Source organism: Mesotoga sp. Brook.08.105.5.1 (assembly GCF_002752635.1).
Lineage (GTDB): Bacteria > Thermotogota > Thermotogae > Petrotogales > Kosmotogaceae > Mesotoga.
In genome coordinates this window covers 1-48,273 of the sequence record NZ_AYTW01000010.1, presented here as the reverse complement: position 1 = coordinate 48,273, position 48,273 = coordinate 1, and the positions used below count along the sequence as shown (strand labels likewise).

Here is a 48,273-nt window from a genome sequence, read left to right as displayed (position 1 = left end):
ACCTGTATGCCGGTCACCATCTGGTCAGTAAGCAGGTTTCCTCCAGACTTATCCCGGGATAGTAGCACCCCCCGGTTTAGATGACACTAAAGGTTGTTACGACACGTTCACGGTGGTTCACTTGTATTCGTCTCCTCTGGTACTCACCTGAGGGGATCGCCGTCCCGCCTTTTCCCGTAACGTTCACTACCATGGCTCTTTACCACAGCAGCTTACGGTGGTTTGAAGCCTCCACCTGCATGGCGGCTTCGAGGGACCCTCCCTCATCTTCAATTAAGCATGGCTTGAAGTTTCCTTCTTCGCCTTCTTGGCACACAGCAACCTGCTGCCACGTTAAAGCAGTACTACGCCGCGTGGGAGCTATCCCCAAAGATCGGTGTGGTAGTTCTCCCTCTTGAGCCTGAATTTAATCTGGAAGTCAACGATTTCTTGCCACTTGAGAGCACTGGTTGTTGAAACGAAGCTTACCATTTCGCTTCCGATTCCGAAGACGGGCTCTATGCTTTTTTCTATACTGGAGTTTTTTATCACGTTATAGTCAAGCCTGTAGTCGCCAATTATGGCATGGTCTTCGTACATCTTTGCCTTCACACTCTTTCCGTTAAAGACTACTTCATCTTCAATCGGGAAGGAAAGACCCATGTTTCCCGGCATTATCTTGTCGTGCAGCTGAATGACTTCATTCACAGTTGGTTTCGTCCAGCTCTTTCCACAAGAGGAACAGGAGAACCCCGATCTGAAGCTCTTAATTGATGCGATTGCTCCACAACTAGGGCAGCGCCAGATTAACTTCTCTATGTGCTTGTAGTTTCTGTATGGCAGTTTGAAGGTGGGATCTTCTTTGCCCAAGAAGTTCATGACCTTCTCTTCAAGTTGAGGATCATCTGCTTCAATGGGGTTTCCAAATTCAACAGTCGAAGTACCAATAGAGAATGTTTTCGACCATCTTGGCCAAAGCCGCTGAACTCCGAAGAACTTCACAGGGATTATGGGTATTTTCAACATCCTGAAGAGTTTCCATATCTCCTTTTTTGTATGAAGAGGCCTCCCATCCCACGATCTTGCCGCCTCCGGTGCAATTCCGAGAGGGACTCCCTGTCTTATGGTGGAAAGCATCTGTCGAATTGCAGACGTATCGACGGCGTATCGCCTTACCGGAATTACTGCCAGCCAACCCAGCAAGCCCAATCTGTCGACATAGATTGCAGTGGCGACGAATCTAATGTAACGCCACGTGGAGTAGAAAATCAAGGGGCCGTCAAAATGCGTTTGGTGCGCCAATGCGATTACAAATGGCCTTCTATCTCGCAAGACTTTTGTGTTCTTCACTTTAGAAGGCAAGATGAAAAGAATTACCAGCTTCACAACGAAGGAAGCCACAATGAACTGCCAGGGGATAGATGTTGATTTGTCAAAGGGAATTTGCTTTCCAGCTTTGGGAATCATGAATGGAAGTTTTTCTTTGTACTCGCTGTAGCCAGTTACTCTCTTAGATGTAAGGTATTCTTGAAGCAACGAGTAAATAACGGCCAATGCACCGATTACGGAGACATATAGCACTCTCCAGTAATCGCCACAGAGGAATCCCATGCCGAAAAGGAAGAGAATGAAACCTGCGTTAAACGGATGGCGAACAAATCTATAAGGACCACTCTGAACTGTAGTTTCCGGTCCAAAAGAAGTGGTTGGAAGTCTTCCAGACCAGTAAAAGACGACCAGCGCAGAGTACACGGACAAAAGAAGTGATCCTGCGATAATTACTGATGCGATAACGGTAATCGCTACTGGTGAAGAAAAAGGCGCTCCGCCGAAAAGAAGAATGGGGATTACGATCCACATTATCACGAGTTCTATAGCTGACATAATGAGCTTCATCTCAACCCCTCCACTCTGAACACTGCCCCTCCATCTTTACAGTTCTCTGCATTGATTGAGAGCCTTAGAACTTTGCATATCTTGCTGGCAATCGAAAGACCTAGCCCGTGACCTTCCCCACCTCTTGAAGTGTCGCTTCTGTAGAACCTGTCAAACACCTTGTCTAATTCGTCTTCATTTATCCCTTTTCCATAGTCTCTAACATTAAGTGCACCATCTGAGAATGTGATCTCTATTGGGTGATCGCCGCCGAACTTCACTGCATTCTCCACGAGCACTTTAAGAACAATCTTAAGGAGGACTTTGTCCGTTTCGACTTCAATGTTCGGAACATCAACCTTGAGTTCGACCGATTGGAATGAAGGAGTTCCCAGTATGAGTTCATGTATAAGCTCCCGTAGATTGAAACTCGTTACCTGGATTTCCATGCTGGGTCGCGAGAGGAATAGCAAGGACTCGGTGATAGTCATCATTTTGGCGGCAGTATCGTAAATACTGTCAGCAGCTTCTTTTACAACTTCGGGATCTTGAGATCCCCAGCGCTGAATCAGTCTCGAGAAGCCGAGGATAGCGGTGAGAGGAGAACGAATTTCATGTGCGATGTCTGAGGAAAACTGTTCCTGCCTGCTGTATCCGTCCTGAATTCTGTCTAAGGCTCTGTTGAGATCCTCTTTCATTTCGGCGAGTTCGGAGGTTTTTGGATCACTCTCGAGCCTCCTTGAAAGGTCGTCCAGAGTTATCTCTTTCAGCAGGCGCGAGGTTTCCTTAAGCGGTTTGGAAACTCTACTTCCAAGAAGGAATCCGCCAATTACCGAAAGTACTATTCCAACGAACAGCGATAGAAGAAGAGTAGTCGACAGACTCTCGAGGAAGAAATCCAGGTCATCCATTCTCGCGCCTAGGATAACCTTCTCATCGCCGTTCCAAAAACCGTAAAGAAGATAAGAGCTTCCCTCCAATCTTGTACGGACGTATCCATCTACATCCGGCACAGAAGCTAGCTCTGTAGGATTCTGGACCACAGTGTTGTCGACTCTTACATAGAATTCAGTAGTTCCTCTGCCGATTGACATTCTGCCCATCCCAAATCTGTAACCCTTACCCATAGGAGAATCCATGAAGATCCTCCGCATCTCTGCAGAGTAATTGCGTATGAAAACATTTTCCGAAACTCCGTACACGAACAGGGCGGAGACACATAGTATGAAGACAACAAGTACTACCGAGTAGATGGCTACCTGCGTCGCAGTCGAAAGCTTCTGCTTATCTGACAACGTAGCCAGATCCCCTTACCGTCTTGATTATTCCGCCGCTCTTTCCCAATTTCTTGCGAAGGTAATTGATATAAACTTCAACAACGTTTGGATTACCCCAGTCCTCGCTTCCCCAGACCTTTTCAAGCAATCTATCTTTCGACATGACAATTCCGGCATTTGACAGCAAGACAGCCAGAAGATCGAACTCAGTTTTGCTCAACTGAAGTTCTTCCCCTCCTAGGGTGGCTTCTCGCGACTGAAGGTCAAGGGTAATCTCATGGTAGCTTATTCTTTCCCCTTTTCCCTTTCTCCGGAGAATAGCTTCGATTCTAGCTAGAAGCTCCTCAATAGCAAACGGTTTAGGCAAGTAGTCGTCTGCGCCGCTCTTCAGGCCGCGTACACGGTCCTTCACTTCGCCTCTTGCAGTAAGCATTATTACGGGTAGGTCGGTCGAAACATACTCCCTGATCTCTTCGAGTACCGAGAAGCCGTCGATTCCCGGAAGCATGACGTCGAGAATCAGAAGATCAGGAAGTTCCTTCTCAAGATACTTCAGTGCTTCCTTCCCATCACCCAAGACTTCTATTTCATACCCCTCGTGGCTTAACTCCATGCGGAGCAGTTTCGCAATATGTACATCATCTTCTACAGCTAAAATCCTTCCCTTCACTTCTTCACTCCTCTATCTCTCAACATGTACGACGAAGTCCCTCCGAATATCATACCTGCCGTCATAAGCAGCAACCCTATTACCTCCATTTTACCCGGAATCTCTCTCAGTATTATCATCGCGAAGAACAAAGCAAATGCCGGTTCGCCAACATAGATAAGTGATGCGCCGACTGATCCGAGAAATCTCTGGAATCTCAGCTGTACTGCCACGGCGAAGATAGTAGCGAATACCGCCGAGAAGAGAGCGACAGTGACTATAGATCCGCTTACCCGTACCCCGCCATCGACAAAAGGAATGAGAACCAGATTAACGATAATGACCACCACAATCTGAGGGACCAGCAGCTCCATCTCTCCTGAGTCTTCTCTTTCTGTGAAATACGAGATGAATACTACATGCAGAGCAAAGGAGATTGCACAAAGGGTTGTGAGCAAGTCGCCAAAGTTGAAACCGGCTTCCGGCGTCGTCAAAAAGTAGAGTCCAACGAGAGACACAGCGAGCGCAAGAATCTGATACCTGTTGGGAATACGCTTTTCCACAAACGGGCCGATTATCGCTACAAGCCCAACGTAGAGAGCGGTAATAAAGGCGCTTTTCGATGCTGTGGTGTGAACAAGTCCCCAGGTTTGAAACACATAACCGCCCGAAAGAAAGAGCCCGAGAATCAGTCCCTGAGTGAAGCTTCTTCTCGAAAGCCTTATTCCCAGCTTCTTCCTTATGGGGATGAGTAGCAAGAGAGCAAATGAAAAGCGAAGAGCATTATAGAAAACCGGGGAAAGCCCTTCCAGTATGTTCTTCTGAACTGGAAAGGTCAGTCCCCAGAATGCAACAACGAGTAGTAAGTTGACGTATGCCTTTGACTTCTGCTTCATCAAAGAAAGAATTATCCCTTTCGGGACACTCTTAGTCGCCTGCGCTAAGTACTATTGCGATTACAATTCCCGCGATCAGCACTCCGATTATCGAGAAGAGTATGATGTTGTCCGTTTTCTTCTCTTGCTCTGTCTTCTCAGTTAATCTGAAATCGACCGAAGTCGTCATGTCTCTGTTGATGTAGACATTCTGTTTGGAATCGTGGTAACCCCACTTGGAGACTGTTACCGTATGGCTTCCAACCTTCTCAAAATCTCTGTAAGGTGTGTCACCGGCATACTGTCCATCCACATAAACCTGACCATCGGGGATCGATGTAACTTCCAGATAACCGTAAATGTAATTTGGCAAGAGCGAGAACTGAAAGTTGCTTGAACCAGGTTGCACGTTTATTGTTGCCGGTCCGTATACGAGGTTCCTGTCTGTGTAGATGTATACCGAGTGCATACCGGCCTCCAAAGTTGTCGTGACCGGTGATTTTCCCATGAATATTCCATCGACATAGACATTTGCATCCTTTCTGTCTGCACTGATTGTAGTCCTAACCGTGAAAGGCACATAGCTGTTATAGAAGTAAGTATAACCTATCCCCCAGCTTGTGTTGAAGACAGGGTTAATCGCAATCGACAAATTGTTCACGTTCTGACCCAAATATGGGAATGGATATCTATCGAACAGAGAAAACACATTCCCTAAGAAATTCAGGGGAGAAGTCGATGCAACGACTACTATCGTCTCTCTTCCTCTGTTTGATTCGACCTGCAGATTGTATTTTGTGGTCGCCTTATCCGTCGGTAGAGTGTAGGTCCTTCCACCCTGGACGTAGTTGTCCTGATCGTAGACATTTGGAAAGAGAACCTGGACCTGCCCCGACTGATCGATATCCAGAACAGCCACATAGGCGCTTCTGTCAACGGAGAAAGACAATCCGAGCGACTCGCCACCGTAGTAAGTTGATCCGGTACCCTTGTTCAAGCTTACGTTTACATTGATGCTAGCTCCTGACCTGTTCAGGAACATAAGTCCCTGAGGGTCATAAGCGACTGACGTGGCAATAAGAGAAACACTGAGAGCAATAATCGCAATAAGCAGTACTTTCTTCACGCTAATCCCTCCTTATCCCTTTAGGCTTTCTATTGCATCGGTGATAACGCCTGTTGATTTCGAAAGTCCCTGAATTTCCTCTTCTGAAAGTCCAACATGCAGTATTCTTTCTACTCCACTTCTCCCTAGAATACTGGGAACGCTGAAAGGCACATCCTGCATACCTTCAAATTCCCTGTGTACAGATGAGACTGTAAGGACTGAGTGTTGATCGTTCGGAATAGTGGAAAGCACCTTTGATACAGCAAGCCCTATTCCGTAGTATGTTGAACCCTTCTTTTCAATAACACGATAAGCAGCGCTTCGTGTCTCTTCAAACAGTTTTTCAAACAAAACGTCTTCGCAGTTCCCGCAGAACTCCTTTATCGGAATACCTGCGATGTCGACATTCGTCCAGTTAACGATCTCACTATCACCGTGTTCACCAATAACATATGCGTGAACGTTTCTTGGGTCAAGTCCACAGTGGTCGGCTATGCTCTGTCTTAGTCTTGCCGTGTCCAAGGTAGTACCGGAACCGATGACTTTGCTCCTGTGAAAGCCAGATGTCCTCCAGGCAACTCATGCGAGTATGTCTACCGGATTCGAGACGACCAAAATAATCGGCTCTTTGCTGAATGAAAGTACTCATCGACTGCTCTCTCAACCATTTTTGCGTTGTTCTTTAAAAGCTGGAGACGACTCTCCCCTTCTTTCTGTGGCCTTCCGGCGGTAATAACAACAACATCGGAATCTGCCGACACATTGTAACTTCCACCGGATATCTTCACCGGTCTCACATACACATTTCCATGACTCAGGTCCATAGCCTGACCCACTGCAAGTTCTGTATTTACATCAACAAGCGCTATCTCTCTTGCAATTCCCTTTATCATTGTTGCATACGCAATTGACGAACCTACCATTCCGGCTCCGATTATCGAGACTTTCATCTATCACCTCCCGACAGGAGTTCATCAAACCAATGTCGGAATCGTGATTCAAGGTTCCGCTTCTCCACCTTCTCGACTATCTCTCCCTTGAGAAAAATGACTCCGCCGGATGCAGTGCCGGCGATCCCAATGTCCGCATCTTTTCCTTCCCCAATTCCGTTTACAACGCATCCCATAACGGCTACAGAAATGTCATCCTCGATATTCCCTACCCAACTCTTCACTTTCCTTGCAAGAGACTCAACATCTATTTCGGCTCTTGCGCACGTCGGACAGGAAATCACGTCAACTCCCTTTCTTAGCCCAAGTGAACGAAGAATGCTCAAGCCTACTTCGATCTCCTGAACGGGGTCTCCCGACATCGATACTCTTATGGTGTCTCCAATGCCTTTCAGCAAGAGTGTGCCAATACCAATAGAAGACTTTACGGTTGAATCAAGCCCGAAACCTGCCTCTGTAACTCCAAGGTGAAACGGATAATCGGTCTTCTCGAACAGGTATTCATTTGCACTCACAGTCTCTGATACCGATGAAGACTTAAGAGAAATCACAATGTCCTCGAACCCTGCACTCTCAAGTATTCTTACTTGCGCAAGAGCGCTCTCTGCAAGAGCGGTGGGTTTGTCGTACGAACCAAAACTTCGGTCGAGAGAGCCAGAGTTTGCGCCAACTCTTATTGGAACACCGAATTCTTTAGCAACCTTCACTGTCTCCCGGACCTTCCATTCCTGACCGATATTTCCCGGATTTATCCTTACCTTTGCTGCACCGTTCTTTATGGACTCAACTGCGAGTCTGTAATCAAAATGAATATCTGCAATTACAGGGATTTTGCTTGATGAGCAAATCTCTTTGATGGCCTGTGCTGACTCAAAATCCGGAACGGAGACTCTTACAAGATCACACCCGGCATCTGTAAGCCTATCGATCTGCTCGAGAGTTGCAGGAATGTCGATTGTCTTGGTATTTGTCATTGACTGAACCGAAACCGGATTTCCGCCACCGACCAAGACATTCCCAACTCTTACGGTTCTACTCATAACCATCTGCCGATATCGATGAACGTAATATAGATCATGAACCCCATGAGTATCATGAAGCCAATCACATTGATTAACCCCTCAATCTTCGGATCCAGTCTCTTTCTGGTAATTATCTCAAGCAAGGCAAGCAACATCCTCCCACCATCCAGCGCGGGGAAGGGAATCATGTTTATCACTCCGAGGTTGAGCGAGATGAAGCCCGCGAGGAAAAGAACTATCCTCGTCCCAAGGCTCACTGCCTGGTCAACTATTGTTACCAGTCCAATAGGACCGGTGAATTCGTTGATGTTCGCTCCTCCAGTGAAGAGGCTGCCAACAACCTTCACCATGGTTATTAGGAGATCGTTTGCCCACTGAACCCCGAGAACTGCGGCCTCAACCGGGCTATCTGGATACCAGTAATCGCTTCCCTGAGAAAAGGCACCGACCTCACTCACGAGAGCAATCATTTCGTTCTTGGTCATCGTTAAGTCAACTACCTGTCCATCCCGTTCCAGGGTAACGACAAATTCTTCAGGGAAGCCGTATCTAGCGAAGGTAGTCTCTCTTCCTGTGAATTGAATTAGAAGTTCGTTTGGTTTCAAGGAGAGGAGCTGACTCATGGTTGTAAGATCATAACTTGTCTCGGTTGTCATCCCGTTTACCGAGACAAGAACATCTCCCTTCCTGAACTGGCCGAAATCAGTTGCAACTATCGGTTTGAAGTTTGCATAGTAGATCCCCATTGCGTAGCGTTCCTCTGCAGGGGAATAAGTCAGGAGCGTGCCGGAAAGATTCGAACCGTCGGCAAAACCAAGTCTGATAGTGCTCTCAGGAGATAGTATGCCGCCGTATCCAACGTAATCGCCGTTGAACGATGCTCCGTTTATTGAAGAGAGAGCATCGCCAAATTCACCTGAGACATTGCCGATCACAATGAAGGCCTCTTGAGGAAGCATTTCTGGGATTAGAGTTATTTCGACTTCTCTGCCTTCCCTAATAACTACTAGATCTATTTTCTCGCCCCTCACAACGGCTTCGCTAAGTCTTGTATTGTCTAGTAGAGTCTTACCATTTACTGAGGCGATCCTATCTCCGGGAAGCATTCCGGACAGTGCTGCAGGAGAACCAAGCTCGACCTTGTCGATCTTGACTTCCTGAAAGCCCCAAACTACTGCTACCAGAGAGAGTATGAGAAAACCCAGAAGCAAAGAAAAGGCCGGACCGGCGAAATAGATAATGAATCTCTGCCAGGCCGGCTTGTTCTGTATCTGCTCGTTATCCGGAACGGAGGAGTCTATAGCATCTAGGTCTTCTCCGGCAGGTCTCACGTAACCGCCAATTGGAAATGCGTTTATCCTGAATGTAGTCTTCTTTCCTTTTTTTGACCAGAGCTTTGGACCCATTCCTATGGCGAATTCTAGAACTCTCACTCCAAAAACCCTCGAGAACAGGTAGTGACCGAGTTCATGAACAACCACTATCCCCGTTAGAATGAGAAGAAAGTACACTATTGCTAATAACATCTATTCACCTCTTCTTGAGCCAATCTTCTTGCCAGAACGTCAATCTCGATAATTTGACTGTAATCGACCGGATTTAGATCATCTGTTCGGGCAACCGTCCTTTCAATTATATTGTAAATGCTCCCAAAAGGCATCCTACCCTTCATAAAAGCATCGACTGCTATCTCATCTGCAGCATTATAAGCGATTTGCTTGCTGACAGTTCCACAAATCTCTCTCGCAAGTGTCAGAGCGGGAAATCTCTCTTGCTGCAGTTCTTCCAGGGCAATTGGTATGCCGGCTATCCTCTCTTCTCCGAAAAGATGGTGGTGCACTGGATAAGTCAGAGAATATGCAATCGGAATTCGCATGTCCGGGCGCCCCACATGAAGTTTCATAACGCCATCATTGTACACAACACCGGCATGAACAAAACTGTTTCTACAAATATAAGTATCAATTTCACTCGATTCGAACCCAAAGAGATATTTCGCTTCAATTACTTCGAGTCCCTTGTTAACCATTGAAGCGCTATCAACGGTTATCCTGTTTCCCATAGACCAAACAGGGTGTTTCATGACATCTTCAGGGCTTGCTTGGTGAATCCTTTCTTTCGGCCAATCCCTCAGGGCGCCGCCAGATGCGGTTATCAAGATTCTCTCAGGGCGAACAGTACCGTCAAGAAGCTGAAAGAGGCCGCTGTGCTCTGAGTCGACCGGGATAAGCTCTACCCCTCTGTCGGCACATCTGTCCGGAAGAAGATTACCTCCACAAACGATAGACTCTTTGTTCGCAAGACATAGTCTGCTGCAGACTTCAGCCGCCTTAAGGCTGAATCTCAGTCCGGCCGCTCCGCTGACCGCAAGCATCACATAATCCGGGCGGGACTTTTCGAGCATCGTTTCTATCCCCTCTTCGCCTTGGAAAAAGGTTGTTTCCGGAAAGGAATCGACTAGATCCTCTTTTTTTTCAAGAGTGGCGGCGAACTTGGGATGAAATTCTGAAAGCTGTTTAGAAAAAGAGACGAAATTGTGGCCACAGGAAATGGCCACAATTTCGATTTCTTCAATCTTATCTACTATTTCGAGTGTCTGTGAACCTATAGATCCAGTAGAACCAAGAACAGCCAACCTTTTCTTCATGACTCAAACTTCTTTTTTATCTCGGCCGGTTCTCCAGAAGTATCTTCAATTATCTTTTGAATCTCTGATTGGGAAAGCGCCATAATCTTCTCGACTTTTTCGGGCACGTTCTGTCTTTTGCCCGGGACGCATTTGTCTGCGTTCTCTTCCTTGTTCGCGACCTTTATGGCAAAGGCAGCACAACCGGGTGATCCGCAGATTCCGCAGTTTATGTTTGGAAGAATCGCAAAGACCACAGCAGCTCTAGAATTCTCTTTCAGTTTTCCCTTGTAACTATCGATTTCTTCCTGAGTCGGTCTTTTTGGTTTTGGCGGCGCTGCTTTTACTTCTTTCCCGGAGACAGCGATCAGTTTTTCCAGTGTCTTTTCCGCATCTTCCTCTGCCTCTTCAAAGAGAGCAGTGAGCTTGTCGACATCCGTGTCCATGATTAGCTTCAGTTTTTCAGGTACGCCGGATCGCTTGCCGGGAATACATCCATCCAGCGGGGCTTTGCCTTCGGCGATAGCTTTTGCAAAGGCCGAACAACCGGGGAAACCACAAGCGCCACAGTTGACGCCTGGCAAAGAGGCTTCGATGAGTGTGATTCTGGGATCTTTCTTGACCGCAAACTTCGCAGAGGCGAAAGCTAGAAAGACACCTGCTCCTATGCCAAGTATGGCCATAAACAGAACTGAATAGACTACTGTCATACACACCGCCTCACAGTTTCACGAGGCCCTGGAAACCCATGAAGGCCATCGAGAGCAAACCGGCTGTGATCAATGCAATGGCAGTGCCCTTGAAGGGCTCCGGAATTTCGGAGAGCTCCATTCTCTCTCTTATAGTTGAGAAAAGAATTAGCGCGAGGGCGAAACCAAGTCCGGCGCCGGCGGCATTAACTATTGTCTCGAGCAGCGTATAGTTCTGCTGAACATTCAGAAGCGCCAGACCGAGAATTGCGCAATTAGTAGTTATTAGGGGAAGAAATATCCCCAGCGCATCATAAAGTGACGGACTGGCCTTCTTCAGGAAGATTTCTACAAACTGCACCAGTGTTGCAATAATCAGGATGAATACTATTGTTCTAAGAAAAGGAATACCCAGCGCGTCAAGCGCGATGTTCAAGAGCCATGTGATTATTGAAGCCATGATCATTACAAATGTAACGGCTATGCTCATTCCAACAGCTGTATCTGTCTTCTTCGAAACACCGAGGAACGGACATATTCCTAGAAATCTAGATAGAACGAAGTTGTTTATTAGAATTGCTGAAAGAAATATGAAAACCAATCTGGTAGCCATCAGTCAACCCTCCTCATTTTGCTGCCTTCTTAGGTTTGCTACGCCTTATTCCAAGGTAGTTGAAGAATGCGGCAAGCATTCCCAGAGCAATGAATGCACCTGGAGGGAGTATCATGGCAAACATCTTCACATCCGAAAGGTGGTAGTTGAAGATTGAGCCATTACCGAGAAACTCTCTTACTGAGCCCAGCAAGACCAGAGAGGCGGTAAAACCAAGTCCCATTCCGAGCCCATCCAGGAAGGATCTGAAGACACCGTTCTTTGAAGCAAAGGCCTCTGCTCTACCGAGAATGATACAGTTCACCACAATCAGAGGGATGAACAATCCCAGAGTCTTCCAGAGATCATAGATGAAACCATGCATCAGCATATCGATCATAGTTACAAAGGAAGCAATTATCACAATGTACGAAGGGATTCTGATCTTGTCCGGAATGAACTTCCTTACGAGAGAGATCGTAATGTTCGACATTGCTAGAACGGCAGTCGTTGCTAGCCCCATGCCAAGACCATTCTCAGCGCTAGTCGTAGTGGCTAGAGTCGGACACATTCCCAGAACCTGAATGAAAATCGGATTCTGCTTGAAGATTCCGTTTGTGAGGACTTTGAACTTAGATTCAGCCATTATCGAACACCTGCCTTTTCCAAGAACTCGGATATAGCATTTAGTGAGAATGCGACGGCTCTTGGAGTTATCGTCGCTCCAGTCATCACGTCACTTACTGTGACTATTCCGTCTTCTTGCTTTCTAATCTCTATCTGATCTCCTGAGGGAGTCACTCCTGCGTCTTTGTCAACCCTTACGCCCTTGTCAAGGCCCTTACTAGCTATAGGGAAGAACCTCTGCTGGACGACATCGTTAGCAATATTGGCTCCAAGTCCTGGGGTCTCTTGCGAGTACTCGAGAACTTTTATTGCGTTAAGGCTAACTCCGTTTGGTCCACTGACGAAGGCAGCCATCGTCTTTACATCTCCGCCATAACCGACCGCGATTCCTATTGCTACGTATATTTCGCTGCCGTCTTCCTTGACAAACTTGTATGCAGGACTTTCAACCTTTCCCTGTGAACTTGTTGCCGTATAGATTATGCCTTCCGATGAGTCGAATCCGGCGGGAAACCATTCAAACTCCGCCAGTTCGCTGGCAGTCTCAGGGATGTTTTCTGCTGCTATAAGCAACTCTCCAGTCTCCGCATCTGTAAGGACTTCTCGGATAGCCTTTAGTTTTGCGCCTAATTCCGCATTGGCGATGGGCTCCTTAACGACAGTATAAACTACCGAAAGAACCAGTGCGGCGATAATAGTAATTACCATCAGAGTAATGCCCGTCTTCAAGTATTCACGCATTGCTCTTCACCTTCTTTGGCTTTCCAAATATCTTGGGCTTGGTCCCCATATCTATTAGAGGCACGAAGGCATTCATCACCAGAATTGCGAATGAGACACCTTCCGGATAACCTCCGAATAACCTGATGATCATAGTCACAGCTCCACAACCTATTCCGAAGATAATGTGCCCTTTGATAGACATCGGGCTAGTCACCATATCTGTTGCCATAAACAGAGCTCCAAGCATGAGACCGCCGCCAAAGATGTGATAAAGAGGCGAACCAAAGCCCGGATTCACCGCATAGAATATCGAGGCCATTATCGCAACCGTTCCGACGTAGGCAATGGGGATAAACGGTGCCACTCTCTTTCTTAACAACAACCAGCCAAAGCCCAATAGAAGCAGCAGCGCGCTAACCTCCCCTATAGAGCCGGGGATAGTGCCAAGGAACATCTCCTGCAATGAGAAAACTCTTGGTGCTCCCTGCTTAAGAATAGCCATCGGAGTGGCGGTGGTCTGCATATCGAACGGATTGAACCATGTTGTCATCTGAACGGGGAACGAGATAAGAAGAAAGACCCTTCCGACCAGTGCGGGATTGAAGAAGTTCTTTCCGAGACCCCCAAATACTGCCTTCGCGATTACTATTGCAACAAAGACACCTATCAGCGCCTGCCACCACTCGACAGATACTGAAAGGTTCAGTGCAAGCAACAATCCCGTGACGGAACCGCTAAGATCGGGTCTGAAGCTCTTTTTCTGTCTTACGAATCTCACCACGAAGAATTCAAGAGCTTCTGCGCCTAACGTACACACAAGGATAAGAGCGAGGGCCTTCAATCCGAACGAAACGACTGCCCAAACTGCGGCCGGAGAAAGCGCTATCAAAACGTCCAGCATTATCTTACGAACGCTGTCTTCTGATCTTAGATGAGGTGCTGCCATCATTGAGAGCTTCACTTCTTCGCACCTCCCTTCAAACTTCTGTAGACCTTCTTATGCAGTTTGAAGTTCTTGACTAGATCGATCTTTGCAGGACAGGCGTAGGAACAGCTACCGCACTCAATGCAATCTAGCAGGCCGTTCTCCACCTGAATGTCGTACAATCTGTTTGTGCCGTAGAGATTGAGGAGAAAGGGTTGGAGGTTCATCGGACAAACAGAAGTGCATTTCCCGCATCTTATGCATGGAAACTCTTCTGTTGGTTTGCTCCTGAGAAGCAGGGTTATCCCGGAAGTGCCTTTGACCGTAGGTACATCAGTCTTAGGAACCGTCATTCCCATCATAGGACCACCGAAGACGGCTCTTTCCACTGATTCCTGCGCGCCTCCAGCATATCTGATCAACTCATCCGCCATTATCCCGATTCTCGAGACCACGTTTACGGGTTTCTTGATTCCTTCACCCGTAATCGTCACGCCTCTTTCGACAAGAGGGCGGCCAAGTTCGACTGCCTCATAGACAGAGAATGCAGTTCCAATATTATCGACTACAACCCCTACATCTAGGGGAAGCCCGCCTGAAGGAACCTTTCTTTTCGTCAGCGCGAATATTAACTGCTTTTCGGCTCCCTGTGGGTATTTTGTTCTTAGAGTCTTCACCTGTATCGAAGTTGACCGGACCGCCTCTTTCATCTTCTCTATCGCCTTTGGCTTATTGTCTTCAATTCCAACGATAGCTTCTTCAACGTTTAGTGCACGCATCAAAGCGAGGATTCCCCTGACTACTCCCTCAGAACGCTCGAGCATGAACCTGTAATCAATGGTAAGGTAAGGTTCACACTCTGCGCCGTTTATGACAAGGAGATCGATTTTCTTATCCTTCGGAGGGGACAGTTTGACGCTGGTCGGAAACATTGCGCCGCCGAGCCCAACAATACCTGCAGACTTAACCCTTTGCACGATCTCTTCGGGTAAAAACTGATCGAATGGTTTTGCTGGCTGAAGCAGGTCCCACTCATCTTCTCCGGTCCTATCTATGACAATCGCATCGTCAGGTTTTGCAAGAGTGGGATGATAATACTTGGCAATCTCTTTAACCTCGCCTGTTAGAGGAGAATGGAGATTTGCAGAAATGAAGCCGCCAGCTTCGGCAATTAGCTGGCCGGTTCTGACTCTGTCTCCAATACTTACAACAGGCTTTGCTGGGACTCCGGCGTGATTAGCAAGAAAAACATAAACCCTTTCAGGAGGCGGTAGAACACTTAGCTGACAATCTTGGGAAAGTTCTTTTTTCTCTGGCGGGTGCACCCCTCCTCTGAAGGTAGGCAACCTCATTTAGTTATCACCTCTCAACCTTAATCAATAGATGTTTGCCTTTCTGGGATCCCGAATATCATGAAAGTGACTGCGACTCAAAATGGAAAAAGCGATTGATATTATCAAACAATAGGAGCGGATCGCTCCGCTCCTATTATAGTACAATGTTTGCGTCTTAACTTAATCTAAAACTACTTTCTGGTTATCCTTCCGCTATCGGCGTAAGCGGTTATCGGGCTTATCTCTCCAACGAACTCAACCACTACATCTGCCAGCACGAATCCGGTGTCGTAACCGGAGAGTCCTGCAAGGACCGTATACCCGTCACCGCCAGAGGCAAGGTAGTTATTTGTAGCAACTTTGTACACCTTATTGTCATCAATGGGTTCTCCGTTCACAAGAATATCCTTGGCCTCGCCATTCTCTATTACATAAGTTACTCCGCTTACCTGAGCCATCGCTCCCTGCCCTGGTTCTCTGGTTGCCGTGTACTCCAGAAGATCTCTGAGGGCTGTCCCCGGTACATCAACAACGTAAAGTGTATTTCCGAACGGGAGTACTGTAAGAATGTCGCGATATGTGATCGGACCAGCCTGAATTGAAGCTCTGATACCACCGGAATTGGTTATTGCAAGGTCCGCTCCGGACTTCCACACCATCGCGTCACAGATCAAGTAACCGAGGTTTGTGTCTTGGGCTCTAACTACTCCCCTGTCACCCTCAAGCTTGATCGTTGTTTCACCGACAACTATGCCAAGAGCTTCTCCTCCGGCCTTCTTGAAGTAATCAAGAACAGTTGCCACTGCGAAGTCAGGTTTTATCTCTTCTGCCAGGACAGGAAGATTCCTGAAAGAAACGAAGATTACCGTTCCGTCGACGATTTCTAGATCGAGCTTGCCCACATTCTTTGCCCATTCTCCAGCAGAAACGATAATTGTTTCGTTGATTATTTCAGGTCTTTCATAGAAAGTGTGGCTGTGCCCGTCAACAATAACATCGATTCCGTCAACCGCCTTGGCAAGCTCCCAGGAATTCGGGCCCGCAAGAACCGGATTGCTTCCCATGTGTGTAAGAGCGATAATTATATCCGCCTGGGCCTCCAGAACCGGTATGATTTCCTTGGCGATTTCTATGACATCCATCCATTCGTAGTCCTTGGCGTACAAGTATTCAAGGATTTCAGTCTCCTGAGCAGTGAATCCTACTATTGCAACCTTTATTCCGCCAACTTCCTTGATAATGTATTCCTGGAAGGCCGGTTCTCCGTCCTTGTAGATATTGGCGCTGAGGAACGGGAAGCTAGCAATGTCCATCTGCTTAGCAAGTACCGATGCGTCGTTGTCAAATTCGTGATTTCCGATAGCCATCGCATCGAGTTTCATAAGGTTCAGTGAAACTATGTCTGGAGCTGCATCCTGCAGGTCCGACTCTGGAACACCGGTGTTCATGTCACCTGCGTGCAAGAAAAGAGTGTTGGGATTCTCCGCTCTAGCCTGGTTGACCAGAGTGGCTACGGCCGCAAGCCCGCCGAACTCGCCCTCTGGCCATATGTGTCCATGAGTGTCGTTGATATGGACAATCGTAAGTCTCTGAGCCATGACAAATACGGCCATGACCAACAGTAGGGTAATCAAAAGAACTTTTTTCATACTTCTACCTCCTTATAGAATATCGGTGATTTCTCCAATTAACTCGAAATCGAAGTGCCTATCTCCTTCACTTATATGGTAATTGATTATTTCTATTTCTGCGCAGTTTGAAGAGACAGTTCTTGAGCTTTTTGTAACCAGGAAACCGTTGAGTTCCGTTTCGGCCGGCTCTGCAAGATACAACGATTTCACAGTGAGAGCCAGTCTGAAATACCAAGAACCGAGGCGCCTCGCATTCATTATTGTCTCTAAGGGAACAAGCGATGTAACAATTGTCGTACAGATTATCAGTATAGCTATCAACAACGAAAAATAAGCTACTCCTTTGCCTTTACTCTCTGGGCGAGATGGTCTTGCCGCCTGCCACATCTCCCTCGAAGTCCTCCTCTTTAACGTGATTAAGAACTGCGCTGTTTCTACCTATCTTAAGATTCTCGGGAATGATTACGTCCGATCCGACAACGACAATACCCGAATCATATATGTGTGGTTGAGATTCGTGTGGCACTTCGTCTCCATAACCAACAACCACCCCATCTCTAACTGTCGTTCTCTCTCCAATTATCCCCTTGTCTATGACCACATTGCTTCCAATTTTGGAGTTTGTCATAATCACAGAATTCTTAACAACCGAACCTTCTCCGATCTGCACGCCTTGGAAGATAACTGAATTCTCTACTCGACCGTAAATCTCTGCCCCTTCGTTAATCAGGGAATTTCTGACATGAGAACTGGTTCCGACGTAAGCAGGGAGATACTCTTCCGTTTGGGTGTAAAACCTCCAGGAAGGATCGTGGAGGTTCAGTGGCGGAATAGGCCGTGTTAGCTCTATGTTTGCTTCCCAGAGAGATTCGATCGTACCGACGTCTCTCCAGTATCCTTCGAAGACGAAAGCGAAAAGCCTTCCAGCGTTATCATGTACGATCTTCGGCAAGATGTTCTTCCCGAAATCATTGTCACTCTCGGGATCCTTTTCATCTTCGATTAACCTTTCTCTAAGGAACTTCCAGTCAAAGACGTAAATCCCAAGAGAGGCAAGATCCGACTTCGGTTGTTCAGGCTTCTCCTGAAAGTCGACTATTTTGTTTTCAAAATCCGTTATCATCATGCCGAATCTATTAGCTTCAGACAGCGGAACACGCATACATGCTACTGTTCCCGTGGCACCTTTCGAGAGATGATAATCAATCATTTCATTGTAATCCATAGAGTAGATGTGGTCGCCAGAAAGGATTACAACAATTTCTGGGTCGTAATCATCGACAAAATCAATATTCTGGAATACGGCATTTGCCGTTCCCTTATACCAGTTTGAATCTCCCTGAGCGATGAACGGCGGGAGAATGACTACCCCCCCATCCTTTCTGTCAAGATCCCAGGGACGACCTATTCCGATATGCCTGGAGAGAATGTGAGGCCTGTATTGAGTAAGCACACCAACTGCGTAGATTCCAGAATTCACGCAGTTACTAAGTGCAAAGTCGATTATCCTGTACTTGCCTCCAAAAGGCACCGCCGGTTTTGCAACCTCATCGGTTAGTAATCCCAGTCTTGTACCCTGTCCGCCAGCTAGAATCAATGCTACTACTTTTTTGGCCATACAATCACCCGCCCTATATTACGCCGTGTTTTTCGATCACTGTGGGCTCTTCGCTCTCACCAACGAAACTTCTCCCAAGCCTAACTGTGCAGTACTTGTCCATAATTACGTTTTCTATGTAAGCGCCTTCTTCGACGAGGCAGCCCTCAAGGAGAACTGAGTTCTTAACGGTTGCCCCTGCCATAACTCTAGTATCTCTGAACAAGACTGAATCTTCGATTCTTCCTCCAATTACGCATCCATCTGCAATGACTGAGTTGTTCATAGATGCCGTTCCGGTGATCTTCGGAGGTGGGAGATCCTTTAGTTTCGTAAATACTCTACCGTTCTCGTAAAACAACTCTCGTCTGATCTGAGGATCCAGGATATCGAGATTTGTCTTGAAATAGCATTTCTTGCTCTGCTTGATATCCCGCCAATACCCGTTGTATCTGTACTCTCTAACATTTAGCGAAGAGAGATTAGGAGAGATAATACCCTTAACAAGCTCGTTATAGCCGTTGGGAACCGCTGAGTAGAGAAGTTCCCGCAGGAGGAACTTGTTTACGAAGTAAACTCCAAGAGCAACGCAGTCTCCCTCATCAGGGTTCTCAGAGGCATTTTCCTTCTCTATCCACTTTATTACTCTTCCGTTCTTGCATATGACTCTATCCATACCTTTCATACCACATTCACCATTCTTGTTTCCTGTTAGGAGGGTTATGTCGGCCACCGTATCGAGATGATACCTGAATATCTTGGTAAGGTCAGTCTTGAAAATATGATCTCCAGAACCAATCAGTACCGAGTCTTCGTTCCCTCTCCGAAGTATGTCTATGTTCTGGAACAGAGCATCTGCAGTTCCCTTGTATCCCATGGAAGGATTATACGGTGAGTAGTAAGGCTGCAGAATGAAAAGACCGCCCTGTTTCCTGTCAAGATCCCATTCTTTACCGGAACCTATGTGGTCCATTAGGCTTCTAGGGCTGTATTGAGTAATAATGCCAACCTTCGATACCCCGGCATTGATCATATTACTGAGCGTGAAATCGATGGACCTGTACTTTCCGAAAACCGGTAGTGCGGCACTTGTACGAACTTGCGTAAGGGAACTCAAGTACTCACCTCGTCCACCTGCCAGGATTATTCCGAGAACTTTCATATGATCACCGCATTCCAGATCTGGATGCGATCTTCCTCCCTTCATCTCGAATTTGTTAGTCAGTACTCCATTAATGGTAAATTGGTCATGAGAGAGACCCCGGGTAAAGACAACTCGCCTACGCCGTCCAGATAACTCTGCATAAAATGGACAGCCTTGTCGAAGGCATCGCTGTAAAGTTCTTCAAAGGTCTTTTTACTCTCCCATCCAGCTATACTGTGAAACCAAGGTTTCATTTCCAGATTCAGCGGATCTGTATGAGTGTCTTTGAAAAAAGCCTCTTCCGGAGAGCCTTCCTTGATGCTGAATCTCTTGAGAATGATGCCCAGTCTGGAACGACCGTATATCCCCGCGAAATACTCGTTCATAGAGTTTATTGCCTTCTGGATAGAACAACCTTTCACTCCGTAGTACTCCTCAGCAATCGCTCTGTAAAGATCTTCTAGAGCTTCAGGTAGAGACTTGGAAAACTCGGCAGTCGGATCAAGGTCAAGAATAACCGCCTCTACTCTGTTCTTCAGTATTACTTTGTCTATCATTGTCTCAAGCTGCTGATACTTATATCCATTTCCCGCACGGGCGACAATATAATGATTAACGGTTGCATCGAGAAAGTAATGGCATATCGCCCCGAGAGAGTAGAAGCGAGAGATCTCTTCGGCTCTTCTGCAGACCTCTTCGGCAAAATCATCACATCTCAGCGTATGAGAAAATCTCCAGAGAGAAAACTCCGGATCTTCTCTTGAGCAATACTGTCCAGGATCAGTAAAGAGGCACCCAAGATTGAACTCCTCTCTTTTGTCGGCTTCAAGATCGAGTCCTATTTCTTCCAGAACATCTTTTCCATACATGATATGAGTCCAGAAGCCGGGCAAAAAACTCACTCCTTCTCTACGAAGCCCCACAGACACTTCAAATAAAGGCTTTCAGGAACCTCCAAAAGCCACGGATGATCAGGTGACTGCAGAGTGATCGCCAAATGCGAAAACCTCAAGCCTCTTCTTTCTGTTGATCTTCTTACAGACTCTACTAGATGCTCAATCCCAATATTGTAGGCGCAAGTGCAGAGGCCGAGGATTCCCCCATCCTTCATTAACGGTAGCGTGCTCTCTACTAGCTTTCTGAAAAGTGAAATTCCATGCGGAAGCTCTTTCTTATGCTTAACAAAGGATGGCGGATCCAATACTACTATATCAAAATAGTCATTCTTTTCAAATTCATTAAGGAAGGCAAGAACATCGCTCTGGACTAACTGCAGCCGGTTATCCACCTTGTTCACTACGGAGTTCAGTCTTGCCCTTTCTAGATCTTCTTCCGACTTGTCAACACAAATCGCCTCTGCTCCGGAGAATGCCATGTTGAGTCCAAAGCCGCCCGTAAAAGAGAAGAGATCTAGCCCCTTTTGAAGCGACAGCTCCTTAGTAATCTTTCTGCAGAATGCTCTGGAGTCTCTTTGGTCAAAGAAGAATCCGGTCTTCTGGCTGTTCTTGACATCTACAAGAAATCTTAGGCCGTTTTCCTCAATTTCGATTGAGTCCGGTACTTTCCCGCAAAGCAGGCCGGTGTTTCTCTCAATTCTGTCGTCCACCCCCATCTCAAAGTCGCTGCGTTCGTAGATTCCTATCGGGCTCAGAAGATCTGAAAGAAGGGTGACGATCATTTGCTTTCTTTCCTGCATGATCAGATTTCTGAACTGCACTGCTAAAAAATCGCCGTATCTGTCAACTACAAGTCCAGGAAGTCTATCCCCCTCGCCATGGATAAGCCTGTAGTAAGGTGTATCGAAAAGCCTGTCTCTTTTCTGCAAGGATTTATTCAGAAGCTTTCTGAAGAAAGCCTCTCCCAGTTCTTCATCATGATTAGTTAGAACCATTATCGACCTCGTTGAACCAGGGTTGAAGAAGCCTTTCCCCAGGAACTCGTAAGTAGAAGAGAAGACATTGACTTCGCTTACTCTATCTGCAGAGCCTTCAAGAGAGAGGATTTCATCTTTGAAGATCCACGGGTAAGAATTCAACACCTTTCCTTCCTTTCCTTTTTTTATTTGCGCAATTAGCATCAGAGCTGCCCTTCAATCAACAGAGAATAGTCAAGAATCTCAGTTTTGTCAAAGAAGATATTCGTTTCGCGAATTGCACTTTCAATACTGTCTGAAGCGTGGATGAGGTTCTTTCTGACGGAGACGCCGAACCTTCCACGAATACTTCCCGGGTCTGCCTGGACCGGATCGGTTTTTCCAATGAGGATTCTCAATCTCTGAACGGCATCCTCACCTTCAAGAACTATTGCCACAACTGGGCCAGATTGTATGAAACCGAGCAAAGGTTCGTAGAAGTCTTTCCCGGCATGCTCCCTGTATAGTTCTCTAGCTTTAGACTCTGAAATCATGAGCATTTTGAGAGCTAATATCTTAAGACCTTTTTCCTCGATTCTTCTGATTATCTCTCCTACGAGGCCTCGCTGAATAGCGTTTGGCTTCAGATAAGCAAATGTTCTCTCCATAATACTTCCCTCCAATCAAATTCGTCATTCATTGCTATAATTAAAACATGGAGTGGTTCAACGGAGTAGTTAGCGACAGACTTGCCCGATTCTTGGCTCGAAATTCGGGAATAAGCGTGACTTTGGTAGGCAGAGACAGCGAATACTTGAAGACTTCGGCTTTGTCATTGGTCGAGTCCGATCCAAAATGGAACAGAAAGAGATATATTGAAGATTTTCTTCTTATAGAGCCTGAGAAAGGGAACATCGGAATTGACAGAGTGCGGGATATTGAAGAGATGATGCTCCACAAGCCTTCGGGAGGCAAGAGAAAGTATTTATTGGTCCATCAATGTGAAAAGATGACAGATGAGAGTGCAAATGCCTTCCTAAAAATACTCGAAGAGCCTCCCTGTTTTGCAACGCTGATAATGACCACTACTTCATGGCAGTCTCTTCTTCCCACAGTAAGGAGCAGAACGGTCTCTGTCGTTGTTGATGTTCCTGAAGAACTGATAGGTAAATTGAGAGATAAGTATGGGAATAGCGTATCGAGAATCTACGCATGTGCGCGACAGAACTTCTCTGTTCTTCGGTTCTTTCTTGATCAGGAAGTCGAGTCCATAGACTGGGGTTCGATGGAGGTTCCTTCAGACCTCAACGGACTGGTTTCTGTACTGTCTGAGAGTGAAGTTAACGAGCCGATAGATATTGTTAGACGAAGAAGAGCATTTGCTGCTCTCTGCAGAAGCATCGTAGAATCTGACAAATTCTTCACAACCTTCAGAGAAATCTCGCCTCTATTCATTGGGCAGGGCTCATTTGAAAGATCGCGTGAGCTCGTTGAAGTAGCCAGAAGCATACTGAGAGATGTAGTAATTCTATCGGCAGATACTTCCAGTAACTCCGTTGTAAACCTCGATCTGATAGAATGGCTAGTGAGTTTCGTGCCGGGAAAGGAGATCCTGGCAGATTTTGCTTGGTGTGACAGGTTCCTTAGACAGAGGACTTCATCTCAGAACTCGAATCTCGTTTCATTCAGAGCTCTGTACTCGGTTTCGAGGAGCCTCGTAAGAAGAGAAAACGGAGGTAATTCAGATGCCTGAAATATATGGAACTGTATATGGAGTCGAGTTTCACTCTGTTGGCAAGCTTTATCAGTACACATCTAGTGAACAGCTCCTAAAGCAGGGAGATCGTGTGCTTGCAATGAGTGAGTTCGGACTGGATGTGGGTAAGGTCATGTATGGACCAGTTGAGATTCGCATAGATGACTCAAAGGAAGAGCTGAAACCGATCGTTAGGGTAATGACTGATGAAGACTGGGAGACTCATGCAAAGAACAAGGAAGAGGCCGAAGCTGCTATGAATACCTGCCAGGAGCTGATAAAAAAGCACTCGCTTCCTATGAGATTGCTCGAGGCGAGATATATGTTTGATCGCTCAAGAATAGTCTTCTATTTTGGTGCCGACAGCAGGGTCGATTTCAGAGAGTTGGTGAAGGATCTTGCCAGGGCATTCAGAACGAGGATAGAGCTCAGGCAAGTTGGAATAAGAGATGAAGTTAAAATGACCGGCAGCCTCGGGTTGTGCGGCATGACAGCTTGCTGCGTCCGCTTCTTGAGACAGTTTGAGAGTATAACGCTCAAGCATGCGAAGAAGCAGCAATTGTTGATAAACCCTGCAAAGATATCCGGTAGGTGCGGAAGACTGCTTTGCTGTCTATCCTATGAACAGGAGCTCTATGAAAATGAGTTATTGGATATCCCTGATGAAGGGTCTCTTGTCGACTATGAAGGAAAGACTTGCAAGGTTCTAACGGTGAACATCTTCATGAAAGTGATCACCCTGGTTGCAGATGACGGCCAGATGCTCAAGGTTCAGTTTGATGACTTTAGAATGAGCCAGAGATCTATTATTCAGGACACAAATCCCGATGAGTTAATAAAGAATAGAGACGAGGATATTTCGATTGACGGTTGAAGTGTGAATGGAGGTTGGATATGGCGCGTTTGCTGACGAAAGATGAGATTAAGAGACTAGAAAACCTTGGAAGAGTGTGCAGGGGAGACATCATAAAGATGACCACAGTTGCGAATTCCGGTCATCCGGGCGGTTCAATGTCATCGATAGACATATTCCTATCCGTTTATGATTTTGCAGAGAAAGATCCGAAGAACCCCTACGATCCCGAACGCGATAGGGTTGTTGTAAGCCACGGTCATACATCTCCCGGGGTATATGCGACACTTGGGAGATTGGGTTTTATAGACATTGACGAGGCAATTGCCGGATTCAGGCATCCCGGATCGATATTCGAGGGTCACATCACAAGAGGGATTCCTGGCGTAGAATGGACTACAGGAAATCTTGGACAGGGGTTGTCCGTAGGTGTTGGCATGGCCCTTGCTTCGAAAATCAGAGGGAAAAACAACAGGGTGATAGTAGCCATGAGTGATGCCGAACAGGCAAAAGGTCAGGTGGCGGAGGCAAGAAGAACGGCCAAGAAATACGAGCTCAATAACCTTGTTGTTGTTGTCGACTACAATGATGCTCAGATCTCCGGAAAAGCGAGCGACATAATGTACGTGGACATTAAGGCAAACTATCTCGCTGATGGATGGAAGGTTATAGAGGTCGACGGCCACGACTATGCCGAGCTCAATGAAGCTCTCGTGGAAGCGTTCGATTCAAGAACCCCCGCAGTCATAATTGGCAGAACAGTTATGGGAAAAGGTGTTTCCTTCATGGAGGGTGATGTTTCGTATCACGGCAAACCTCTGGATATGGAGAAGGCCGCCTCTGCGCTTGCCGAGCTTGGCCTTGAAAGTGATATCGAAAGATATGTCGAAATGAGGAAGGAGCTTCCCACTTATCATGAACATGTGCGCCCCATAGACGAAGTGGTAAGACCGGTCACGGGAGATTCGATTGTTTATCCTGTTGACAAGAAGACCGACAACAGATCGGCCTTTGGAAGGGCTCTCGCAGATATTGGAAAGCTGAACAAGGGAAAAGTTCCGATGATGGTTGTTGATTGTGATTTGAAACCCTCAACGAAGGTAAACGAGTTCGAGAAGGTCTGGCCGGAGAACTTCGTTCAGATTGGAGTTCAGGAACATAATGCGGCAACGGTTGCCGGTGCTGCGTCCGTATGTGGTGTGCTTACTTTCTTTGCAGACTTTGGAGTCTTTGGAATCGATGAAACCTACAATCAGCAACGGCTGAACGACATAAACAAAGCAAACGTCAAAGTTGGGGTGACCCATGTGGGAATAGACGTGGGAGAAGATGGAAAGACTCACCACTGTATTGATTACATTGGGGCCTTGAGGAATCTATTTGGCTTCAAGCTGATCGTACCGGCAGATCCAAATCAGACGGACAAAGCTGTAAGGTATGTGAGCGCGACTGAAGGAAACTTCGTCATTGCCATGGGCAGATCTACTATGAATCCAATTTCCGATGAAAATGGAAGAGCTTTCTTCGGCGATGGATACAAGTTTGAATATGGCAAGGTCGATGTTGTCAGGAAAGGAAAGGGTGTAACCATAGTTACGACCGGTCAGGTAACCCATAAGGCCGTTGAGGCTGCAGATAAGCTCAGGTCAGAGGGAATAGAAGTCACGGTTCTTAACGTCAGCTGCCCTCTAGAAGCGGATTTCGATAGCGTCAAAGAACACTTGTCCAAAGTCGTTATAACCGCAGAAGATCACAATGTGGAGAGTGGATTAGGCACGATTCTATCGGACTATTTGATCGACTCGAAGATAATGCCTGAGAGATTTGAGAAGCTTGGTGTAGAGAGATATATGTTCTCCGGTGATAATGAGCTGCTATTCGATCTCTGCGGTCTTTCGAGCGGCAAAATGGTTGAGAAGATCAGGAGAATTGCCCGGTAATGCTAAGCGTCGAGGAAGAAAAGCAAGTAAATGAGTTTTGCAGAATAAACGGAATTGAAGCAAACAGAGAGCTCGCTTTCAGGGCTCTCTGCCATTCCTCGTTCACCAACGAGCTCGCGCAGAACGGAGAGAGGATTCTGGAGTCAAACGAAAGGATGGAGTTTCTCGGAGATGCGGTTCTTGAACTGTCACTTGCGAAAACGCTGTTTGATGAATACTCATTGTCCGAAGGCGACATGTCGAAAATCAGGGCGATGGTTGGAAGCGAAAAAGTCCTTTCCGATGTCGCAAGATTCATGAGGATAGGAGACTTCGTCTTTCTGGGAAAAGGAGAGAGGCAAATGGGTGGGTCTGATCGAGATTCTATTCTCGCAGATACGTTTGAGGCCGTTCTTGCTGCAGTCTTCTTGACAAGTGGATTTGAAGCCTCGGTCAGTTTTGTTCAGTCAAAGCTTTGCGACTATATTGATCAGGCGGTCAACGGCGAGTTGATTCTTGATTACAAGACCTCACTTCAGGAGTTAACCCAAGCTCGTTTCAGTTCTAGACCATCATATGAAACGATTCTGGACGAAGGACCACCTCAGGACAAATGGTTCAAAGTCGGTGTTTTCTTGGATGGAAAGATTGTCGGTGAAGGAGAGGGTAGGACGAAGAAAGCGGCAGAACAGCTTGCCGCGAAGCACGCTCTTGAAGCTCTTCGTAAAGGGCTCGATAAGGCAGGTGCTGAGAAGTGAAGTACAGACATTTAGTCTCTTTTGTTTCAGAAGAAGAAAGCGACTTGATTGAGGGAATCAGCTGGAATGAAGGATTCTCTAATCTCTTCTTCGAGAAGACCGTCGACTCTGGAATTGCTCTGCATGTACTTCTTGAAGAAGGGGAGGAACTACCTTACTTCCTAAGTAAGATGGAGTTCTCCGATCTAGGGTTCACCGAACAAAAGGATTGGTTCGAGAAATGGAAAGAGACTCTGGTACCGTTCGAGCTCTGCAAAAGCGTTGAAGTCCTTCCTCTTGAGGAAGAGAAAAAAGTAGTCGATCCGAATAAGATCGGAATTATACCGGGAATGGCGTTTGGCACTGGCCTTCATGAGTCAACGAAGCTGGCTGCCTCTCTTCTTGTTGAAGCCGTTGTCAGAGGCTCTAGAGTTCTTGACGTGGGTTGCGGCACAGGTATCCTCTCGGCAATTGCTGCGAAGAAGGGCGCATCACAGATCGTGGCGCTCGACATAGACGAGCACTCGGTAGAGAAGACCAATGAGACAGCAAGGATAAATGATGTGTATATAGATGCAAGACAATCGGAATTTCTCTCCTCTGTAAAACCCGAAGAGCGTTTTGACATAATTGTCTCGAATATGATTGTGGAGCTTTTGAGAGAATTTGTTCTTGACCTAGAGAGATTTCTAGATGAACACGGTACCGTAATCCTCTCGGGAATTTACAAAGACAAGTTCAGTGAGATCGGAAACCTTATTGAAGGAACCTTTCTTATAGAGAGCAGCAGGGAAGACGGAGATTGGAAAGCGATAAAATTGAGAAGAAAATAGTCTCTCTTCAACTAGGAAGAGAACTGAAGAACGACTTCAGAGTAGCCAGAGTCTGCAAATGGGGATTTCCGCAAGTTATTGAGTCCTCCCTCATTTCTTATGGAAAGCCCTTCCCGACACTTTTCTGGCTGAGCTGCCCCTTTTTGAAGGAGAAAGTCTCCCGTCTTGAGAGCGGGGGAATGATAACTGAATTCGAGAAGAGAATCGAACGTGACGGCGTTTTTGCAGACGAGTATCTCAAAGCTCATGAAGAAACCACGTTGATCAAAAAGAGAATCCTCGGTCGGTGCACTCTATCTGAATCGCAGAAGTTGCTGCTGCTTGGTAGAGGTATTGGAGGGATAAGAAATCTGAAAATGGTTAAGTGTCTTCACCTGCAGTTGGCTAACTTTCTTGGCGGTGTGAACAACCCCATTGGACGAGAAGTATGGAGTCTCTTAGAAAGAACCCGTTGTTCATCTGAGAGAGTCATTTGCAGAGAGTTGTTGAACCGAAATGAATGAACAAATACTGAACAAGGCTTCGCAGCTTCCGGAAGAACCCGGAGTTTATATCTTCAAGGACGAAAAGAATGCAATAATCTACGTAGGAAAGGCAAAGAAGCTGAAGAGGAGAGTCCTCTCATACTTCAGAGAGTCGACGTGGTCTCAGAACGAAAAGGCCAGACGCATCGCCGAAGAGTCGGAGGATCTGGACTTCATAATGGTCACATCCGAAAGAGAGGCTCTGCTTCTCGAGGCCAACCTAATCTTCAGTAAAAAGCCGAAGTACAATGTATTCCTGAAGGATTCGCGTACTTATCCATACATATACATATCCGCTGAGGAGTATCCTTATATTGCGATCACGCGAACAAAGGAGCTCGAAGGCACTTATTTTGGTCCATACACGAGCGCCGGACTTGTCAGAAAGCTACTCGAATTCCTACAGAAAGTCTTCAAGATTCGCACATGCACATATGATCTCGGCAGGATAAAGAGACCCTGCTTTCTATATCATCTGAAAATGTGTTCGGCACCTTGCGTTGAAAAGGTCTCTCCTGAAGAGTATCAAGAGCAGCTTTCTGCGCTAACCGAATTCCTTGAAGGGGACACGATAAAAGTTAGAGAAGCTCTCCTCAAGAGGATGACTGTATTGTCGGAGGCTCTTCAGTTCGAAAGGGCGGCAGAAATAAGGGACATTCTGTCGTCGATGGATGACCTTTACGCCTTTCAGGGGGTTGAAGCCCCGCTAGATTTGAAGGCAGACATATTGGCCGTTTCGGCCGGGCTCGCTGCCCTGCTGCAGGTAAGGGGAGGAATGCTCTTGGGAAAGCTGGTTTTCGACTTCCCGGATGGTACTCCTATGGATTTCATTACCCAGTTTTACTACGCCAAGAAGAACAGAATTCCAAAGTCTTTAATCGTAACCGGTCTGAAGAAAAAAGATGTGAGGCAATTCAGAAGAGATTTTGATTACATTGGAGATCCCCGTGATGAGCAGGAAGAGAGACTTCTGAGTATCGCCTTCAAGAATATCGACGAAGAGCTGAAGATAAGACTGAATGCGGCTCATTCGCTGCGACAGGCTCAGCAGATACTTGGACTGAAGAGATTTCCCTCGAGAATCGAGGGAATCGATATCTCTCATACACAAGGTCTCTACACAGTCGCTTCAGTAGTAGTTTTCGATAACGGTAAGCCGAACAAGTCGGAGTACAGAAGGTACAGAATAAGCGAGCTTGAAGAACCAAATGATTTCGAAGCAATGGCAACCGTAGTCAAACGGCGATACACAAAGTACCCTCTCCCCGATCTTCTGCTTATAGACGGAGGAGAACCTCAGTTGAGAGCAGTTGAGAAGGCATTTGCAGAGATAGGGATCGAAGAATACGAGATAGTTGGACTCGCAAAGGAGTTCAACGAGCTTGTGTTTCTTGATAATCGCGACAGAGTAAGACTCAAAGAAGAACATCCGGTGTTGAGAATGATCATCTCTATAGACAATGAGGCGCATCGATTCGCAGTTAACTATCACAGAGTTCTGAGGGAGAGGAGATTTCTAACTTCGAAGATAGATGATATTCCAGGAATAGGACCCAAAAGAAAGAAGGCACTCTTGAAGGCCTTTGGAAGCATCAAAGGAATCTCAAAGGCCTCTGAAGATGACCTCCGCTCTGTCTTGAAAAACAGTAAGGCGGTTGAAGCCGTAACGAGATGGGCTAGTGAAAAAAGTGGAGACTAAGCTCCACTTTCATCTCTTATCGGCAGGACAATTATTACTGAACTTTCTCTTTTAGCTCTTTGCCAGGTCTGAATTTCGGAACCTTCCCGCCAGGAATCTCGATAGCTTCCTTCGTTCTCGGGTTGACACCCATCCTGGGCTTTCGCATGGTAACTTCAAACGTTCCGAAACCTATTAGCTTAACTTCCTGGTTCTTTGAGAGTTCTTCCCCTACCACGCCGATAAAGCTATCAACTACGTCTCCGACAAGTTTCTTGGTTGCTCCAGTTCTTTGTGCAAGAACAGCGATAAGTTCTTTCTTATTCACAGGTACACCCCCTAGCTAGAATTCAGATCACAACCAAATTCTAACATTTTCTAATTGACTTCTGCAACATAGAATCATCTGAAACCGTTTGACGAAAAGGATTTCAACAAGTCAATGCTCTACAATGCCTTATGGGCGCAGGTTGTCGAAGTTGAGCACGTCCTTATGCGCCTCGATTGTGCTAGTGTAAGAAGAGAGGTCTAGAACGCCATTCCCGCTCAGAGTGAACACAATAACCTTCTCTTCTCTGTTTTTCCTTGCCTCAATTGCTCTTCGAACAGCACCTGCAATTGCATGGGTTGACTCCGGTGCGGGAACAATACCCTCCGTTGTAGCGAAGAGAAGACCTGCTTTGAAAGTCTCTTCTTGAGGGAAAGCTTCCGGAGTGACAATGCCTTCTTTCACTAATCGCGACACGAGAGGAGCCGCACCGTGATATCTGAGACCACCGGCATGAATTGCGGGTGGAACAAACTCTCTCCCAAGCGTATACATCTTCAGCAGCGGCGTGAATCCAGCAGTGTCTCCGCTGTCGTACCGATACTCGCCTTTAGAAAGCGTAGGACATGATTCTGGCTCGCAGGCAACGAACTCAATTTTCTCTCCTTCGAATACCCTCTTCACAAACGGCAAGATTGATCCGCCGAAGTTTGACCCGCCACCGTGACAGCCAAGAATCGATGAAGGCTTTTCGCCGAGGATCTCCAGCTGCTTTTCAATTTCCAGACCAATCACTGTCTGATGAAGAAGAACATGATCGAGAACACTTCCGAGAGAGTACTTTTTCGTCTTAGAATTCAGAACGATTTCGATAGCCTCGCTAATTGCCATTCCCAAGGAACCTGAGAAATTCTTCCTGTCTTTGAGGAACTTCCTTCCGCTTTCGGTGTGTTCACCAGGGCTCGGCTCAACCTCTCCATTAAACATTCTCATCATGTGCTGTCTCATTGGCTTCGACTGGAAACTGTTTCTCACCATGAAGACTCTTACCGTCAAACCGAATTTCCTGCCCGCATACGAGAGGGCGCTACCCCACTGTCCAGCCCCCGTTTCCGTAGTTAGCTCGGTTATTCCATCGGCCTTGTTGTAATAAGCCTGCGCTATTGCCGTATTCGTTTTGTGACTTCCGGTCGGGGAGTTGCCTTCATACTTGTAGTATATCCTCGCTGGAGTGTTGAGATACTCTTCGAGAAAGGTCGCCCTTATAAGTGGACTGGGGCGGAATACCACATACTCATCCAGAACGGGCTCAGGAATAGGGACGAACCTTTCTTCACTCATTTCCTGCTCAACAATCGACTTCGGGAAGATCGCCATCATATCTGCAGGATCGATCACCTCATTGGTTGCCGGATTCAAAGGCGGATCCATCTTGAATGGTAAGTCAGCCTTTATGTTATACCAGCTTCGTGGAAGCTCCTCCGACTTCAAATTCACAATAATTCTTTTCTTCATGCCAATATACCTCCTCAAAAGTAAAGGGGCTCTCAACTATGAGAGCCCCTTCAATATGGGTTTACCCTAGTAGCGAAAGGCTAACCCCCACCGAAGGGGCAGCTCCACCACCAGAACATATTCAGTTTATTTAGAAATTGATTGACAACCATAATAATCCCTCGCTGAATTAGCTTAACCAAATATACTACTTCGGTATGTTACAAGTCAAGCAGAGGTCTCTTGAGTAGATTTAATTATGATGCATTACGTAGGCCGACCGAATTCCACCATTGACCGGGCACGTATTGTGACTTTACCGGAGTCATATAGCATCTGCCATCGACGTTCCTCAAATCGTAGGCTGATGGGACAACACCGGCAACCCCTACCCGGCCGGCCATGAGGAAGACAAAGTAAAGGCAAATGATCGAAAGCGAGAGATATTTCAACTCTTTGAGGTTCAGGGGTATCCTTCTTCCAGACAAACCGTGCTGATCGCCATCATGGTACAGTAGCATTATGAAATAAACGGAATGAAAAATAGCTTTCATCTTCGGTCACAACCATATTCATCCCTTGTTTGTCTACTATTCCTCACTTACTTGTCTTACTCCCCTGGGGGTCACCAAAGACCTCTGCTCTCGTCGAATAAAGGAGAACCAACAATTCGTAACCTTTGAGTCTGGAATGGTTCTTTCTAAAGAAAAGCGCGAGACAGCCTGAAAGGAGTGGTTGTTCAAGGATGATCAGTTGTAAAGTCTGCAAATACCATTTCTCAATTCCGCCTTTGATGTGCTAGATTGTGAAATATAGGTACTTTTTATGTTAAATGAAAGGATTGCTGACTATGAAGAAGTTTGTGGCCGCAGCTATTCAATTTGAAGCAGAACCAATGAGGGTGGCAAGGAATCTGGAAGCTGCATATCGCTGGATAACCAGGTGCAAACAAGAAACGGGAGCCTCGCTGATAGTTCTGCCTGAAAGCTTTACTACGGGTTTCACCCCGCTCGGAAACGCAAATTCGCTTTGGGATACCGTGGAACCAATTCCCGGCCGTCTTACACATGAGGGAGTGAAGTGGGCTCGTGAATTTGGGATATATTTGTGTTTCCCCACCTATGAACGCGGAAGAGAGCGAGGGGTTATATACAACAGCGCTGCTATTCTCGGCCCCGAGGGAATTCTAGGAGTATACAGGAAGACACATCCTTTCCCCACGGAGAGACTGTCGGCGGGAGGTTGGACAACTCCTGGAGTCGATCCGTTAGTTGTTTCGACACCCATTGGCAACATCGGTGTGGTGATCTGCTATGATGGGGACTTTCCCGAGTTGGCAAGAGTTACGGCTCTTAAGGGGGCGGAAGTAATCTGCAGGCCCTCGGCATTTATGAGATCCTTTGATCAATGGGAGCTCACGAACAGGGCGAGGGCGTATGACAATCATGTTTACTGGGTTGCTTCGAATCTCGTTGGCAAGGACGCAAGCGGAGCGAATTTCTTCGGCTCGTCAATGATAGTCCACCCTTCTGGAGCAAAGCTAGTTCAGGCTTCAGGGTGTGAAGAATTCGTTTCTGCCGAACTCGATGAGGATCCGATTAAGAAGATAGTTCCTGGGACGTCTAGAGACCAGATCTTCGACCACATAGAAGACAGAAACCTAGATTCGTACAGGGATATTCTTGCTGAAGGAAAAAGCGTGTTTGAACCTTCAAAACGAATTCCGTACAGGAGGAGATAATTTTGGGTAAACCCCTTGAAGGGCTTTTCGTATTAGATCTTACCCGTGTTCTAGCGGGACCGTTTTGTACGATGCTGCTCTGCGACATGGGCGCAGCTGTTGTCAAAGTTGAACGACCCGATGGGGGCGACGATTCGAGATCATTCAGCCCCTTTGTTGGTGAAGAAAGCGCTTATTTCATGAGTATAAACAGAGGAAAGAAGAGCATTACTCTCAATTTGAAGACCGAGGAGGGAAAGAAGCTTCTCGAAAGGCTGATCGAGAGATCCGATGTTCTGGTCGAGAATTTCAGACCGGGCGTTTTCGAAAGGCTGGGCTTCTCCGCCGAAAGGCTGAAAGAGATGAATCCGAGGCTCATATATACTTGTTCTTCGGGCTTCGGGCACTCCGGTCCCATGAGCCAGAGAACAGCCTATGATTTGATCATACAGGGATTGAGTGGAATCATGAGTATAACCGGTCCCGATGAACAGTATCCAACGAAGGTAGGAAGCTCCATTGCAGACATATTTTGTGGAACATTTGCGTGTATAGGAATACTTGCGGCACTTCAGAGTCGAAACAGCACGGGGTCTGGACAAAAAGTGGATGTTGCTATGCTAGACAGTATGGTCGCTGTCTTGGAGAACGCAATAGCAAGATATGCGGCAACCGGAGAGATTCCGACTCCAATTGGAAACAGGCATCCATCAATTGCGCCATTTTCTTCCTTTGAGACTCTGGATGGAATGATAAACATAGCTGTGGGAAACGATGGCATCTGGAAGAAATTCTGCAAAGCTATCGAAAGAGCAGACATCTGCGAAGATCCGAGGTTTGCGAATAACCCGTCAAGGGTGAAGAATATCGATCAGTTGATGGAGATTATAGGAGTTCAGCTTAAGAAGAAAACATCCAAGGAATGGCTCGGCACCTTTGAGGCACTGGACATCCCCTCGGGCAAGATAAACAACGTCGCCGATCTTTTTGAAGACGAGCAGATCAAAGCAAGAGAGATGATTGTCGAGGTAACTCACAGGAATGGAACTGTGAAAATGCCTGGTGTGCCAATAAAGTTCTCTGAAACACCGGCGTCAATTTCCGGACCTGCGCCATTACTCGGTGAGCATAACGAAGAGATCTATTCGGGAATGCTGGGAATAAGTCTAGAGGAGATTGAAGAATTGCATGAAAAAGGGGTAATATGATTCTTCTTTATCCTTTTCAGAGAAGCGCAGATTGGGGAAACAAAGTCGAAAAGCTTACTGTAAGAAGTGCTTATAGAACGGCCTTGAACCTGATGGATCATTGCGGGAGAAGATACTCTGTCTTGCTCGACCCTGAGCACTATCTTCCAAGATCGTCATTAATTGAGGCATTTCCTCCCCTTGAGGTAGGTCAAGAGATTAGGGTCGGTATTGACGGTGCCTCTGTGGGCTTTGATCCATCTCAAATCGACGGTTTACGGGATAAGAAGCTGAGAGGCCTTTGGCTTGAATGGTTGGAGTTCATGGATGCAGAGGAGCTTAGCTACCTTCATGAAGCTATTGATGAACCGGAGAGATTGATAGGACTTGGACCGGGGTATACACCGGCAGGTGATGACTTTTTGGTTGGCTGGATAATGGCTCTCCGTTTCACGGGTAGAAAGAAGAGCTTGTTGACAATCGAAGGAGAGATGCTTGATCGAAAAACGAGCTGGTTCTCTTCAGAAATGATAAAGGATGCTCTTGAGGGTAGATTCTGGAAGAGAGGAATCGAAATGGTTTCAGCTATTGCAGACGGTGATGCAACCCGGGTACTTGAAAAGACAGACAGTATCACAAAATGGGGTCATCTGTCGGGAAAGGCATGGCTTGCCGGCCTTGCCTATGGACTTGAACTTGGTGAATGACCGTATTAGAGATATTGTTAGGCTTAATGGGAAAGACTAAGATAAATCGTTCTATCGGTATCGATAGGTTTCGGAATCAAGTCGGAGCAACGGGGATTTTCTTGTATTACCTTTGTTGCTTGTGGAGGTTCAAATGAAGAGAATCGAGGTCGTGAAAGGCGAATACTACGATAGCGTCACTCTGATGCTTGTGGCTAAGGAGCTTAAGAAGATTGAGGGAGTCACAGATGCTTCGCTGAATATGGCAACAGAGGCAAACATAACCATCATGAGAGCGGCCGGGTTCGAAGTAGACACGGGTTTGCTTTCACCCGACGATCTGCTGATCGGAATCGACTACGAAAGAGAAGGGATAGAGGACATCTTCGAAAGGGCCCGTTCCTATCTTGCCTCGCCTCCCTGGAAGAAGGAAGAGAAGGACACCGAGTATTCACCGGCAACTCTTCAGGGAGCTCTCTCTGTACTTCCCGAAAGCAATCTTGCTCTCATTTCTCTGCCCGGTAGATATGCAGCAGCAGAGGCTATGAAGGCCCTCAAGAACGGTTTGAACGTAATGCTTTACTCCGACAACGTCACAGTTGAAGATGAGATTGAACTTAAACGTTTCGCGGAGAACAACGATCTAATCGTAATGGGCCCGGATTGTGGTACAGCTGTTATCAATGGGAAAGGACTTGCCTTTTCTAACGTGTGCCCCACAGGTTCGGTTGGAATTGTGGCGGCATCAGGCACCGGTCTTCAAGAAGTCATGGTGCAGCTCTGCCGCCGGGATGTTGGCGTCAAGCATGGAATTGGAACCGGAGGCAGAGATGTGAAGAAGTCAGTTGGAGGAATATCATTCCTGAGAGGCATACGAGAACTGGCAAAAGATCCCGACATTTCGCTGATTGTAGCCATAGGGAAGCCTCCTGCGCCGGAAGTAAGAGAGAAGATTCTGGCTTGCCTCAAAGAAACACAAAAGAAGAGCGTGATTTGCTTTATGGGAGATGATCCTAGAAAAGATGAAGACAAACTCTTCTACACTACGGAACTTGAAGAGTGCGCAGTTGTGGCCGAGGCCCTTATAAAAGGCAGAGACGTTTCTATGGCTCGAGATAAGTTGAAGGCAGAGTACGTGAAGTTGGCCGAAAAGAGATCCGTAAGCGCGGTTCATGGAAAATATGTAAGAGGGCTTTTCACTGGCGGCACTCTCTGTTACGAAGCGCAGTATATAGCTCAGGCACACATAAATCCAATCTACGGAAATGCTCCGTTGAGGGAAGATCTCAAACTGGAGAACAGCTTGAAACCTGTCGGACACTCATTCATCGACTACGGCGAAGACGAGTTCACTCAAGGGAGATTACACCCCATGATAGACCCATCCTTCAGGGCCGAACAGGTGAAACAGCAATCTGAAGACCGTTCGGTAGCTGTCATCCTTTTCGATGTTGTCCTCGGGTATGGAAGTGCTGATAATCCTTCGTTCGATGTTGTTGAGGCAATCAAGTCTGTAAATAGAGAAACGAAACCGATATATATAGCTTATGTCTGCGGGACCGACGGGGATCCTCAAGATCTTGGCAGGCAGAGGACTCTGTTGGAGGAAGCAGGTGTTATAGTCTGCGAGAGCAATGCAAGAGCAGCTCTTCTGGCTGCCAGTTTAGTTTCGAGAAAGGAGCGTTGACTATGTCCTTCAAAGATCTACTCGATTATGGTCCGAAAGTAGTTAATCTTGGAATGGAAAGATTCTATCTCGATCTTCAGGATCAGGAGGTACCTGCAGTGAAGGTCAACTGGAGACCTCCTCTTGCGAAGAGCTCACTGATGGATAAATTGAGAAAGTTAAGAGGTGAGGAAGTTGAATAGTATTGAAACGGCAAACTCCATCGCATTTGAAAGGCTTCTGAAAGCCGAGCCCCATATTGTAGATCTCGGCATGGCAAAAGATGTTATTCCGGACTTCAAAGAGAAGATGATACTTCATGCAGGACCGCCAATAACCTGGGACAGAATGTCGGGACCTATGATAGGTGCCGTGACCGGCGCGATCCTTTATGAAGGCTGGGCCGAAACTCCGGAGAAAGCAAGGGAGTTTGCTTCGAAAGGAAATATCTCATTTGAACCTTGCCATCATCATAACGCTGTCGGCCCAATGGCAGGGATAATATCCCCTAACCTGCCGGTTTGGATCATTGAGGAAAAGAATTCTGGAAAGAGGAGCTATGCAACGCTGAACGAGGGACTCGGTAAGGTCTTGCGAATGGGAGCGTTCAGTGAAGAGGTTATTGAGAGACTGAACTGGATGCGAGAAGTTCTGTATCCTGTCTTGAGAAGCGGGGTCCGGAAATTCGTGAGCGATAACGGGGGTCTTAACCTTAAGAGTCTTATATCTCAGTCTCTACACATGGGGGATGAGCTTCATAACCGAAACAGGGCAGCTACTTCACTTCTCATTCGTACCCTCGTACCTTCTATGATTGATGCGGAGGGGAGCAACCCTGATCTCTCCAGAGTTGTTAAATTTGTGGCGGGAAATGATCATTTCTTTCTTAATCCCGGTATGGCGGCGGCAAAGGTCTCGCTCGACAGTGTTGGTTACGTCGAAGGATCGAGTATGCTCACCATAATGGCTCGCAACGGTACAGACTTCGGGATCCAGGTCGCCGGAATGAAGAACAAATGGTTCACCTGCCAGGCGGCCTTGCCGGATGTCTTGCTCTTCCCTGGTTTCACAAGGGAGGATGTCAATCGAGACATAGGAGACAGTGCGATTATGGAGACTTACGGCTTAGGTGGTTTTGCCCTGGCTGCGGCCCCTGCGATCGTCCAGTTTGTTGGAGGTACGCCTCAAGATGCGGTGAACTACACAAAGGAGATGTATGAAATCTGTATAGGAGAAAACAAGCACTTCACAATTCCCGCACTGAACTTCCGTGGAACTCCCACAGGAATTGATCTAATCAGAGTTGTGGAGACAGGCATCACTCCTATCCTGGATACAGGCGCAGCTCACAGAGAGGCCGGTAAAGGGCAGGTGGGTGCCGGAATTGTTAGGATGCCTTCTGAAGCTTTTGTAAAGGCAGCGGAAGCGTTCGTCGAGAAATATTCCAAATAAAGGAGGAAGAGTATGATACCGAAAAACTGGGACAAGATCAAGATTTACGAGTTATCTCAACCGATCAGTCATCTGACACCACCATGGCCAACTTATGAGCCGCTTCAGATCAAATTCTTCAAGAGGTTGGCTCCAAACGGTGCGAACGGTCAACTTCTTACTCACTCTAACCATGTCGGGACCCATCTGGATGGTTCGCTGCACTTTTGCACTCATGGTAGAGACATCGCAAGCATACCTCTGGACGAACTCGTTGCGCCAGGAGTTATCGTTGATCTCTCGGACATTGCAGAGGATTACGGGATCTACACATCAAAGGACATAGAAGAAAGAGTGGAAGTAAGAGAAGGCGACATCCTTATCATCAACACAGGGTATCACAAGTACGCTTACGACCAGCCGGAGGCAGACGAAGTAAGATACATGATCAAACACCCTGGGCCGACAAGAGAGTTTGCCGAGTGGTGCAAAAAGAAGAAGATAAAGTGGATAGGAGTTGACTGCGGTTCTGCCGACCATCCAATGAATACAAAGATCCGTGACTGGATGCCTGTTCAGGCGAAAGAGTGTGACCGCTATATGCAGAAGAAGTATGGTAAGTCCCTTCAAGAGATCTTCCCCGACGAGGACTACCAGCTTATGCATGTGCTTCTCTTCCCATACGACATTATTCACGCCGAGAACGTTGGTGGAGAGATAGACAAAATATTGAACAAGAGAATGGTTATCGGGTGCTTCCCGTGGAGATTTGTCGGCGGAGAGTCTTGTATAAGTAGAATAGTTGCGTTCGACGAAGAGGAATAAATCCAAACGAAAGAGTGGCGATATGGATGCGTGACTTCGTTCTGGAAAGGCCGCGCTCACTTTCCGAGGTCCTGGATGCACTTGGACGTCATGGAAAGAATGCCATAATCAAGAGCGGCGGTACTGACGTTATTGTCTGGCTACATAAATCCATAAAGGAGCCGGACTATATAATCGACCTAACGGGAATCGAGCAGCTAAAAGGAATAACGATAAACGAGGACAATGTGGAAATCAGGGCGCTCGTGACTCTTAGTGAGATTATAGAAGACAGCTCAATGAAACGTTACTTCCCTGCGCTGGTGCAGGCTTGCAGGGCGCACTCGGATCCACTGATAAGGAATCGTGCAACCGTTATAGGCAACGTCTGTGCTGCGGTTCCTTCCGGAGATATGATAGCTCCTCTAGTATGCTATGACGCCAAAGTTGAAATCACAGGATCAAACGGCACCCGAAACGTCCCGGTATCCGAATTCATAATCGGACCCAAGAAGACCTCCCTGGCAGTCGACGAGGTTGTGACAGGAATAAGAATCGCCATACCCGTAGTTGAAACAAGTGGTTGCTATCTCAAAGCAATCAGAAGAGAGGCTCTGGATATAGCTCAGGCAGCCGTCTGTTGTACGCTCTTCAAGGGGGATAACAGGGAGTTCAGGATTGCCTTCTGTGCCGTATCTCCCAGACCGCTGAGAGCGACGGAGGCGGAAAAACTCCTCAATTCTTCCGGTAATATAGATGACGGGGTTATCAAACGAGCCGCAGAGCTTGCAGCTGGAGCTGTTGATCCCATTACGGACGTGAGAGCATCCAGAGAATACAGGATCGACATGATTGCCGAACTGACGAGCAGGGCGATTTCTTGTTGTCTGGAAGGTCCCGTGGAAGAAGGTGTTCGCAGATGAAAGACAAGCATGTAACTCTGACACTCAACGGCCGAAAAGCCACCTTGATAGTCGAGGACAGAACGACCCTTCTCAATGCTTTGAGAGAATACGGTGTTACAAGCCTGAAGCGAGGCTGCGAAGAGGGAGAGTGCGGAGCATGCACGGTTATCATAAATGGACTTCCTCAAAAGTCTTGTCTTGTCCTTGCGCGAGAAGCCGAGGGTGCGGAAGTGCTAACAGTAGAAGGGCTTGTCAAAAAAGGCAGGCTTCATCCGATTCAGCAGGCCTTCGTAGATGAAGGCGCAATACAGTGCGGTTACTGTACTCCGGGGATGGTCATGACAACCTATGCATTGCTCAAGAAGAATCCGTCTCCTTCTGAGGAAGAGATAAAAGAAGCTCTCTCGGGAAATATCTGCAGATGCACGGGTTATCTCTCGATTATCCGGGCGGTCAAGAAAAGTGCCGCCATTCTTTCCGGAAAGGTTAAAGGAGGTGAGTTGCGTGAAGACGATTAAGACAAAGACCGGAATTGGGAAGTGGTTGCCAAGAAAGTATGATCTCGAGAAGGCGGAGGGCACACTTCAATTTACCGATGACCTCAGGTTCGGTCCCGAACTGCTTCACGCAGCGGTCGTACGCTCTTCTGTAGCACACGGAGAGATTCTGAAAATCGATTATTCAGAGGCGCTGGAGATTCCCGGTGTACTTAAAGTCCTGATTGGAGAAGACTTTCCACATCACTTCGGTCTATATCTAAAGGATAGAACGCCCATGGCAATTGGGAGAGCAAGATATGTTGGAGAGCCCGTTGCGCTAGTTGTTGCCGAAACCGAGCAGGCCGCGAGAGAAGGGGTCAAGAAGGTTAAAGTAACATACAAAGAGCTCGAAGCTATCTTCGATCCGGTTAAGGCAGCTACCACAAATTCAGTGCTTGTTCATCCCGACCTCCACAAATACGAGCACGTAGACTTCATTACTCCTCAGCCAAATACCAATATTGCCAACTGGTTCAGGATAAGAAAAGGAGATACCGAAGCGGCCTTCAAGAATGCGGCTCACGTCTTTGAAGAGACGATTACGTGTCCTCAGATTGCTCATGGTTATATTGAAACGCTGTGCTCAATTTGCAAGCAAGATCCCGCATCTGGAGAGATAATGATCTGGACCTCGGCGCAGTCCGCCTTCACAGTAAGAGACATAATCGCCAAGGGGATAAAGTATCCACTGAACAAGATTCGGGTGATCGCGCCTCCGATAGGCGGCGGCTTCGGAGGGAAGGCAGGGATGACTATCGAGGCTCTCTGCCTTGCAGCAGCTATGGATGAGGATCTGAAAGGAAGGCCTGTAAAGCTTTTCATACCAAGAGAAGAAGTCCTCTTGACCTCGTGGGTCCGCCAGGGATTTGTGGCTAGAATCGAGCTTGCAGTCAGTGAAGACGGCCTGATGCAGGGTATACGCCACACATTCTGGTTTGACACGGGAATCTCTGCCGAATATGGAGCAAACCCGGTTAGAAGCGCCGGTTACACATCAATGGGAGCTTACAATATTCCGAACGTCTGGTCGGACTGCTATGCAGTTTACACAAACAAGCCATTTGGAGGTGCTTACAGAGGGTTCGGTTTGCCGGAGCTAATGAGCGCACTTGAAGTCGTGGTTGATATAGTCGCTCACAAACTGAACATAGATCCAGTTGAGTTCAGAAAGAAGAACCTTTTGAAGAAGGGGCAGACTACCTGTACCGGAATGCCAATGCATGACCATGCTCTCGACAAAATAATCGACAAGGTTGCAAAGAGCATAGATGTCCTCAAAGAAGAGCCTCCAATAAGAAAGGGCTGGAAGAGAGGGAAGGGAATCGCGCTGGCAATAAAGGCGCCTGCAATTCCCGCCGACGCTTCTTCATCAGCCATTGTCAAACTCAACGGAGACGGAACGGTTGAAGTTCTTGCCGCCACAATGGATATGGGTCAGGGAACGTATAGCGCTTATGCTCAGATAGTCTCCGAAGAACTCGGGATTCCTTATGATTGGATAAAGGTCTACTATCCAGATACACAGAGCCATCCTTACGACTGGCAAACTGTAGCAAGCAGATCCTGCTGGTCGATGGGCATGGCGGTAAAGCTAGCTGCAAGCGAGCTAAGAGAGAAGCTCCTCGCTCTTTTCTCCGAATACTGGCAGACGCCTGTCGAGACGATAAGCATAGAGCATGGAGTCGTTAAGTGTCACAAACTTGGCAAGAGCGAAAGGATTGACGAAAGAGTTCAGAACGGTTTCAAAATGCCAGACGGAATTCTGAAGGGCGGCCCAATAATCGGAAGCGGCTCATTTACACCGCCTGACTTGATCTATCCCGATCCAGACACCGGGCAGTCTCCCAAGAGTGTCGTTCACTTCACTCTTGGCGCAGTGGGAATAGATTTGGAAGTAGACCCTGCGACTGGGAGAATCATTATAAACAAAGTTTGTGCGGGTTACGATGTCGGCAAAGCTATCACTCCAATAAACATCAAAGGTCAGATTGAAGGAGGAACAGTTCAGGGTCTTTCTGCCTGTCTAATGGAAGCTATGATCTACGATGAATATGGAAGATTACTCACTCCAGACTTCACGGATTACAAGATTGCCACGATAAAGGATATTCCAGGTGAGATCGACGCTTTCTGGGAAGAGACACCAGAAGAGATTTCACCTTACGGAAACCGCGGAGTCGGTGAACACTCGATGATAGCCCCTGCACCGGCAACAAACAACGCATTGTTCAGGGCGACTGGTATGAGAATTCACAGTTACCCGCTCAGCAGAGAAAGAGTTTACAAGGCTTTGAAAGCTAAAGATAAAGGTGAGACTGATTTCTGGGAATGGCCTTATGCTCTTGATCTGGCTTATGAGCGAGCAAAGAAGGAATGGTGAAATAAGAGCGTATTTTGTAAGAGATCGAAACAATCTCCAATTCATTGAAGCATCCGCCCTGCGCGGATGCTTCGTTTAGATTTCTGGTTGTCGATTTTGCTTGACAAGTTTGAAATGTATTGTATTATATTATCTATAAGCGGCTATAACCGTTGAGAAGGAGAAGAAATCTATGCCTGGTACAACTTCAGAGCCGGGGATTACAGAGTAAGACGCTTTTCTAGGACAGATTGCCTGCCCAGTCTCTTCACAGGCACTCTTCAAGTTTTTCTATTCTTAAAGCAAAAATTGACAGATACCCTCATAATTGAACTACATTATTCGACGAATACTTCAAGACAGGAGGAGACGAAGTATGCCAAGGTTTGAAGAAGTAGACCTTAGACGCCCTGCAGCTGATAGAGAAGAAGAAGTACTCTCCTATTGGAGGCAAGATGATCTAGCGAACAGAAGTGTCACTGTTAGGGAGGGGAGTCCCGAGTTTGTTTTTTTCGAGGGTCCGCCTACTGCCAACGGTATGCCCGGAATTCATCATGTAATTTCGAGAACGTTGAAGGATGCAGTCTGTCGCTTCAAAACGATGCAAGGATACAAGGTGAAGCGAAAGGCCGGCTGGGACACGCATGGTCTTCCTGTGGAGATCGAAGTTGAAAAGCAGCTGGGCTTCTCTTCGAAGCAGGAGATTGAGGACTTTGGCATAGAGAAGTTCAATCACAAGTGCAAAGAATCCGTCTGGAAGTACGAAAGTCAGTGGAAGAAAATGACAGAGAGAATCGGTTACTGGATAGATATGGAGCACCCGTATATAACGATGGACAACGACTATATAGAATCTGTCTGGTGGATCCTTAAGCAGTACTTTGACAAAGACTACATATATGAGGGCCACAAAATAATGCCATATTGTCCGCGATGCGGTACTCCCCTCGCTTCTCACGAGGTTGCTCAGGGCTATAGAGATGAGACTATTGACTCTATATACGCGAAGTTCCGACTGAAAGGAAAGGAAAACGAGTACTTCATAGTATGGACGACGACTCCATGGACGCTTCCTTCTAACGTTGCTCTAGCAGTGAATCCCAGATTCAACTACGTAAAGGTTGAAGCGATGCTGGATACCGGCGAAGTCGAATATTACTACCTGGTCAAGGAGCGCCTCAGTGCTTTGTTCGGTGAAGAAGGCAATTACAAGGTTATTGAAGAACTCAAAGGCAAAGATCTTGTCAATCTCGAGTATGAACAGCTGATCCCCTTTGCCAGCGTAGACAAGAAGGCATTCTTTGTTGTCTACGGGGACTTTGTCTCTCTTGAAGACGGCTCGGGTATAGTGCATATGGCTCCTGCCTTTGGAGAAGATGACAACATACTCGGAAGGAAATTCAATCTCCCGCTTCTCCAGCTTGTCGACAAGGAAGGTAAGATAACAGAAGAAGTGACACCGTGGGCAGGGATGTTTGTAAGGGATGCCGATCCACTCATTGTTCGCTATCTGAAGGAGAGGAATCTGTTATTCAAAAAGGAGCGTTTGACCCACTCCTACCCGTTCTGCTGGAGATGCGATACGCCGCTTCTCTACTACGCAAGAAAGTCGTGGTACATAAAGACTACAGAGTATAGAGATAAAATGATCGAAGTGAACAACTCCGTGAACTGGTACCCAAAGTTTGTTGGGGAGGGCCGCTTCGGTAACTGGCTCGAAAACATGGTAGATTGGGCCCTTTCGAGAGATAGATACTGGGGAACTCCTTTAAACATCTGGAAGTGCGATGAATGTGGCAAGTTGACTTCGGTTGGATCACGAAAGGAACTGGCAGAGAGAGCAGTCGAGAACATATCAGAAGATATCGAGCTTCACCGCCCATATGTAGATGACGTTCATTTAAGATGCGAATGTGGTGGACAGATGACTAGGACCCCTGAGGTCATTGACTGCTGGTTTGATTCAGGGGCAATGCCAGTGGCCCAGCATCACTATCCATTCGAGAACAAAGACAATTTCATGGGAGAGCTATTTCCAGCAGATTTCATCTGCGAAGGTATAGATCAGACTAGAGGCTGGTTCTACTCCCTTATGTCGATTTCTGCATTCCTCTTTGGCCAGTCTCCTTACAAGAACGTTCTGGTTAACAATCTGGTTCTAGACAGGACCGGTCAGAAGATGTCGAAGTCAAAGGGAAATACTGTTGATCCGTCGGAGATAATCGAGAAGTACGGTGCAGATACACTCAGATGGTATCTGCTGGCCGTCTCGCCACCATGGGTTCCCACAAAGTTCGATGAGGACGGAGTGAAGGACACTTACAGCAAGTTCTTTGGAACCCTGCATAGTGTATTCTCATTCTTCACAATGTACGCAAATGTTGACGACGTTGACCCTGCGAATTTCGACTTGCCTGTTCCTGAAAGGGAAGAGGTTGACAGATGGATAATGTCCAGACTGAACACTCTGGTAAAGGAAGTGACAGAGCTTCTGAACAATTATGATCTTACGAAATCAGTGAGAGCGATTCAGGACTTTGTCGTCGAGGAAGTCTCTAACTGGTATGTGAGAAGGACACGAGACAGATACTGGACCAGCGAACTCGACAACAGCAAGAAGGCAGCCTATCTCACGCTTTATGAAGTACTGCTGACCATCGCAAAACTCATGGCGCCAATTGCACCTTTCACGGCCGAAGAGATTTTCAGAAACCTTACCCACAAGGAAAAGGAGTCTGTGCATCTGGAACTGTATCCGGTTGCCGACGAGAGCTTGATCGAGCCTGAACTCGAAAAGAGAATGGCCACAGTCATGGACATTGTGACACTGGGTAGAGCATGTAGAAACAAGGTCCAGATAAAGGTCAGGCAACCTCTGCCGAAGATTCTAGTGGACGGGAATATAAGAAAGATCGTCGAGTCAATGCGCGAGCTGATCCTCGAAGAGATCAACGTCAAGAACATAGAATACATTGAAGAGCTGGGAGACTATGTGAACTATGAAGTCAAGCCGAATTTCAGAGTTATGGGTCCTAAGTTCGGCAAAGATCTCAAGTCGATCGGCAATGCCCTAAGGTTAATGAAACCTTCTGAGGTTGTCGCAAGAGTCAAACACGACGGTAAGATCTCCGTTGAAGCTAACGGAAGGCTCTTCGATCTGACGGAAGAGGATCTGGACATAAGAATACAGGAACTGGAAGGCTTTACTTTCGAGATGAGCAACGACAACTTTGTCATTCTCGATACCGAACTCACTCCCGATCTTCTGCAGGAAGGGCTTGCAAGAGAAATGGTTTCGAAGATACAGACAATGAGAAAAGAAGCCGACTTTGAGATTACAGATAGAATCACTGTAGCTTACTTCGGGCCCGATGCTCTTGTAGAAGCAATAGAGACATTCAGTGATTACATAAAAGAAGAGACGCTTTCAAACAGCGTCAATTTCCAGGAGGGACTCGATACCGGGACCGAATGGAACCTAAATGGTTACAACACCAGAATCAAGGTAGAGAGAGTCTAGACATATGAAAAAAACCGGGAGCTTCATGCTCCCGGTCTCTTATTGGAATGTAAATCAGACAGTGAGCTTTACTATGATCGCCGGATCAAGAACTCTGAAAGTAAATGATTCCGTTATGAAGAGCTCTACCTCATCGTCTGTGCTGCTTTGATAACCGATTTCGAAATCTCCGCCGATTACCATCTCAAGATCTTCGTGATCCTTCGGCAGAAGAAGCGCATCTTTCAACACTCTGCTGACCACAATCTCACTTCCCAGGAAGGACTCGATTCTCTTCACCAGAGGATAACCGGAAACATGTGAGTTCAGCATAGACATAGTATCTGGATTGACCACAAGGACAAACGGTCCGTCAGTGAAGTTGTCTTTCAGAACCTGGACTGCTCTAGACAAAGACTCAATGATTTCATTTGGCTTCGATCCGAGAGGAATGGGGTCGTTTTCGATAGCTTCAACGATTCCCTCGACTGAAGCCTTTTCGTAGCCGTTATAGATGACTCTCTCTTCAAAGAGCGCGATTTGCTTAACCGCATCTTCAAGAGGTGCAAGATCTGAATCCTTTGCGCCTCTTTCTATATCATCCATCTGCCACCGAACCAGCTTGAACGGGATTCTAGCCTCTATTAGAGGTTTTGCCTTTCTCAAACCCACCCCGATTTCACCTTCTCTATCCAGGAGCATCACTCTTCCTTCGGGCAGGAAAGAGTATTCCCAGCCCTTAGGTCCAACAACGTTGACGATCTTTCTTGCCGATAGGTAGCTCTTGAGTACTTGCTTTGCTCTCTCGTTTATCTCTTCCCATGCCTCGCTTGATAACGGGGCCAATTGTCTCTTGAAAAGGTCCATCGCAATCCCTCCTATTTCATCTTTCCGATGTTGAGACCGCCATTTCCGGAAGAACCTTCACCGGCTTCTTCAACTTCGGTTATCGGGGCATTCGTGAACAGATATGTCTTTAATTCCTCATCCCATCCGTCCATATTTCTTCTGAGCCATTCAAGAGTCATACACGCATGTTCTATCTCTTCATCTCTGTTGTGAGCCATGACTGCCTTGAGTTCAGGGTCATCCGAAACATCGACTCTCTGGTTGTACCAGTCAACTGCCTCGATCTCTTCCTTGAGGCTGTTGAGAGCTCTGGAAATGTCTTTTGCCTTTTCGCTAAGCTTTTCAAACGGTTCGTGATAATTGCTCATTTGCACGCCTCCTTCTAAACTATCGTGTACTCCATACTATACAAACTATTTTATCATAATTTAAATTGTAACATAGCAAGCCTGTCGGTTAAGAGCCGCTGTACGCTTAAGAACGAGGACCCGCTGAACGCTGGAAGAGCCGCTCAGTTGCAAGTTCCAAGATGCAAGTTGTAAGAAAAAGCATAAGAACGGGGTTGGGGGTAGCGGGTTCGTGGTAGGAAAGAACGAGAGAACCTGGTTGACCGTTGAACGGTTCACCGTTTGCCGAGAAAAGCATCAGTTGCAAGTTCCAAGGTGCAAGTTGTAAGAAAAAGCAAAAGCCGGGGTTGGCGGTTGCGGGTTCGTGGTAGGAAAGAGCAAGAGAACCTGGTTGACCGTTGAACGGTTCTCCGCTCTCCGAGGATAATCGGTTCTTCGTTCCGGAGCGAGTACCTGATCTTCGTTCTTGGGCAATCGACGACGACGAGGCGGATCAGAGGTAAGGGGAATGAGGCTAGAGGTAAGAAGATCAAGATCGGTTCTGTCTCTTTTTTTGTGTAAACCCCTTTTTTGTAATGGGTTTAAGAATCAGCTTATGTACTTAGCTAATCTTTCATACTTTATCACAAGTTGAGTTAGGATCTTTGACCATTCAAGGGTTCTTACTGTCCATTTCTTTGTTATATTTATTATTGCTAGATAAGCCATCTTTAAGAGAGAAGTATCCGTAGGAAAGACTCCCTT

The 48,273-nt window shown here is 46.9% G+C and carries 46 protein-coding genes; 18 read left to right on the top strand and 28 right to left on the bottom strand.

Annotation, left to right across the window (positions count from 1 at the left end; genetic code table 11):
• Window positions 1–360: 360 nt before the first annotated feature.
• The 23 genes from V512_RS04925 to ndk form a co-directional block, all read right to left on the bottom strand.
• On the bottom strand, window positions 361–1,875 hold the full coding sequence (locus tag V512_RS04925) for a 1-acyl-sn-glycerol-3-phosphate acyltransferase (protein ID WP_099829348.1): 1,515 nt from the start codon (window positions 1,873–1,875) through the stop codon (window positions 361–363).
• Window positions 1,872–3,149, bottom strand: a complete 1,278-nt coding sequence (locus V512_RS04920) for a HAMP domain-containing sensor histidine kinase (RefSeq protein WP_099829347.1) — start codon at window positions 3,147–3,149, stop codon at window positions 1,872–1,874. Before V512_RS04920 ends, V512_RS04925 begins: the two co-directional genes overlap by 4 nt.
• Window positions 3,139–3,801: a response regulator transcription factor gene (locus V512_RS04915; RefSeq protein WP_099829346.1), complete on the bottom strand. Its 663-nt coding sequence runs from the start codon at window positions 3,799–3,801 to the stop codon at window positions 3,139–3,141. The genes V512_RS04920 and V512_RS04915 overlap by 11 nt, the downstream gene beginning before the upstream one ends.
• Window positions 3,798–4,676, bottom strand: a complete 879-nt coding sequence (locus tag V512_RS04910; protein WP_099829350.1) for a DMT family transporter — start codon at window positions 4,674–4,676, stop codon at window positions 3,798–3,800. Before V512_RS04910 ends, V512_RS04915 begins: the two co-directional genes overlap by 4 nt.
• A 31-nt stretch (window positions 4,677–4,707) precedes the next feature.
• The gene (locus V512_RS04905; protein WP_099829345.1) at window positions 4,708–5,781 is read right to left on the bottom strand and encodes a DUF4384 domain-containing protein; all 1,074 of its coding nucleotides are present in this window, start codon (window positions 5,779–5,781) and stop codon (window positions 4,708–4,710) included.
• Between the two features lie 12 nt (window positions 5,782–5,793).
• A complete protein-coding gene (locus tag V512_RS14915) occupies window positions 5,794–6,285 on the bottom strand; it encodes a hypothetical protein (RefSeq protein WP_243392260.1) in 492 nt (163 codons plus the stop codon).
• 71 nt (window positions 6,286–6,356) lie between these two features.
• A complete protein-coding gene (locus tag V512_RS14910) occupies window positions 6,357–6,713 on the bottom strand; it encodes a hypothetical protein (RefSeq protein ID WP_243392259.1) in 357 nt (118 codons plus the stop codon).
• A complete protein-coding gene (gene ispG / locus V512_RS04895) occupies window positions 6,710–7,753 on the bottom strand; it encodes a flavodoxin-dependent (E)-4-hydroxy-3-methylbut-2-enyl-diphosphate synthase (RefSeq protein ID WP_099829349.1) in 1,044 nt (347 codons plus the stop codon). The genes V512_RS14910 and ispG overlap by 4 nt, the downstream gene beginning before the upstream one ends.
• The gene (locus V512_RS04890; RefSeq protein WP_099829344.1) at window positions 7,750–9,261 is read right to left on the bottom strand and encodes a site-2 protease family protein; all 1,512 of its coding nucleotides are present in this window, start codon (window positions 9,259–9,261) and stop codon (window positions 7,750–7,752) included. Before V512_RS04890 ends, ispG begins: the two co-directional genes overlap by 4 nt.
• On the bottom strand, window positions 9,252–10,382 hold the full coding sequence (dxr, locus tag V512_RS04885) for a 1-deoxy-D-xylulose-5-phosphate reductoisomerase (protein WP_099829343.1): 1,131 nt from the start codon (window positions 10,380–10,382) through the stop codon (window positions 9,252–9,254). Before dxr ends, V512_RS04890 begins: the two co-directional genes overlap by 10 nt.
• Window positions 10,379–11,071 carry an RnfABCDGE type electron transport complex subunit B gene (locus V512_RS04880; protein WP_099829342.1) on the bottom strand — a complete coding sequence of 231 codons (693 nt, stop codon included), beginning with the start codon at window positions 11,069–11,071 and terminating at the stop codon, window positions 10,379–10,381. The genes dxr and V512_RS04880 overlap by 4 nt, the downstream gene beginning before the upstream one ends.
• A 10-nt stretch (window positions 11,072–11,081) precedes the next feature.
• Window positions 11,082–11,663, bottom strand: a complete 582-nt coding sequence (gene rsxA, locus V512_RS04875) for an electron transport complex subunit RsxA (protein ID WP_099829341.1) — start codon at window positions 11,661–11,663, stop codon at window positions 11,082–11,084.
• Window positions 11,664–11,676: 13 nt separating this feature from the next.
• Window positions 11,677–12,288 carry an electron transport complex subunit E gene (locus V512_RS04870; protein ID WP_165775344.1) on the bottom strand — a complete coding sequence of 204 codons (612 nt, stop codon included), beginning with the start codon at window positions 12,286–12,288 and terminating at the stop codon, window positions 11,677–11,679.
• On the bottom strand, window positions 12,288–13,010 hold the full coding sequence (locus V512_RS04865) for an RnfABCDGE type electron transport complex subunit G (RefSeq protein ID WP_099829339.1): 723 nt from the start codon (window positions 13,008–13,010) through the stop codon (window positions 12,288–12,290). Before V512_RS04865 ends, V512_RS04870 begins: the two co-directional genes overlap by 1 nt.
• Window positions 13,003–13,953 carry an RnfABCDGE type electron transport complex subunit D gene (locus V512_RS04860; protein ID WP_099829338.1) on the bottom strand — a complete coding sequence of 317 codons (951 nt, stop codon included), beginning with the start codon at window positions 13,951–13,953 and terminating at the stop codon, window positions 13,003–13,005. The genes V512_RS04865 and V512_RS04860 overlap by 8 nt, the downstream gene beginning before the upstream one ends.
• Window positions 13,950–15,269 carry an electron transport complex subunit RsxC gene (gene rsxC / locus V512_RS04855; RefSeq protein ID WP_099829337.1) on the bottom strand — a complete coding sequence of 440 codons (1,320 nt, stop codon included), beginning with the start codon at window positions 15,267–15,269 and terminating at the stop codon, window positions 13,950–13,952. Before rsxC ends, V512_RS04860 begins: the two co-directional genes overlap by 4 nt.
• A 173-nt stretch (window positions 15,270–15,442) precedes the next feature.
• Window positions 15,443–16,900 (bottom strand): 5'-nucleotidase C-terminal domain-containing protein, encoded by a 1,458-nt coding sequence (locus tag V512_RS04850; protein ID WP_099829336.1) that lies wholly within the window; start codon window positions 16,898–16,900, stop codon window positions 15,443–15,445.
• 12 nt (window positions 16,901–16,912) lie between these two features.
• Window positions 16,913–17,269, bottom strand: coding sequence for a hypothetical protein (locus V512_RS04845; RefSeq protein WP_099829335.1), 357 nt, complete (start codon window positions 17,267–17,269; stop codon window positions 16,913–16,915).
• On the bottom strand, window positions 17,232–18,500 hold the full coding sequence (locus V512_RS04840; protein ID WP_099829334.1) for a glucose-1-phosphate adenylyltransferase: 1,269 nt from the start codon (window positions 18,498–18,500) through the stop codon (window positions 17,232–17,234). Before V512_RS04840 ends, V512_RS04845 begins: the two co-directional genes overlap by 38 nt.
• 13 nt (window positions 18,501–18,513) lie before the next feature.
• A complete protein-coding gene (gene glgD / locus V512_RS04835) occupies window positions 18,514–19,641 on the bottom strand; it encodes a glucose-1-phosphate adenylyltransferase subunit GlgD (protein ID WP_099829333.1) in 1,128 nt (375 codons plus the stop codon).
• Window positions 19,642–19,700: 59 nt separating this feature from the next.
• Complete coding sequence (locus V512_RS04830) at window positions 19,701–20,525, bottom strand: zinc dependent phospholipase C family protein (RefSeq protein WP_243392258.1); 825 nt, start codon at window positions 20,523–20,525, stop codon at window positions 19,701–19,703.
• The gene (locus V512_RS04825) at window positions 20,522–21,700 is read right to left on the bottom strand and encodes a class I SAM-dependent rRNA methyltransferase (protein ID WP_099829331.1); all 1,179 of its coding nucleotides are present in this window, start codon (window positions 21,698–21,700) and stop codon (window positions 20,522–20,524) included. Before V512_RS04825 ends, V512_RS04830 begins: the two co-directional genes overlap by 4 nt.
• On the bottom strand, window positions 21,700–22,143 hold the full coding sequence (gene ndk, locus V512_RS04820; protein WP_099829330.1) for a nucleoside-diphosphate kinase: 444 nt from the start codon (window positions 22,141–22,143) through the stop codon (window positions 21,700–21,702). The genes V512_RS04825 and ndk overlap by 1 nt, the downstream gene beginning before the upstream one ends.
• A 47-nt stretch (window positions 22,144–22,190) precedes the next feature.
• On the opposite strand from ndk, the gene V512_RS04815 reads away from it, so the two are divergent.
• From V512_RS04815 to uvrC, 7 genes are read left to right on the top strand one after another with little or no spacing between them, the layout of a single operon-like run.
• The gene (locus tag V512_RS04815; protein ID WP_099829329.1) at window positions 22,191–23,228 is read left to right on the top strand and encodes a hypothetical protein; all 1,038 of its coding nucleotides are present in this window, start codon (window positions 22,191–22,193) and stop codon (window positions 23,226–23,228) included.
• Entirely contained in the window at window positions 23,221–24,105 is an 885-nt protein-coding gene (gene ricT, locus V512_RS04810) for a regulatory iron-sulfur-containing complex subunit RicT (RefSeq protein ID WP_099829328.1), read from the top strand. The genes V512_RS04815 and ricT overlap by 8 nt, the downstream gene beginning before the upstream one ends.
• A gap of 20 nt (window positions 24,106–24,125) precedes the next feature.
• A complete protein-coding gene (locus V512_RS04805) occupies window positions 24,126–26,024 on the top strand; it encodes a transketolase (protein ID WP_099829327.1) in 1,899 nt (632 codons plus the stop codon).
• Entirely contained in the window at window positions 26,024–26,761 is a 738-nt protein-coding gene (gene rnc, locus V512_RS04800) for a ribonuclease III (RefSeq protein ID WP_099829326.1), read from the top strand. The genes V512_RS04805 and rnc overlap by 1 nt, the downstream gene beginning before the upstream one ends.
• Window positions 26,758–27,573, top strand: coding sequence for a 50S ribosomal protein L11 methyltransferase (locus V512_RS04795; RefSeq protein ID WP_099829325.1), 816 nt, complete (start codon window positions 26,758–26,760; stop codon window positions 27,571–27,573). The genes rnc and V512_RS04795 overlap by 4 nt, the downstream gene beginning before the upstream one ends.
• A complete protein-coding gene (locus tag V512_RS04790) occupies window positions 27,543–28,076 on the top strand; it encodes a DUF501 domain-containing protein (protein ID WP_099829324.1) in 534 nt (177 codons plus the stop codon). The genes V512_RS04795 and V512_RS04790 overlap by 31 nt, the downstream gene beginning before the upstream one ends.
• Window positions 28,069–29,796, top strand: coding sequence for an excinuclease ABC subunit UvrC (gene uvrC / locus V512_RS04785; protein WP_099829323.1), 1,728 nt, complete (start codon window positions 28,069–28,071; stop codon window positions 29,794–29,796). The genes V512_RS04790 and uvrC overlap by 8 nt, the downstream gene beginning before the upstream one ends.
• Window positions 29,797–29,830: 34 nt before the next feature.
• Here the strand turns inward: uvrC and V512_RS04780 are convergent, their stop codons facing one another.
• From V512_RS04780 to V512_RS14475, 3 genes are all read right to left on the bottom strand, one after another.
• On the bottom strand, window positions 29,831–30,103 hold the full coding sequence (locus tag V512_RS04780; RefSeq protein WP_099829322.1) for an HU family DNA-binding protein: 273 nt from the start codon (window positions 30,101–30,103) through the stop codon (window positions 29,831–29,833).
• Window positions 30,104–30,232: 129 nt separating this feature from the next.
• The gene (locus V512_RS04775; protein WP_099829321.1) at window positions 30,233–31,558 is read right to left on the bottom strand and encodes a TrpB-like pyridoxal phosphate-dependent enzyme; all 1,326 of its coding nucleotides are present in this window, start codon (window positions 31,556–31,558) and stop codon (window positions 30,233–30,235) included.
• A gap of 236 nt (window positions 31,559–31,794) precedes the next feature.
• Complete coding sequence (locus tag V512_RS14475) at window positions 31,795–32,091, bottom strand: hypothetical protein (protein WP_133117320.1); 297 nt, start codon at window positions 32,089–32,091, stop codon at window positions 31,795–31,797.
• A gap of 296 nt (window positions 32,092–32,387) precedes the next feature.
• Between V512_RS14475 and V512_RS04770 the strand changes: the two genes are divergently transcribed.
• The 11 genes from V512_RS04770 to ileS all read left to right on the top strand — a co-directional run bounded on the left by V512_RS04770 (window position 32,388) and on the right by ileS (window position 46,354).
• A complete protein-coding gene (locus V512_RS04770; RefSeq protein WP_099829320.1) occupies window positions 32,388–33,278 on the top strand; it encodes a carbon-nitrogen hydrolase family protein in 891 nt (296 codons plus the stop codon).
• Window positions 33,279–33,280: 2 nt separating this feature from the next.
• Window positions 33,281–34,465, top strand: a complete 1,185-nt coding sequence (locus V512_RS04765; protein WP_099829319.1) for a CaiB/BaiF CoA-transferase family protein — start codon at window positions 33,281–33,283, stop codon at window positions 34,463–34,465.
• Complete coding sequence (locus V512_RS04760; protein WP_099829318.1) at window positions 34,462–35,151, top strand: DUF2877 domain-containing protein; 690 nt, start codon at window positions 34,462–34,464, stop codon at window positions 35,149–35,151. Before V512_RS04765 ends, V512_RS04760 begins: the two co-directional genes overlap by 4 nt.
• 133 nt (window positions 35,152–35,284) lie before the next feature.
• Window positions 35,285–36,817, top strand: coding sequence for an acyl-CoA synthetase FdrA (gene fdrA, locus V512_RS04755; protein WP_099829317.1), 1,533 nt, complete (start codon window positions 35,285–35,287; stop codon window positions 36,815–36,817).
• 2 nt (window positions 36,818–36,819) lie between these two features.
• A complete protein-coding gene (locus V512_RS04750; RefSeq protein WP_099829316.1) occupies window positions 36,820–36,999 on the top strand; it encodes a hypothetical protein in 180 nt (59 codons plus the stop codon).
• A complete protein-coding gene (locus V512_RS04745; RefSeq protein ID WP_099829315.1) occupies window positions 36,983–38,248 on the top strand; it encodes a DUF1116 domain-containing protein in 1,266 nt (421 codons plus the stop codon). The genes V512_RS04750 and V512_RS04745 overlap by 17 nt, the downstream gene beginning before the upstream one ends.
• 12 nt (window positions 38,249–38,260) lie before the next feature.
• Entirely contained in the window at window positions 38,261–39,052 is a 792-nt protein-coding gene (locus tag V512_RS04740; protein WP_099829314.1) for a cyclase family protein, read from the top strand.
• Between the two features lie 26 nt (window positions 39,053–39,078).
• Window positions 39,079–39,954, top strand: coding sequence for a xanthine dehydrogenase family protein subunit M (locus V512_RS04735; protein ID WP_099829313.1), 876 nt, complete (start codon window positions 39,079–39,081; stop codon window positions 39,952–39,954).
• Window positions 39,951–40,454 carry a (2Fe-2S)-binding protein gene (locus V512_RS04730; RefSeq protein WP_099829312.1) on the top strand — a complete coding sequence of 168 codons (504 nt, stop codon included), beginning with the start codon at window positions 39,951–39,953 and terminating at the stop codon, window positions 40,452–40,454. The genes V512_RS04735 and V512_RS04730 overlap by 4 nt, the downstream gene beginning before the upstream one ends.
• Window positions 40,441–42,855, top strand: a complete 2,415-nt coding sequence (locus V512_RS04725; protein WP_099829311.1) for a xanthine dehydrogenase family protein molybdopterin-binding subunit — start codon at window positions 40,441–40,443, stop codon at window positions 42,853–42,855. Before V512_RS04730 ends, V512_RS04725 begins: the two co-directional genes overlap by 14 nt.
• 355 nt (window positions 42,856–43,210) lie before the next feature.
• A complete protein-coding gene (gene ileS / locus V512_RS04720; RefSeq protein ID WP_099829310.1) occupies window positions 43,211–46,354 on the top strand; it encodes an isoleucine--tRNA ligase in 3,144 nt (1,047 codons plus the stop codon).
• Window positions 46,355–46,408: 54 nt separating this feature from the next.
• Here the strand turns inward: ileS and V512_RS04715 are convergent, their stop codons facing one another.
• Both V512_RS04715 and V512_RS04710 read right to left on the bottom strand, forming a co-directional pair.
• The gene (locus V512_RS04715; protein ID WP_099829309.1) at window positions 46,409–47,200 is read right to left on the bottom strand and encodes a family 1 encapsulin nanocompartment shell protein; all 792 of its coding nucleotides are present in this window, start codon (window positions 47,198–47,200) and stop codon (window positions 46,409–46,411) included.
• A gap of 11 nt (window positions 47,201–47,211) precedes the next feature.
• Complete coding sequence (locus tag V512_RS04710; RefSeq protein ID WP_099829308.1) at window positions 47,212–47,550, bottom strand: ferritin-like domain-containing protein; 339 nt, start codon at window positions 47,548–47,550, stop codon at window positions 47,212–47,214.
• Window positions 47,551–48,273: the final 723 nt, after the last annotated feature.

Excerpts from the sequence above, each read along its gene's own strand:
- V512_RS04715 (WP_099829309.1), bottom strand. The coding sequence starts at position 47,200 with ATGGACCTTTTCAAGAGACAATTGGCCCCGTTATCAAGCGAGGCATGG.
- V512_RS04870 (WP_165775344.1), bottom strand. The coding sequence starts at position 12,288 with ATGGCTGAATCTAAGTTCAAAGTCCTCACAAACGGAATCTTCAAGCAG.
- ileS (WP_099829310.1), top strand. The coding sequence starts at position 43,211 with ATGCCAAGGTTTGAAGAAGTAGACCTTAGACGCCCTGCAGCTGATAGA.
- ispG (WP_099829349.1), bottom strand. The coding sequence starts at position 7,753 with ATGAGTAGAACCGTAAGAGTTGGGAATGTCTTGGTCGGTGGCGGAAAT.
- V512_RS04925 (WP_099829348.1), bottom strand. The coding sequence starts at position 1,875 with ATGAAGCTCATTATGTCAGCTATAGAACTCGTGATAATGTGGATCGTA.
- ricT (WP_099829328.1), top strand. The coding sequence starts at position 23,221 with ATGCCTGAAATATATGGAACTGTATATGGAGTCGAGTTTCACTCTGTT.
- V512_RS04735 (WP_099829313.1), top strand. The coding sequence starts at position 39,079 with ATGCGTGACTTCGTTCTGGAAAGGCCGCGCTCACTTTCCGAGGTCCTG.
- V512_RS04770 (WP_099829320.1), top strand. The coding sequence starts at position 32,388 with ATGAAGAAGTTTGTGGCCGCAGCTATTCAATTTGAAGCAGAACCAATG.
- ndk (WP_099829330.1), bottom strand. The coding sequence starts at position 22,143 with ATGGAGAGAACATTTGCTTATCTGAAGCCAAACGCTATTCAGCGAGGC.
- glgD (WP_099829333.1), bottom strand. The coding sequence starts at position 19,641 with ATGAAAGTTCTCGGAATAATCCTGGCAGGTGGACGAGGTGAGTACTTG.
- V512_RS04910 (WP_099829350.1), bottom strand. The coding sequence starts at position 4,676 with ATGAAGCAGAAGTCAAAGGCATACGTCAACTTACTACTCGTTGTTGCA.
- V512_RS04840 (WP_099829334.1), bottom strand. The coding sequence starts at position 18,500 with ATGGCCAAAAAAGTAGTAGCATTGATTCTAGCTGGCGGACAGGGTACA.
- V512_RS04845 (WP_099829335.1), bottom strand. The coding sequence starts at position 17,269 with ATGTGGCAGGCGGCAAGACCATCTCGCCCAGAGAGTAAAGGCAAAGGA.
- uvrC (WP_099829323.1), top strand. The coding sequence starts at position 28,069 with ATGAATGAACAAATACTGAACAAGGCTTCGCAGCTTCCGGAAGAACCC.
- V512_RS04760 (WP_099829318.1), top strand. The coding sequence starts at position 34,462 with ATGATTCTTCTTTATCCTTTTCAGAGAAGCGCAGATTGGGGAAACAAA.
- fdrA (WP_099829317.1), top strand. The coding sequence starts at position 35,285 with ATGAAGAGAATCGAGGTCGTGAAAGGCGAATACTACGATAGCGTCACT.
- V512_RS04750 (WP_099829316.1), top strand. The coding sequence starts at position 36,820 with ATGTCCTTCAAAGATCTACTCGATTATGGTCCGAAAGTAGTTAATCTT.
- dxr (WP_099829343.1), bottom strand. The coding sequence starts at position 10,382 with ATGAAGAAAAGGTTGGCTGTTCTTGGTTCTACTGGATCTATAGGTTCA.
- V512_RS04775 (WP_099829321.1), bottom strand. The coding sequence starts at position 31,558 with ATGAAGAAAAGAATTATTGTGAATTTGAAGTCGGAGGAGCTTCCACGA.
- V512_RS04880 (WP_099829342.1), bottom strand. The coding sequence starts at position 11,071 with ATGACAGTAGTCTATTCAGTTCTGTTTATGGCCATACTTGGCATAGGA.
- V512_RS04710 (WP_099829308.1), bottom strand. The coding sequence starts at position 47,550 with ATGAGCAATTATCACGAACCGTTTGAAAAGCTTAGCGAAAAGGCAAAA.
- V512_RS04740 (WP_099829314.1), top strand. The coding sequence starts at position 38,261 with ATGATACCGAAAAACTGGGACAAGATCAAGATTTACGAGTTATCTCAA.
- V512_RS04865 (WP_099829339.1), bottom strand. The coding sequence starts at position 13,010 with ATGCGTGAATACTTGAAGACGGGCATTACTCTGATGGTAATTACTATT.
- V512_RS14475 (WP_133117320.1), bottom strand. The coding sequence starts at position 32,091 with ATGAAAGCTATTTTTCATTCCGTTTATTTCATAATGCTACTGTACCAT.
- V512_RS04815 (WP_099829329.1), top strand. The coding sequence starts at position 22,191 with ATGGAGTGGTTCAACGGAGTAGTTAGCGACAGACTTGCCCGATTCTTG.
- rnc (WP_099829326.1), top strand. The coding sequence starts at position 26,024 with ATGCTAAGCGTCGAGGAAGAAAAGCAAGTAAATGAGTTTTGCAGAATA.
- V512_RS04805 (WP_099829327.1), top strand. The coding sequence starts at position 24,126 with ATGGCGCGTTTGCTGACGAAAGATGAGATTAAGAGACTAGAAAACCTT.
- V512_RS04850 (WP_099829336.1), bottom strand. The coding sequence starts at position 16,900 with ATGAAAAAAGTTCTTTTGATTACCCTACTGTTGGTCATGGCCGTATTT.
- rsxA (WP_099829341.1), bottom strand. The coding sequence starts at position 11,663 with ATGGCTACCAGATTGGTTTTCATATTTCTTTCAGCAATTCTAATAAAC.
- V512_RS14910 (WP_243392259.1), bottom strand. The coding sequence starts at position 6,713 with ATGAAAGTCTCGATAATCGGAGCCGGAATGGTAGGTTCGTCAATTGCG.
- V512_RS04825 (WP_099829331.1), bottom strand. The coding sequence starts at position 21,700 with ATGCTAATTGCGCAAATAAAAAAAGGAAAGGAAGGAAAGGTGTTGAAT.
- rsxC (WP_099829337.1), bottom strand. The coding sequence starts at position 15,269 with ATGAGGTTGCCTACCTTCAGAGGAGGGGTGCACCCGCCAGAGAAAAAA.
- V512_RS04890 (WP_099829344.1), bottom strand. The coding sequence starts at position 9,261 with ATGTTATTAGCAATAGTGTACTTTCTTCTCATTCTAACGGGGATAGTG.
- V512_RS04730 (WP_099829312.1), top strand. The coding sequence starts at position 39,951 with ATGAAAGACAAGCATGTAACTCTGACACTCAACGGCCGAAAAGCCACC.